Source organism: Arthrobacter sp. 1088 (genome assembly GCF_031455315.1).
Classification (GTDB): domain Bacteria; phylum Actinomycetota; class Actinomycetes; order Actinomycetales; family Micrococcaceae; genus Arthrobacter.
Genome location: NZ_JAVDSM010000014.1, coordinates 1 through 57,671, shown reverse-complemented (window position 1 = coordinate 57,671; position 57,671 = coordinate 1). Strand labels below are relative to the sequence as shown.

Annotated in this window: 44 protein-coding genes, 3 tRNA genes and 1 riboswitch (1 of these 48 running past the window's edge); of the genes, 27 read left to right on the top strand and 20 right to left on the bottom strand. The window is 62.8% G+C overall.

Going from position 1 to position 57,671, the window contains the following annotated elements; all coding sequences use genetic code 11:
* The 3 genes in view from J2Y41_RS19575 to J2Y41_RS19565 are tightly spaced (at most 12 nt apart) and all read left to right on the top strand, a layout consistent with a single transcriptional unit that may run on beyond the window.
* On the top strand, window positions 1–507 hold the 3' portion of the coding sequence (locus tag J2Y41_RS19575; protein WP_309930999.1) for a branched-chain amino acid transaminase. It extends 468 nt beyond the left edge of the window; the window shows 507 of its 975 coding nt (coding positions 469–975); its start codon lies off the left edge, out of view; it ends in the stop codon at window positions 505–507.
* A 12-nt stretch (window positions 508–519) separates the two neighbouring features.
* Complete coding sequence (locus tag J2Y41_RS19570) at window positions 520–1,485, top strand: acetamidase/formamidase family protein (protein WP_309930997.1); 966 nt, start codon at window positions 520–522, stop codon at window positions 1,483–1,485.
* A complete protein-coding gene (locus J2Y41_RS19565; RefSeq protein ID WP_224166482.1) occupies window positions 1,478–2,902 on the top strand; it encodes an amidohydrolase family protein in 1,425 nt (474 codons plus the stop codon). The genes J2Y41_RS19570 and J2Y41_RS19565 overlap by 8 nt, the downstream gene beginning before the upstream one ends.
* Before the next feature lie 63 nt (window positions 2,903–2,965).
* Here J2Y41_RS19565 and J2Y41_RS19560 read toward each other — a convergent pair whose 3' ends face one another.
* The 5 genes from J2Y41_RS19560 to J2Y41_RS19540 form a co-directional block, all read right to left on the bottom strand.
* Complete coding sequence (locus J2Y41_RS19560) at window positions 2,966–4,543, bottom strand: carboxyl transferase domain-containing protein (protein ID WP_309930992.1); 1,578 nt, start codon at window positions 4,541–4,543, stop codon at window positions 2,966–2,968.
* On the bottom strand, window positions 4,544–5,809 hold the full coding sequence (locus J2Y41_RS19555; RefSeq protein WP_309930990.1) for a CoA transferase: 1,266 nt from the start codon (window positions 5,807–5,809) through the stop codon (window positions 4,544–4,546). It lies immediately after the preceding gene.
* 19 nt (window positions 5,810–5,828) lie between these two features.
* Complete coding sequence (locus J2Y41_RS19550; protein WP_309930988.1) at window positions 5,829–7,058, bottom strand: amidohydrolase; 1,230 nt, start codon at window positions 7,056–7,058, stop codon at window positions 5,829–5,831.
* Window positions 7,059–7,107: 49 nt separating this feature from the next.
* On the bottom strand, window positions 7,108–7,839 hold the full coding sequence (locus J2Y41_RS19545) for a hypothetical protein (protein ID WP_309930986.1): 732 nt from the start codon (window positions 7,837–7,839) through the stop codon (window positions 7,108–7,110).
* 73 nt (window positions 7,840–7,912) lie between these two features.
* Entirely contained in the window at window positions 7,913–8,689 is a 777-nt protein-coding gene (locus tag J2Y41_RS19540; protein WP_224094431.1) for a DUF5058 family protein, read from the bottom strand.
* Between the two features lie 272 nt (window positions 8,690–8,961).
* Here J2Y41_RS19540 and J2Y41_RS19535 point away from each other — a divergent pair, with 272 nt between their 5' ends.
* Complete coding sequence (locus J2Y41_RS19535; RefSeq protein WP_309930984.1) at window positions 8,962–10,428, top strand: amidase; 1,467 nt, start codon at window positions 8,962–8,964, stop codon at window positions 10,426–10,428.
* On the opposite strand, the gene J2Y41_RS19530 is transcribed toward J2Y41_RS19535, so the two are convergent.
* The 8 genes from J2Y41_RS19530 to J2Y41_RS19495 form a co-directional block, all read right to left on the bottom strand.
* On the bottom strand, window positions 10,409–11,365 hold the full coding sequence (locus tag J2Y41_RS19530; protein ID WP_224094427.1) for an AsnC family transcriptional regulator: 957 nt from the start codon (window positions 11,363–11,365) through the stop codon (window positions 10,409–10,411). The two genes, J2Y41_RS19535 and J2Y41_RS19530, sit on opposite strands and share 20 nt — an antisense overlap.
* Before the next feature lie 156 nt (window positions 11,366–11,521).
* Complete coding sequence (locus J2Y41_RS19525) at window positions 11,522–12,361, bottom strand: aldo/keto reductase (protein ID WP_309930982.1); 840 nt, start codon at window positions 12,359–12,361, stop codon at window positions 11,522–11,524.
* Window positions 12,362–12,481: 120 nt separating this feature from the next.
* Complete coding sequence (locus tag J2Y41_RS19520) at window positions 12,482–12,934, bottom strand: hypothetical protein (RefSeq protein WP_309930980.1); 453 nt, start codon at window positions 12,932–12,934, stop codon at window positions 12,482–12,484.
* Between the two features lie 8 nt (window positions 12,935–12,942).
* Complete coding sequence (locus J2Y41_RS19515) at window positions 12,943–13,584, bottom strand: bacterial proteasome activator family protein (RefSeq protein ID WP_224094421.1); 642 nt, start codon at window positions 13,582–13,584, stop codon at window positions 12,943–12,945.
* A gap of 79 nt (window positions 13,585–13,663) precedes the next feature.
* On the bottom strand, window positions 13,664–13,855 hold the full coding sequence (locus tag J2Y41_RS19510) for a YbdD/YjiX family protein (RefSeq protein ID WP_309930977.1): 192 nt from the start codon (window positions 13,853–13,855) through the stop codon (window positions 13,664–13,666).
* A complete protein-coding gene (locus tag J2Y41_RS19505) occupies window positions 13,855–16,179 on the bottom strand; it encodes a carbon starvation CstA family protein (protein WP_309930974.1) in 2,325 nt (774 codons plus the stop codon). The genes J2Y41_RS19510 and J2Y41_RS19505 overlap by 1 nt, the downstream gene beginning before the upstream one ends.
* 153 nt (window positions 16,180–16,332) lie before the next feature.
* Entirely contained in the window at window positions 16,333–16,875 is a 543-nt protein-coding gene (locus tag J2Y41_RS19500; RefSeq protein ID WP_224094415.1) for a PadR family transcriptional regulator, read from the bottom strand.
* A 63-nt stretch (window positions 16,876–16,938) separates the two neighbouring features.
* Complete coding sequence (locus tag J2Y41_RS19495; RefSeq protein WP_309930970.1) at window positions 16,939–17,922, bottom strand: NAD(P)H-quinone oxidoreductase; 984 nt, start codon at window positions 17,920–17,922, stop codon at window positions 16,939–16,941.
* Window positions 17,923–18,024: 102 nt separating this feature from the next.
* Here J2Y41_RS19495 and J2Y41_RS19490 point away from each other — a divergent pair.
* The 3 genes from J2Y41_RS19490 (at window position 18,025) to J2Y41_RS19480 (ending at window position 23,858) form a co-directional block, all read left to right on the top strand.
* Window positions 18,025–18,115 (top strand) — tRNA-Ser (locus J2Y41_RS19490).
* 200 nt (window positions 18,116–18,315) lie between these two features.
* Window positions 18,316–19,101 (top strand): VOC family protein, encoded by a 786-nt coding sequence (locus tag J2Y41_RS19485; RefSeq protein WP_309930968.1) that lies wholly within the window; start codon window positions 18,316–18,318, stop codon window positions 19,099–19,101.
* A 224-nt stretch (window positions 19,102–19,325) separates the two neighbouring features.
* On the top strand, window positions 19,326–23,858 hold the full coding sequence (locus J2Y41_RS19480) for an ExeM/NucH family extracellular endonuclease (RefSeq protein WP_309930966.1): 4,533 nt from the start codon (window positions 19,326–19,328) through the stop codon (window positions 23,856–23,858).
* An 80-nt stretch (window positions 23,859–23,938) separates the two neighbouring features.
* Here J2Y41_RS19480 and cycA read toward each other — a convergent pair whose 3' ends face one another.
* Both cycA and J2Y41_RS19470 read right to left on the bottom strand, forming a co-directional pair.
* Window positions 23,939–25,438, bottom strand: a complete 1,500-nt coding sequence (gene cycA / locus J2Y41_RS19475; RefSeq protein ID WP_396133570.1) for a D-serine/D-alanine/glycine transporter — start codon at window positions 25,436–25,438, stop codon at window positions 23,939–23,941.
* Between the two features lie 133 nt (window positions 25,439–25,571).
* A riboswitch (glycine riboswitch) is annotated at window positions 25,572–25,670 on the bottom strand.
* A gap of 74 nt (window positions 25,671–25,744) precedes the next feature.
* Window positions 25,745–27,730, bottom strand: a complete 1,986-nt coding sequence (locus J2Y41_RS19470; protein WP_309930961.1) for an FAD/NAD(P)-binding protein — start codon at window positions 27,728–27,730, stop codon at window positions 25,745–25,747.
* 60 nt (window positions 27,731–27,790) lie between these two features.
* Between J2Y41_RS19470 and J2Y41_RS19465 the strand changes: the two genes are divergently transcribed.
* Both J2Y41_RS19465 and J2Y41_RS19460 read left to right on the top strand, forming a co-directional pair.
* Window positions 27,791–30,052 carry a prolyl oligopeptidase family serine peptidase gene (locus tag J2Y41_RS19465; protein ID WP_309930959.1) on the top strand — a complete coding sequence of 754 codons (2,262 nt, stop codon included), beginning with the start codon at window positions 27,791–27,793 and terminating at the stop codon, window positions 30,050–30,052.
* Window positions 30,053–30,196: 144 nt separating this feature from the next.
* Window positions 30,197–30,284 (top strand) — tRNA-Ser (locus tag J2Y41_RS19460).
* Window positions 30,285–30,361: 77 nt separating this feature from the next.
* Here J2Y41_RS19460 and J2Y41_RS19455 read toward each other — a convergent pair.
* Together J2Y41_RS19455 and J2Y41_RS19450 are read right to left on the bottom strand one after the other, a co-directional pair.
* Window positions 30,362–31,795, bottom strand: coding sequence for an MFS transporter (locus tag J2Y41_RS19455; RefSeq protein WP_309930957.1), 1,434 nt, complete (start codon window positions 31,793–31,795; stop codon window positions 30,362–30,364).
* A 175-nt stretch (window positions 31,796–31,970) separates the two neighbouring features.
* Entirely contained in the window at window positions 31,971–34,136 is a 2,166-nt protein-coding gene (locus tag J2Y41_RS19450) for a RecQ family ATP-dependent DNA helicase (RefSeq protein ID WP_309930956.1), read from the bottom strand.
* Between the two features lie 140 nt (window positions 34,137–34,276).
* On the opposite strand from J2Y41_RS19450, the gene J2Y41_RS19445 reads away from it, so the two are divergent.
* The 4 genes from J2Y41_RS19445 to J2Y41_RS19430 all read left to right on the top strand — a co-directional run bounded on the left by J2Y41_RS19445 (window position 34,277) and on the right by J2Y41_RS19430 (window position 37,969).
* Window positions 34,277–35,695 (top strand): phosphomannomutase/phosphoglucomutase, encoded by a 1,419-nt coding sequence (locus tag J2Y41_RS19445; RefSeq protein ID WP_224166469.1) that lies wholly within the window; start codon window positions 34,277–34,279, stop codon window positions 35,693–35,695.
* 12 nt (window positions 35,696–35,707) lie between these two features.
* A complete protein-coding gene (locus J2Y41_RS19440; protein ID WP_309930953.1) occupies window positions 35,708–36,163 on the top strand; it encodes a hypothetical protein in 456 nt (151 codons plus the stop codon).
* A 23-nt stretch (window positions 36,164–36,186) separates the two neighbouring features.
* A complete protein-coding gene (locus tag J2Y41_RS19435; RefSeq protein WP_224094402.1) occupies window positions 36,187–36,657 on the top strand; it encodes an Rrf2 family transcriptional regulator in 471 nt (156 codons plus the stop codon).
* A 139-nt stretch (window positions 36,658–36,796) separates the two neighbouring features.
* Window positions 36,797–37,969, top strand: coding sequence for a globin domain-containing protein (locus J2Y41_RS19430; protein ID WP_309930951.1), 1,173 nt, complete (start codon window positions 36,797–36,799; stop codon window positions 37,967–37,969).
* A gap of 112 nt (window positions 37,970–38,081) precedes the next feature.
* On the opposite strand, the gene J2Y41_RS19425 is transcribed toward J2Y41_RS19430, so the two are convergent.
* Window positions 38,082–39,908, bottom strand: a complete 1,827-nt coding sequence (locus tag J2Y41_RS19425; protein ID WP_224094400.1) for a phosphoenolpyruvate carboxykinase (GTP) — start codon at window positions 39,906–39,908, stop codon at window positions 38,082–38,084.
* Between the two features lie 284 nt (window positions 39,909–40,192).
* Between J2Y41_RS19425 and J2Y41_RS19420 the strand changes: the two genes are divergently transcribed.
* A tRNA-Arg gene (locus tag J2Y41_RS19420) sits at window positions 40,193–40,266 on the top strand.
* A gap of 220 nt (window positions 40,267–40,486) precedes the next feature.
* Here J2Y41_RS19420 and J2Y41_RS19415 read toward each other — a convergent pair.
* Window positions 40,487–41,215, bottom strand: coding sequence for a FadR/GntR family transcriptional regulator (locus J2Y41_RS19415; protein ID WP_309930948.1), 729 nt, complete (start codon window positions 41,213–41,215; stop codon window positions 40,487–40,489).
* Between the two features lie 353 nt (window positions 41,216–41,568).
* On the opposite strand from J2Y41_RS19415, the gene J2Y41_RS19410 reads away from it, so the two are divergent.
* From J2Y41_RS19410 to J2Y41_RS19355, 12 genes are all read left to right on the top strand, one after another.
* The gene (locus J2Y41_RS19410) at window positions 41,569–43,191 is read left to right on the top strand and encodes an ABC transporter substrate-binding protein (RefSeq protein ID WP_309930946.1); all 1,623 of its coding nucleotides are present in this window, start codon (window positions 41,569–41,571) and stop codon (window positions 43,189–43,191) included.
* A 100-nt stretch (window positions 43,192–43,291) separates the two neighbouring features.
* A complete protein-coding gene (locus J2Y41_RS19405) occupies window positions 43,292–44,248 on the top strand; it encodes an ABC transporter permease (protein ID WP_224094398.1) in 957 nt (318 codons plus the stop codon).
* Window positions 44,249–44,251: 3 nt separating this feature from the next.
* The gene (locus tag J2Y41_RS19400; protein WP_309930943.1) at window positions 44,252–46,363 is read left to right on the top strand and encodes a dipeptide/oligopeptide/nickel ABC transporter permease/ATP-binding protein; all 2,112 of its coding nucleotides are present in this window, start codon (window positions 44,252–44,254) and stop codon (window positions 46,361–46,363) included.
* Window positions 46,360–47,166, top strand: coding sequence for an ATP-binding cassette domain-containing protein (locus J2Y41_RS19395; RefSeq protein ID WP_309930941.1), 807 nt, complete (start codon window positions 46,360–46,362; stop codon window positions 47,164–47,166). Before J2Y41_RS19400 ends, J2Y41_RS19395 begins: the two co-directional genes overlap by 4 nt.
* Window positions 47,167–47,203: 37 nt before the next feature.
* Complete coding sequence (locus tag J2Y41_RS19390) at window positions 47,204–48,121, top strand: dihydrodipicolinate synthase family protein (protein ID WP_309930938.1); 918 nt, start codon at window positions 47,204–47,206, stop codon at window positions 48,119–48,121.
* 18 nt (window positions 48,122–48,139) lie between these two features.
* Window positions 48,140–49,117, top strand: coding sequence for an ROK family protein (locus J2Y41_RS19385; protein WP_309931064.1), 978 nt, complete (start codon window positions 48,140–48,142; stop codon window positions 49,115–49,117).
* Window positions 49,118–49,129: 12 nt separating this feature from the next.
* Window positions 49,130–49,816 (top strand): N-acetylmannosamine-6-phosphate 2-epimerase, encoded by a 687-nt coding sequence (locus J2Y41_RS19380; RefSeq protein ID WP_309930936.1) that lies wholly within the window; start codon window positions 49,130–49,132, stop codon window positions 49,814–49,816.
* A 103-nt stretch (window positions 49,817–49,919) separates the two neighbouring features.
* Complete coding sequence (locus J2Y41_RS19375; RefSeq protein WP_309930934.1) at window positions 49,920–51,377, top strand: NAD(P)/FAD-dependent oxidoreductase; 1,458 nt, start codon at window positions 49,920–49,922, stop codon at window positions 51,375–51,377.
* Window positions 51,378–51,446: 69 nt separating this feature from the next.
* Window positions 51,447–52,217, top strand: coding sequence for an ABC transporter ATP-binding protein (locus tag J2Y41_RS19370; RefSeq protein ID WP_309930933.1), 771 nt, complete (start codon window positions 51,447–51,449; stop codon window positions 52,215–52,217).
* A complete protein-coding gene (locus tag J2Y41_RS19365) occupies window positions 52,214–54,250 on the top strand; it encodes a YhgE/Pip domain-containing protein (RefSeq protein ID WP_309930931.1) in 2,037 nt (678 codons plus the stop codon). The genes J2Y41_RS19370 and J2Y41_RS19365 overlap by 4 nt, the downstream gene beginning before the upstream one ends.
* Window positions 54,247–54,900 (top strand): TetR/AcrR family transcriptional regulator, encoded by a 654-nt coding sequence (locus tag J2Y41_RS19360; protein WP_309930927.1) that lies wholly within the window; start codon window positions 54,247–54,249, stop codon window positions 54,898–54,900. Before J2Y41_RS19365 ends, J2Y41_RS19360 begins: the two co-directional genes overlap by 4 nt.
* Window positions 54,901–54,985: 85 nt before the next feature.
* Window positions 54,986–55,606 carry a hypothetical protein gene (locus tag J2Y41_RS19355; protein WP_309930925.1) on the top strand — a complete coding sequence of 207 codons (621 nt, stop codon included), beginning with the start codon at window positions 54,986–54,988 and terminating at the stop codon, window positions 55,604–55,606.
* A gap of 42 nt (window positions 55,607–55,648) precedes the next feature.
* Here the strand turns inward: J2Y41_RS19355 and J2Y41_RS19350 are convergent, their stop codons facing one another.
* On the bottom strand, window positions 55,649–56,560 hold the full coding sequence (locus J2Y41_RS19350; protein ID WP_309931062.1) for an EamA family transporter: 912 nt from the start codon (window positions 56,558–56,560) through the stop codon (window positions 55,649–55,651).
* Window positions 56,561–56,634: 74 nt separating this feature from the next.
* Here J2Y41_RS19350 and J2Y41_RS19345 point away from each other — a divergent pair, with 74 nt between their 5' ends.
* Window positions 56,635–57,561, top strand: a complete 927-nt coding sequence (locus tag J2Y41_RS19345; protein WP_309930922.1) for a LysR family transcriptional regulator — start codon at window positions 56,635–56,637, stop codon at window positions 57,559–57,561.
* The last annotated feature ends 110 nt before the right edge of the window (window positions 57,562–57,671 follow it).

The window sequence follows — 57,671 nt, the reverse complement described above, 5'->3', positions numbered from 1 at the left end:
ATCAGCAGTTGGGCCCGCCTCTCCGATCGGTCCATGCCGCCCAGGGTCAAGTCAATTGCCAATTACCAGAACGGGAGGCTGGCCCTGTTGGAAGCCAAGCGAAACGGCTATGACGCCGCGCTGCTTCTTACCGAAAGCGGACATGTGGCTGAAGGCGCCGGTTACAACGTCTTCATGGTCCGCCAAGGGAGGCTGTGCACTCCCCCCGTCACCGACAGCATTCTTGAAGGAATCACCCGGGACAGTGTCCTGCACCTCGCCCGGACGGAACTGGGGCTCGACGTCGACGTCCGGCCCATCGACCGCACCGAGCTGTACTCAGCTGAGGAAGTGTTTGTCTGCGGCAGTGCCGCAGAAGTAAACCACGTTGCCTCGGTTGACCGCACAACTATCGGCGACGGAACAGCCGGGGACCTCACCCGCGGCCTCCAGGACCTCTACCGGAGGGCCGTGATCGGGCAGGTCGCCCAAGACCAGAACTGGGCAATACCCGTCTACCCGTCCTGAATGGAGGCACCCATGAACGAAACGCAGACGCTGCAGGAAGTGCCGCGCGTCGGATTTGGCAACGCCTCACTATCCTTCGAGTCCGCAGCCAAACCAGAACTTACCGTCGATCAGGGCGAGCATTTCTGGCTGGATGCGCGCAGCCTGCTCACTGGTGGCCTCTTCGAGGAGACCGGGGAGTACGAGAAACTGTCCATCCCTGTCACTGGTCCGGTTGCAGTTCGCGAAGTGAACCCCGGCGATATTTTGCGAATAGACATCCACGAAATCAGGATCCACGATCGCGGTGCGATGGTGACGCTGCCGGGACGCGGCGGGTTCACCGACGGCCTGGGACGGGCAGGCCATGTAGTGGAGATCGCCAATGGCCGTGTTGTGTTCGATGAGGACACAACCATTCCTATGCGTCCCATGGTGGGGAAGATCGGAGTGGCACCTGTGGGTGCCGGCCCGAACTCCAGCACCGTGGGAATCCATGGCGGCAATATGGATTGCAAGGACGTAACTGCAGGTTCCGCCGTCGTGATCCCTGTCCAAGTAGCCGAGGCGATGCTGTACGCCGGCGACCTGCACGCGGCGCAGGGGGATGGCGAGTGCTCGCTGACCGCGGTCGAGGTCGAAGGCAGCGTGCGGCTCTCCTGCACGGTTGTTCCTGGGCCCACAATTCGAGTTGCAGACGGCATCCAGCGGCCAGTGGTCCTCAGCGGCGGTTCGGTCATAACAATCGGCGACGGCGACACCCTGGATGAGGCGGCAAGGCTCGCCTTGGACGACATGCTGGAACTGCTCCAAAGCGACAGGCAATGGTCGCGCGAAAAGACCGCGATGCTGCTGAGCGCGGCCGCGGACGTGTCCGTTTCACAACTGGTCAACGCCCGTGTCTCGGCCAAGGTCACGCTGGCCTCCCGCTATTTCAGAACTGAACCCTTCTCCTTGGAAACTCCCGACACTACGAATGCGCAGGTCCCCCATGTTTGATCTCCTCCTGACCAATGGGTTGGTAGTCACGCCCTCCGGAGCCAGCAAGCTGGATATTGGTATTTCCGATGGCAAGATCGTCTCGCTTCGCGCACCGGGCGCGGGCGCACCCGACGAAGCCCGGGAGACGGTGGACCTTAAGGGTCAGCTCGTGGTGCCCGGCGGCGTGGACCCACACGTCCACACGAATTCCGTCCTTCCAACCGCTGCCGAGAGCGGCATCATGTGCTTCGGACCGGACCGCGTCAGCGAGGGCGCCATTTACGGCGGGACCACCACGCTTGTTGATTTCGCTCATTGGAAGCCCGGTGACGAACTGTCCGAATCGTTCGCGCGGAAGTCTGCCGAGTGGGCCGGCTCTACCTACACCGACTACGCGCTGCATGGGACGTTCAAGGAACCCGAAATTCCCTTCGAAGTTTTGGAGCAGATTCCTGACGCCGTGGCAGGCGGCCACGGCAGTTACAAGGTGTGGATGACGAATACGACGCCGACGCGGCCGAAACAGAAAACTGACTTGGGCAACATGTGGGGGCTGATGGAGCAGACGGCTGCCGCCGGCGCGATGCTCGCTGTGCACGCCGAAGACGACGACATCGTCATGTACTCCTACAAGAAGTTGCAGCGGGAGGGCAAGACCGGCATCGAGTACATGCATCACGCACACAACAACCTGTCCGAGAAACTTTCATTTCAGCGGGCGATTACGCTTGCCCAGCACGTAGGTGCACCCATCTACCTGATGCACGTCAGTGCGCGCGAAGGCGTGGACGCCATTCGCGAGGCCCGCGGACGTGGCCAGGCTGTATACGGAGAGATCCTTCCCCACTACGCCTATTTCACAGCGGACGACTACCGGCAGAAGAACGGCGCGATTTATCACACGTACCCGTCTCTGAAGTCCGAGGATGACCGTGACTCGATGTGGGAATCGCTGCTCAATGGCTCGCTCAGCACCCTGGCCACGGATGGAGTGTGCACCGATCTGGACGTCAAAACGCGTGGCAAGACTATATTCGATGCCACCGGTGGCCATGCCGGGGTGGAAATGCGGATGGCCGTGGCCTACACCGAGGGCGTCGCAAAGCGTGGCCTGGACCTGACGCGTTTCGTCGATATAACGTCTGCGAATGCGGCGAAGATCCTTGGCCTCTATCCACAGAAGGGCGTCATCTCGATTGGCAGCGATGCTGACCTGGCAGTCCTTGATACCAGTGCGGAACGCCAAATTACGGCCTCGGATCTTCACGAGGCAGACTACACACCCTGGGAGGGCTACAAAGTTGCGGCGTGGCCGAGCATGACCGTGCTCCGCGGAACAATCATGGTGAAGGACCGGAAGCTACTCAAGGGTCCCGGAGGTTCCCTGCTCAAACAACGCGTGTCCAGCGACGTGCTCAACCGGCCGGCTTGCTGACTGCCCCGCAAGGATAGGCTGAAGCCCTGCCCGCTGGCCGAGGAACGGGCAGGGCTCCGGCCGCTACGACACCAGCGCGCGATACTTTGCCCGTCGCTGCTGGAGCCCGGGGGCACCCCGCCGGGCAAGGCCTTGGAGCTCGACGGCGATCACGTCACCTATGCGGCGGCAGAAATCAACGGGTTCTTCCGCGGCATCGGGATTCTCCTCCACCACCACGTCTACCACTCCGCTGGCTGCGAGCGCGGCAGCCGTGATGCCCTGGCTCTCCGCGAGTGCCTGTGCGTGCGAAACGGTCCGGTGCACGATGGCGCTGGCACCCTCCGGCGGCAGCGGTGCGAGCCAGGCGTTCCGGGCAGCGATGGTCCGGTCGGCGGGCAGCAGTGCCAGTGCCCCTCCTCCGGTACCTTGGCCCATCATGACCGATAACGTTGGCGTTCCGAGGCCCAACAGGTCATAGAGGGACCGGGCAATTTCGGTGGCCAGCCCACCCTCTTCGGCTTCCTTCGACAGTGCGGCACCTGCAGTGTCGATGATCGTGACGAGCGGCAGGTTCAGTTCCTCGGCGAGCCGCATGCCACGCCGCGCGTCCCTCAAGGAGGCGGGACCCATCGCTACGGGCCTGTCAGCAGCAGCTGCATCCGAGCTGGTGCGGTGATGCCCCACCACCACACAGGAGGTCCCGCCAAAGCTGGCCAGCGCCACGAGCATTCCGTGGTCCTTGGTGCCATCGCCCGCACCGCGCAGCAGCACCACACCGTCCGCGGTCTCCCGGAGAAGCTCACCCGGAGACGGCCTGAGCGGATCCCTTGAGCGCAGCACGGACTCCCACGCGCCTACGTCCGAGGTCACTGCAGCCCCAGCATCCCGGGACGTGGCTGGGGCGTCCGCGCTGAGTAGGGAGGCAGCCATCGGGGTCACGGCAACGTTAGGACGCAACAGGTCCAGAACACGCCCAAAGTAATCGCGCAGTCCTTCAGCGGGAACCACGGCGTCCACCAGGCCGTGATCGAACAGGTTCTCGGCGGTCTGCACTCCTGAAGGGAACTGCTCGCCATGCAGGGCCTCGTACACGCGCGGTCCGAGAAAGCCCAGGAGCGCACTCGGCTCAGCCGCGGTGACGTGCCCCAACGAACCCCACGACGCCATGACGCCCCCGGTGGTCGGGTGCCGCAGGTACACAAGATACGGCAGTCCTGCTGATCGATGTGCCTGGACGGCCGCCACAATCTCCACCATGGCCAGGAACGCACTGGTTCCCTCTTGCATGCGGGTCCCGCCCGACGCCGGCATGGCCACGAGCGGGAGGCCCAGATCCGTTGCACGTTCGACGGCGGCTACGAGCCTTTGCGCCGCGTCTCGCCCGATCGAGCCGGCCAGGAAGGCAAAGTCAGATGCGACAACCACCACGCGGTGGTTGCGTATCCGGCCTTCGCCCGTGAGGACGGACTCATCACTGCCGGACTTCTCGTGCGCCGCTTCCAGGTCGGCAGCGTAGTCAGCGGACACAGCATCAGCCGAACCCGAGGAACCCTGCGCGCCACGAACCGGACGATCCCACGAAACGAAAGTCCCGGCGTCGAGCGTTTCCTCCAGCAGCTCCCGGACCCCAAGCCGACGGCGGGTGGCAGTTGTCGCCATTCAGCCCACCTCCCCGGCGGCGAGCCATTCGCGGATTCCGTCGCCGTGCTGGTTGAGCAGCGGCGGCGCGGTGTGGGCACGGCGCGTGGACTCAGCGCCGTCGGCGTTGTCGAAGAAGCGCAATGGAGGCCCCGGCAAAGTGACGGGCCCCAGAACGGGGTGTTCGACGTCCACCAGCAGTCCTTGCGAGGTAAGCTGCGGCCACTCGTAGACTTCCTTGAGTGTCCGGACTTTCCCGGCCGGAATGCCTGCGTCGCTGAGCTTGGCGAGGAGTGGCTCGGCGTCGTAATCGGCGAAGGCAGCCTCCACAACGTCGATGACACGGGAGCGGTTTCGGACCCGGTCCGCGTTCGTGGCCAGGCCAGGAGCGTAGGGGTCGATTCCAAAGGCGGCAGCAAACGCCGCCCACAGCTTCTCGCTCCCAACGCTGATCTGGACACTGCCACCCCGGCAGCGGAAGAGCCCGTACGGCGCAATGGACGGGTGATGGTTTCCCTGCGCTTCCGGGGCTTCACCGGCAACGGTGACCTTGGTGCCCTGGAAGGCGTGGACACCCACAAGGGACGCAAGCAGCGACGTCCGCACCACTTGCCCGCGGCCCGTATGCTCCCGTTCCAACAAAGCAGCCACCACGCCATACGCACCGTACATCCCGGACAGGAGATCGGCGATCGGCACACCCACCCGCTGTGGATCATTGGGCCCGGAACCGGTGAGGGACATGAGCCCGGCTTCGCCCTGCAGGATCTGGTCATAGCCGCTGCGGTGCGATTCAGGACCGTCATGGCCGAAACCTGTGATGGAGAGGATCACCAAGCGCGGGTTGATGCGGTGCATGGCGTCGGTGCTGAAGCCGAGCCGTTCCAGAACCCCTGGCCGGAAGTTTTCCACCACGACGTCGGCGCGCTCCAACAGTTGACGGAGGACGGTCCGGCCGTCCTCGCTCTTGAGGTCCAGCGTGAGGGATTCCTTGTTGCGGTTGCAGGACAGGAAGTACGTAGCTTGCGGATCGTCCTCCGGACCCACGAACGGCGGACCCCACCCGCGCGTATCGTCTCCCGTACCCGGGTTTTCAATCTTGATGACCCGCGCCCCAAGATCGCCCATCATCATGGCGGCGTGCGGACCGGCAAGTGCCCGGCTGAGGTCCACCACGAGCCTGCCGGCGAGCGGGCCTTGGGCTGATTGCAGGTTTGGGCTTACCGACGGCGGTGCGTCTGTGGCGCTTTGTGGTTGGGTCAAAGAATCTGTCAGAGCTGAAGTCATGGGAATGTCCTTGAAATTCTCAGTTGCCCAGCCGGGACATCAGCACGGCGACGGCGGCCGAGACGCCTCCGGCCAAGGAGCCTTCCAGCTCGGGGGCGAAGAACGGCGAGTGGTTGACGGGGATGGGACCGGGGCCCTCGTGCCCGGCTGCAGGAATTCCGCCGAACATCCAGAACACGGACGGCACTCCGATCGCCGTTCCCAGGTGCCCGAAGTCTTCGCTGCCCATCATCGGAGGGGTGATTTCCACCGACTCAGTCCCCAGCTGAGCGCGCAGTGCCTCGATCACGGCAGGAACGGCGTCCGGATCGTTGAAGCATTGCGGGAAGCGGTACATCTCCTCGATCTCAGGCTTCGGCGCGCCGGATGCGGCAGCCTCGGCCTCGATGATGCGACGGACAGCGGACAAGACAAGTCCGCGGACGTCCTCGTCGAACGTGCGGATGTTCAAAGTGAACTCCGCCGACGCCGGGATGATGTTCTCCTTGAGCCCGGCATGAAAGGTACCGACCGTTACGACGGCGGACTTCCGCGGGTCCAGCTCGCGGGACACAATCCCCTGGAGCCGGGTGACCATGTGCGCGGCCATAACGATTGGATCGATGGCATCCTGCGGCTGGGAGCCATGCGACTGCTGGCCGTGAACCGTGACGCGGAGTGAATCGGCCATGGCCGCCACGGGACCGCTTGAAATGGCGACCGTTCGCACAGGGCGCGGCATGACATGCTGCCCGAAGACCACTTCCGGCCGGGGAGCCTTGTCCCACAGCCCGTCGTCGAGCATCGCAAGTGCGCCTGCCGCGGTCTCCTCCCCCGGTTGGAAAATCAAGACCAGGGTCCCGGACCAGGCATCCCGGTTCCCTGCCAGCACCTCGGCGGCACCGAGCAGGCTGGCCACGTGCGTGTCGTGGCCACAGCCGTGCATTACCGGAACCGACGTGCCGTCCGGCAGCGTTCCGGTGTCAGTGCTGGCGTAATCCAGCCCGGTGGCTTCCTCGATGGGCAGGCCATCGGAGTCCGCACGGAAGGCAACCACAGGACCGTCGCCGTTCCTGAGGATTCCCGCCACCCCTGTGCCACCGCAGCGGAAATGCTCAATGCCCAGTGCGTCCAACTGCTCCTCGATCAGTGCGGCGGTGGCGAACTCCTGCATGGACAGTTCCGGATGCGCGTGAAGGCGCCGGTACAACGAGTGGAGCTTGGTTGTCTGTTCGCTGTCGAGCTGAAGTGCGGTAGCTGTTTGGGTCATGGTCCTGTCTTCCTTGTTTTTCAGTCGGGAGTTGTTTCGGGCGTGGCCGCTACTCGATGTGGATCGGCTTGGCCTCCATGACCTGCTTTCCGCGGAAGAACCACGCCAGCAGGATGGTTCCCAGCACGGCGATGGCGGTGGACACCATGGCCAGCGACGGCGCCAAGGGGAGCACCACGAAGACGACGACCGCCGAGACCAGGAGCGCGAAGACCGTGGTGCGGGGCTGCTTCATGGACACGATGGCCTGCACCAGGACTGCACCAAGAACCGTGGGCAGAACATACAGGCGGGTCACGAGAAGTACAGACGGCGGAATGACGCTGATCAGCCAGCTGCCCAACAGCCCGACGAAGATCGCGAGGGAGATCAGGTGGACTGCGGCAGCACCGCAGATAGCGACGACGGCGGCAAGCTCCGCACGCTTACTGCCCGGCTTGGCGCCGATGTTGGTTTGGGCGATCAAGGCCGCCGGCAGGAGCTTGTTGGAGATGTTGCCGATCATGAAGGCCTGGTACATGGCCGCTGGCCCGAGGATCGGGAAGTACGTGAGCGGCTCAACGATCCAGATGATGCCGAACGTTGCGGCGACGGCTGCGAAAGCGATCCAGAGTTGGGCAGGGCCGATGTCGAGGCCGCTGGCAAAGACCAGATACAGCGGCCCGGCGATGGAGATCAGCAATCCGCCGATCATGGTGATCTGTCCCCAGCGGGACGTGGTGCGGTTGAAGTCCGTCATGGCGGTATTGGTGCGGGCGGGAGCGGAAGTAATGGAAGACATGAGGGGTGTTCCTTTCGTGCTCAGTGGTCTGGCTGCAGGGCGGGAGTCGGGGTCAGGTGCTGGCGCCGTGCGCTCAGGCACCGACGGCCGGACCGACGGCGAGGTAGGCAGCGCCCAAGCCGATGACGATTGAGAATCCCAGTCCCCATTCGCGCAGCCAGCTCTTGCCGAGCTTCTTGGCCAACAGCAGGCAAATACCCATGACCGCCGCCGAGACAACGAAGGACAGGACGTGGATTCCGGATTTCGGCAGCTCGGTGAGTCCCAGGCAGGAGAACGCGCCGATCAGGGCGGCTGCCGGGACGATCGCCATGGCCGCCGGATTCACGGAACGGATCTTGGCGTCGCCCTTGCGGAGCAGCGGGGTCAGGATCAGGGTGGCAAGCATCCACATGGCGCCGCCGATGCTCATGGCGAAGAACGCGACCGCGAAGACGCTCTGCGTGTAACTGGCGTCGCCGAGTTTTGCTCCCATTGAACCGGCGGCGATGCCGGCTGCGGATACGTCGTAGGCGGCCGATCCGATCAGGCCAATCCTGGACAGGACAGCCGGCGCGCCAAAGAGCCCCAACAGGGCAATGGCCACGAGTGAAACGGCGAGTGAGGGTCCGATGGCCGAAACGGCTCCGGAGCGGAACGACGTCTTGATGTCCTGTGCGCTCATGTTCACGGAGGGAGCTGCGCGGCGGGCTGCCTTCATGAAAATGAGGGACTGGATGATGATGACGCCGAAGACGCCGGCAACGCAGATCCACAGGACGGGGTTGTTCGCGGTGGACAGGATGTCGGTTGAGCCGTTCGCGGCGAATGGTTGGAGTGCGAGGGATTGAAGTGCCAGGGGTTGATACATGGGGAACCTCCGGTTGGTGCCCGGCGCCAGTCCGCGGTCGACGTCCTTGTCCGGTAGGTACTGCGCTAAGGGCAAATCCTTGCCCAACGACCAGATCGGCCAGTGGGTTAGCAACACCTTCCGCCATGAGCCGGATCACACACAATAGCTGACGGAATCAGCCATTTGATTGGCCGAAACAGTCAAACGAGGCCTCCTTGAAAGCTCCGACTTCCGCACCCTGATGTGACGGGGCACACTTTCAGGCAGAGAACACCCAGCAAAGGAGCACCATGACTGACACCATTGGCGAGCTGTCCGCCGTCGAACTCGCCGCCGCCATCCGGGACAAGAAGGTCTCGGCACGCGAAGCCCTGGCAGCCCATCTGGAGCGGATCGCCCAGGTGAACCCCGTCATCAACGCCGTGGTCACACTCGACCCGGAGGGAGCGGAGAACCTGGCACACCAGGCCGACCAGCTCACCGCCTCCGGTGCCGAACTCCCGCCCCTCCACGGCCTCCCCATGACGCATAAGGACACCAACAACACCGCCGGGATGCGCACCACCCAGGGGTCCCTCGCCTTGCGCGACTTCATTCCCGACGCCGACGATCTGATCGTGGCGCGATTGAAGGCGGCCGGGGTGGTCAGCACCGGAAAATCCAATGTCCCCGAGTTCGGAGCGGGGTCCCACACCTTCAACGAGCTCTTCGGCACCACCACCAACCCCTACGCGCCCACCCTGAGCGCGGGCGGCAGCAGCGGCGGAGTAGCCGCCGTCGTCGCGTCCCGCGTCCAGAGCATCGGCGACGGCAGCGACATGGGTGGTTCGCTTCGCATCCCGGCTTCCTTCTGCAATGTGGTTGGCTTCAGGCCGTCGACGGCGGTAATCCCCATGCCCTCCGACGTCAACGCGTACGCATGGCTGGGACGGACCGGGCCGATGGCCCGAAGCGTGGAAGACATTGCACTGTTCATGTCCGTGACCGCCGGCAAGGACCCCCGCGTTCCCCATCCGGCAGGCCTTGATCCGCAGGTATTCCGGTCCGGGCTGGAGACCGACATGCGCGGAGTGCGCATTGGCTGGTCACGGGACTTCGGGATTGGCGTACCCGTGGAGCCGGAAATTCTTGATCATCTTGAGCGGCAGCTGGCAGTTTTCGAGAAGCTGGGAGCGATCGTGGAAGAGGCCACACCGGATTTCAGCGAGGCCGACCTGGTATTCGGCAACACGCGGGCCATGGACTTTGCCGCCGGGCTTGGCCCGATCCTGGAACGCGCCGGGGATGTCATCAAGCCGGAAGTCCATTGGAATGTGAACAAGGGCCTGGCTTTAACTGCCCGCGATCTCATCGAAACCGCAGCAGCCCGGTCCCGGCTTGAAAAGAGCGTGCAGGAGTTCTTCGGGCGCTACGATCTCTTCGCCACCCCCTGCGCCCAGGTCCTGCCTTTTGATGCGACGCTCCGCTACCCCGCAGAGGTCGCCGGCGCGGCCTCCGAAACCTACCTGGACTGGATGCGCTCCGCCTGCCTGTTATCCGCCACAGGCTTGCCCGTCCTCAGCGTGCCCGCCGGGTTCAGCTCCGCCGGCCTGCCCATTGGCCTCCAGCTCGCCAGTAACCACTACACGGATATGCAGCTGCTCCGGTGGGGCCGCGCCTTCGAGCAGCAGACGGGGTACGCCGCCGTCGCTCCTGTCCTTGAGGCCGGGTCGAATGCTTCAACGGGCACTGCAACCCTTACGACGACGGCCGCATGAGCCGTCCGCCGCGCTTACGGGCATCAAGCAGGATGGAGACGTCGACGCCTGAAGCATACTGCGCCCAATCCGAGCCCGTGATGAAGCGGTAGAGGGAGGACATGTCCCCCACGGTCACGTCCGCAACGAGTTGGTAGTCGCCTGCGATCGCGGCTGCGTAGCGAACCACGGGAAGCTCCGCCAGGCCTTTGCCGAGCTGCTCAACGTGTTGCGGCGAAGCCCGGATCCAAAGCAACGCCTCTACTGCCAACCCAAAGGACGCGGGTTCAACCACCGCCCGGAGTTGGACCTGGTTGTTGGCCAGAAGCCACTCGCTGCGGCGCCTGGCAGTAGCCTCGGAGACGCCGACCCGCCGCCCGAGTGCCTCGAAACTCATCCGCCCATCCGCACACAACGCGTCCACCAGTTCAGTGTCCTGGCGGTTCAGTTCCTGCAGGGGCTCCAGGATGCCTGAGTCGGACGTCAAACCCGAGCGAAGCGCTTCCGCCCTGTCCGTGGTCAGGATCTCGGGCCGCCAGCCCCGGATCGTCCGGAAGTAGCGCAATACAGGGTAGCTGGTGGAGTCGCGCAGGCCGATGGTTGAGGGCAACTCATCGGAGAGGACATCGCCCATGCGGTTTGGTTCGGTGAGGATTTCGGCAACGCAATCGCCGGTGCCCGTGGTGGTGTAAACGAACGTGGTGTCGGTGCGCTGCGCGAGTGCTTGGGCTGCCGCCCGCACTGTTCCCGGGGTGCAGCGCATCTCCACGAGGACTGCAGTCGGCCTGGGGCGCACCCCCACCACGGCGACGGCCCCGGATTCCAAGAGCTGCGATCCCCGGCGGGCCACCGTCCGCTCAGCTTCACCGAGCACAGCCGCCATCTTGCGCCAAGGACAGCGCGGATCCAGTTGGAGGGCAGCGACAATCTGCCGTTCCAATGCGTCAAACACCACCATGCGAACTCCGTCCCTTGCGTCGCTCAATTTCACCACGGACTCTAGGTTCACCACGGACTTCGGGGCGCTTCGCCCCGGTGGCGAGTACCGGCGTCGGGCGTTAACGGCGAGTGCCCCACCCCAGGTCGGGGCGGGGCACGTGCTTAGGCTTCGGCTTTAGGCGAAGTCGGAGACTGCCGGGTCGGGGCCGATGCGGCCTTCGGCACCGCGGTCCAAGCCATTGATGGCCTCGACGTCGGCGTCGTCCAGCTTCACGCCCAAGGCGGCGAAGTTCTCCTGGATACGGGATTCCGTAACGGACTTGGGGATCACGACGTTGCCGATGGCCAAGTGCCAGGCGATGACTACCTGGGCCGGGGTGGCGCCATGCTTGGCTGCGATTTCGGCCACCGTGGCATTCTCCAACAGTTCCCCACCTTGTCCCAGCGGTGACCAAGCCTGCGTCAGGATGCCCTTGGAGGCGTTGAAGGCGCGCAGTTCGGCCTGGTTAAAGAACGGGTGCAGTTCCACCTGGTTGATGGCCGGGACAACTCCGGTTTCATCGATGATGCGCTGCAGTCCCTCAACGGTGAAGTTGGAAACACCGATGGACTTGACCCGGCCGCGCTTCTTGAGTTCGATCAGGGCCTTCCAGGTGTCCACGAACTTGTCCTGCTTGGGCTGCTGCCAGTGGATGAGGTAGAGATCCAGTGTCTCAATGCCCAGGCGGTCCATGGATTCTTCGAACGCGGCAAGCGTGGACTCGTAGCCTTGATTGGCGTTCCAGAGCTTGGTGGTGATGAAGATTTCTTCGGCGGAAAGGCCAGAGGAAGCAATGGCGCGGCCCACTCCAGACTCGTTCCCGTAAATCTTTGCGGTGTCGATGTGGCGGAAGCCCGCTTCGAACGCCTGGCGCACAACTTTTTCGGCTACGTCGTCTTCAACTTGCCACACCCCGTAGCCGAGCTGGGGAATGGTGTTGCCGTCGTTGAAAGTAAGTGTTGGTGACGAAGTCATGTTTGTCATCCTGCCAGCATTGCGTTGCCTGAGGCACCAAATATTACAGAGATCAGCTATCCGCTTAACTGCTTGCAATCTGTAAATATAGGCGTGCGCCAGTATTTGCACACGCTTGCTTTATTGAACCTCTGGAGCCCGCAGTTGGCGTTCAGCGTCGGCAACCTGCTCGAAGACTGACTCCGCCCGGCGCCTGACAGACAATGCACCCACAGGGACGGGGCCAACGGCCAGCCGAAGCATGGCCGCTGCCTCGGCCGTGGTGGCCAAGGAATTCCCAGCCTTGGAAAGAGCGCGGTGAACACCGGCTAGAGAACCAGGAACGTCCAAGCCATCGCTCGGGGCCCTCTTTTGGGCTTCCACGCAGATGGTTCTCACACGAGGAGACAACTCGGCCAGCTCATTCGCGATCTCCACGAGCTCGTTGTAAAGCTGGTCGTCGTCGACACCCTCAAGGACCTGATGGTACCGGTCCAATCCGCGGTGAAAGCGATCGTGGGCGCGGCGCCAGAGCCCCTTACCCAGCTCAAGATCGTCCTTCCGCCCTTGCCGGACGACCCCAAAGAAACCCACTGTCAAGCTCAGAGGTACTGGCCCGGGCCGTGGTCCGGATCTTCGGGCCGCCCCTGGGGCGCCGCACCAGGCGCACCCGGTGCAGCGGCGCGCTGCGGTTGACCGTTTTCGCCGATGACAATGCCGGGCGCAATGACAGTCCCTGGCGGAAGCTGACGGAGTTGCATCTGTGCCTTTGCGGCCTGCTGAGCCGCGACCGCAGCCTGAATGCCGTGGAAGAGGCCCTCCAACCAGCCCACAAGCTGGGCTTGGGCGATACGAAGCTCTGCATCCGATGGCGCCTTCTCATCGGGGAAGGGAAGACTGATGCGTTCCAACTCTTCGATGAGCTCCGGCGCTAATCCGTCCTCGAGTTCCTTGATGGAGCGCTCGTGAATCTCTGCGAGCCGGCCGCGGGCGGCGTCGTCCAGCGGTGCGCTCTTCACCTCTTCAAGGAGTTGGCGGATCATGGTACCGATCCTCATTACCTTGGCCGGCTCGTCAACAAGTTCCTGGAGGTTCGCGCCCCGGGGCTTGGAATCCTTGACAGGTACCGCATTGCCCGAATGCTCTTCTGTGGGCGTGGTGGTGCCCTCGTCCAAGGTGGTTCCTTCCACAGGGGTGTCGTCCGAAGCCTCATCCGTGGGCTGAATGTTGTTCAGATCGCTCATCCGTTCATACTCTCATGCGGTTCACGGGAACCTGGGTCCAGGACCGGATTTTGGACTTCGTTCGTAGCGAAACTACACGTCAACAGCAGCGGCCTTGTGGATTACTGTCCTGCCGGTCCATCCGGTCCCGCCAGAACTCACGTTCTGTCATGGCGGGACCGGAGTGGCCCGTGGACGTGAAGTGGTCCAGGTATTTGCGGTAAGCGTCGGCACCCATGAGCGAACTCATGTAGGCGGCAAAGCCCCGGAATCCCCTGACGACGGCGTGCATTAGTGATGCCCCGCCTTTTGTGTCCGTTGCCCGGCCGGCAAGGCGTTCCATTCGGCGAGCAACTCCTTCTCTGCGGAGGTCGGGAACAGCCCGGCCGGGGCGAAGACCTTGGAGGCCACTGCCGGATCCTCGTGGTCCTTACCGCCCCCGGCACGGAACGCTTTGGCCGCTGCCACCACTGCGGTGATGATCACGATGATGCTCAGCGTCACGAAGATCACGGACAGCACGCCCTGGATCATGGTGTTACGCACTACCGCCTCCATGGCTTCCACCGTTTTGGCGGTGCCGAAGGACGTCTTGCCATCTGCCAGGGCTTTCGCGAACGCCTGGTTGTTGGCGAAGTAGCCCACTGCGGGAACCGGCGAGAAGATCTTGTGGAAGCTGGCCGTGACGGTCACGACGGCGGCAAAAGCCAGGGGAACAGCCACGATCCACAGGTAACGGAAAGCCCCGCGCTTGGCCGCAATGGCCATGCACACTGCCAGGGCAATCGCAGCCAGAAGCTGGTTCGCGATGCCAAACAACGGGAAGAACGTATTGATGCCGCCCAGCGGATCCGTAACGCCCAGCAAAAGTACCGCACCCCAGGCTCCCACCATGACGGCGGTGCACAACCAAGCGCCAGGGCGCCATGCAGGATCCTTGAACCTGGGCACGAAGTTACCGATGGAGTCCTGCAGCATAAAGCGGGCAACCCGGGTGCCGGCGTCCACTGCCGTAAGGATGAAGAGGGCTTCGAACATGATGGCGAAGTGGTACCAGAAGGCCATCATTGCGGGGCCGCCAATGAACTGCTGCATGATGTGGGCCAGGCCGACCGCCAAGGTGGGCGCTCCACCGGAGCGCGAGATGATGCTCTCTTCTCCCACGTCCTTGGCAGTCTGGGCCAAAAGGTCAGGAGTGATGTTGACGTTGGCCAGTCCAAGACTGTTTACCCACTGCGCAGCCGACTCCACGGTGCCACCCGTCAGTGCCAGTGGCGCGTTCATGGCGAAGTAGATGCCGCGATCGATCGAAATGGCAGCCACCAGCGCCATGATGGCCACGAACGATTCCATCAACATGCCGCCGTAGCCGATGAAGCGGGTCTGACGTTCCTTCTCGATCAATTTGGGCGTGGTTCCCGAGGAGATGAGCGCATGGAAACCGGACAACGCACCACAGGCGATGGTGACGAAGAGGAACGGGAAGAGCGCCCCCGAGAAGACCGGGCCGTTCTCACGGCCCGCGAACTCGCTAAAGGCCGGGACGTCGATTTCAGGGCGGACCACGATGATGGCGACGGCGAGCATCACGATCACGCCGATCTTCATGAACGTAGACAAGTAGTCACGCGGCGCAAGGAGCAACCACACGGGCAGGATGGCCGCGATGAAACCGTAGATGATGAGGCCCCAGGCGATAGTGACCTTGTCCAGGTGGAAGAAGGCAGAGCCCCACTCGGTGCCGGCCACGGCACCGCCACCAATGATCGCTGCCATCAGCAGAACAAAGCCGATGATGGAGACTTCCATGACCTTGCCCGGACGAAGATAACGCAGGTAGACGCCCATGAACAGCGCGATGGGAATCGTCATGCCCACCGAGAACACGCCCCACGGGCTCTCACCCAGGGCGTTGACCACCACCAGGGCAAGAATGGCCACGATGATGATCATGATGAGCAGCGTTGCCACGAGCGCCGCCGTACCACCAATGACACCGAGTTCCTCTCGGGCCATCTGACCCAGGGAACGGCCACCGCGGCGCATCGAAAAGAACATGACCAGGTAGTCCTGCACCGCGCCGGCAAGAACGACGCCGATGATGATCCAGATAGTGCCGGGCAGATAGCCCATCTGGGCCGCAATGATCGGGCCCACCAATGGTCCCGCGCCGGCGATGGCGGCGAAGTGGTGTCCAAACAGGACGTTACGGTCAGTGCGGACATAATCCTTGCCGTCGGCCTTGTATTCGGCCGGCGTGGCGCGCCGATCGTTGGGCTTAAGGAGGTATCGCTCAATGACCTTGGAGTAGAAGCGGTAGCCGATCAGGTAGGTACACACGGCTGCGAAAACAAACCAGATGGCGTTGACGGTCTCGCCGCGGACCAATGCCAGCATGAACCAGGCCACGGCCCCCAGCAGGGAAATCGCCACCCAGATTCCGATCCTTGCCGGAGTCCACCTGCGGTCCTCGGCATCCAGGACGGATTCATCCACGGCCGTTGCAGGCAGCGCAGGATCGACGCCCTTTACTTCTCCTGTTCGGTCGAGTTCTGTGCGGTCAAGTTCCGTGCGGTCAAGTTCTGTTTGGCCAGGTTCTGTATGGTCAGGGGTCATGCCCGTGTCTCCTCCTTGAGAACTGCTGCGGTTGTGGCCGCGGGTGCGCTGAACAGTCAGGGCACGCTAACAAAGTGGACATACAGAAGTGGGGCGTGACACAGGAACCCCGATGGTCTTGCGGTAAGCGGTAGTACCTCTGCGGCGGGCGTACTAACTCAGCCCTCTGTTGCCCTGCGACTGGACCATGCGTGCCTCGCAAAGATCCAGCCACCGCACTTCCGCCTCTGCTTGAAAGATCAGGGAATCGAGCACCAAAAGCCATGCAGTATCAGAGGACCGCTGGTTGGCCGAGACAGCCTTCCGTGTTTGCGTATGTTCGTGCAGCGCTCGAACCGAAACCTCCCGCTGGGACTGGATCACGGCCGAGGCATCCACCCCGGGCAGCGTCACGGCCAGGGCTAGCTTAATGGCAATCTCATTCCGCGGCGGGTTGTCGCGGTCCACGGCTCCCTCAAACCAGGCCGCAACTTCGGCAACCCCGGCGTCCGTGATGCTGTAAACGACGTGACCACCGCCGTCGTCGCCGTCTTTGCTGACAAGGCCATCGCGCTCAAGCCGGTCCAGCGTGGTGTACACCTGACCGATGTTCAGCGGCCAGGCAGCACCCGTACGGTCCTCGAATTCCACACGCAGCTCATAGCCATACCGGGGCTGGTCCTGAAGCAGGGCAAGCAGGCTGTGCCGGATGGACATGAGGTTCCTTGCTACTGGGGAATTGGTGGGGGACGTCCTGCATAAACGGGGCTGCCGTGGTTGTTAGAGGAGCAGGAGGACCTTACCTACATGGTCTCCGGAATCAAAGTATTCATGTGCCTCCCGGACATGGTCCAGCGGAAATGATTTGGCCACCAGGGGCTTGATGCGGCCGTCGGCGAGCATGGGCCACACGGACTCCCGCACGGCGGACATGATGATGCCCTTTTCGGCCACCGGGCGTGGCCGGAGGGCAGTGCCGATGACGGCAGCACGCTTGCTGAGCAGCTGTCCCAGGTTGATTTCGGCTTTGGTCCCGCCCTGCAGGCCAATGACGATCAGCCGGCCATAGTCGGCGAGCGCTTCGATGTTCTGTTGCAGGTACTTGGCCCCCACGACGTCGAGGATCACGTCTGCGCCTTTGCCTCCGTTTTGTGCCTTGAGGCTTTCAGGGAAGTCTTCTTCGTTGTAGTTGATGGCGATATCGGCACCGAGGAAGGCCTTTGCTGTGCCAACTTTTTCATCAGAGCCGGCGGTGGTGGCAACCTTGGCCCCATAGGCTTTGGCGAGCTGAATGGCCATGGTTCCAATGCCGCCGGTAGCGCCGTGGATGAGCACGGTCTCCCCAGGTTGGAGCTGGGCCGTCATGATGAGGTTCGAGTAGACGGTTGCCGCCACCTCGGGCAGTGCCGCAGCGGTGACCAGGTCTACGCCATCGGGTAGTCGCAGTACTTGCTCTGCGGGCACGGCGACCTGCTGGGCATATCCCCCGCCGGACAACAGGGCCACTACTTTGTCCCCCACCGAGAAGGCTTTGGTGACACCTGGCCCGAAGGCGGCAATGCGGCCGGAGACCTCCAGCCCGGGAATCTCTGAAGCCCCTGGGGGCGGTGGGTAGAAGCCGCGGCGCTGCTGGACGTCGGCACGGTTGAGGCCAGCAGCCACGACGTCGATCAGTACCTCGCCCTCGCCCGGCACCGGAGCCGGTACGTCGCGGACTTCGAGGACTTCGGGTCCGCCTGGTTCAGAAATATAGACGGCTTTCATGACGAACTCCCGGTTTCTTGCTTGTACATCCAGGCCCGGGGCAGGGACTGGAGAACGTGATGTTTTGGAACAGCCAACTCCCTATGAAACACTACTAGGCAGGGAAGGTTGTCCGAGCGGCCTAAGGAGCTGGTCTTGAAAACCAGTGTGCGGTAACCCCGTACCAAGGGTTCAAATCCCTTACCTTCCGCCAGCAGATGCCCCGGGTTCACGAGCCCGGGGCATTTTTGGCTTAAAACCGGGCCGGAAGTCAGGCTCCCATTCGGATCTGAGAACTGACACCCAGAAAATCATTGAAACTGTCATAGCCCCCGCATAGTGTTCTGCTTGTCCTCACAACCGCCGACAAACAGCCGTAGCTTCCGCCGCGGAACGAACACAGGAGCCTCACATATGCCTACGCCTGACATCACCTCTGGCGCACCGTGCTGGATTGATTTGATGACATCCGATACGGACCAAGCCAAGTCCTTCTACAACGCACTCTTTGGTTGGACTTACGAGACAGGCGACCAGGAGAAGTACGGCGGCTACATCACAGCTTCCAAGGATGGACGCCTGGTTGCGGGCATCATGCAGAAACAGGCAGACATGGGGGCCATGCCGGACGTGTGGTCGACGTACCTGCGCACGGACGACATCAAAGCCACCACGGAGGCAGCTGCCGCCCATGGTGGCCAAGTCCTCCTGGAGCCCATGGATGTTCCTGAACAGGGCATCATGGCCATGTATGGCGACTCTTCAGGAGCTGCAATCGGGGCCTGGCAGTTCGGGGAAATGAAGGGTTATGAGGTCGCTGCCGAATCCGGCGCCCCGGCATGGCACGAACTACTCGCGAAGGACTACGAGTCAGCGGTCAGCTTCTACCAGAGCGTCTTCGGTTGGGAAACTGCCGTCATGAGCGATACGCCGGAGTTCCGTTACACCACGTTGGGCGCTGGTGACGATGCCAAGGCCGGCATCATGGACGCTGCCGGCTTCCTCCCGGAGCAGGTTCCGTCCATGTGGAGCGTGTACTTCGCAGTGGACAATACTGACGCCACGGTGGAACAGGCCACAGCTCTGGGCGCTACCGTCATGGAAGCGGCAGAAGACACCCCCTTTGGACGGTTGGCCACGTTGTCGGACCCTACCGGCGCCGTCTTCAAGGTAATCCAGAACATGGCGTCGGCCAGCTAAACCCCTGAACGTTCGGTTCCTGCGGCTACCTCCTGACCCGAGGCGGCCGGCAGGATCCGCGCGCCCTCCATCCATCACCGGTCCACTTCCTGTTCATTCCGACGTGTTCTGCTATGCCCGATACCCAGGTTTACCCGGAGTAGCTTCCGGCATATCGCCCACTTCACAAGACAGCGGGCGTAGTCCAAAGAGCCCCACAGGGCTCCTAATGAAAGTTAGAGCGGATGCACCAAAAACACTGGAAAACAGCAGCTGGAGCAGCCCTTTCGATTGGTTTGCTCTCGGCTCCGCTGACAGCCGTTCCCGCAATTGCGGCCGACGATCCGTCGGCGCCGCCGGGCACCTCGGCTGTGGTCATCAACGAGGCCTACCTCAGCGGGGGCAGCAGCGGCTCTGCTTTCAAGAACAAGTTCGTAGAGCTCTACAACTCCTCGGACACTCCGGTCAGCCTGGCAGGGTGGTCGCTACAGTACCGCTCGGCAACCGGCACGGGAGCGCCCACGGGCATCACTCCGCTCACGGGCAGCATCCCCGCCAAGGGCTATTACCTGATCCAAGGAGCCACGAACAGCAGCACCTCCACGGCGCCGGCCCTGCCCGCCCCGGATGTGCAGGCAACCGGAACCTTGAATCCCGCTGGAACCGCCGGCACCCTGGTCCTGGCGAAGCAGGCCAACGCGGTTTCTCCCCTGGCCGCTGGCTCAGTGACGGACAATGCCGCCATAGCGGATCTCCTCGGCTACGGCACATCAAACACTTTCGAAACGTCGGCAGCAACCGCCCCCACGGGCAACACTGACGTCAAAAGCCTCAATCGGAGCAACGGTGTGGATACCAACTCCAATGCCGCCGACTTCAGCTTGAGCGCCACCATCACGCCCACGGCGTCCGGCGGCGGGACGCCGCCCGCGGAACCCGAGCCGGACCCAGGATCCAGGACCATCCCCGAAATCCAAGGCACCGGCGCCACGAGTCCGCTCGTCGGCAGCACGGTAACTACCCGTGGCAAGGTAACTGCCGTTTACGCTTCGGGAGGTTTCAACGGCTACTACGTCCAAACCCCCGGAAGCGGCGGGGAGGCCGCAGGGGCGGCCAGGACGGCGTCGGACGCTTTGTTCATCTACTCCCCCACGACGGCGGGTACGGTACAGCCCGGCGACTACGTGGAACTCACGGGTGTCGTCAGCGAGTTCGCCAACCAGACACAGCTCACGGTTGAGGCTGCCGGCCTGCAGAAACTGAGCGAAGCTGCGCCGGAGGTAAAGCCCACTGCCTTCGAGATGCCCGCCAACGAGGCCGCGCGCGAAGCCCTTGAAGGCATGCTCGTCGCCCCACAAGGCCCGTACACCGTGACGGACAACTATTCGCTGAACCAGTATGGCGAAATCGGCCTCGCGGCCGGGACATCGCCGTTAGTGCAGCCGACGGCGGTCGCTACCTATGGTTCAGCAGAATATGCCGACGTGGTGGCCGGGAACGCCCTCCGTGCCATCAAGCTCGACGACGGCGCGTCCACCAACTTCCTCAAGGACGCCACCACGAAGGCCCAGCAACTGCCATACCTGACCACGTCCGATCCCGTTCGCGTGGGCTCTCCGGTGCAATTCCGGACAGACGTGATCCTGGGCTACGGCAATAACTCCTGGAAGTTCCAGCCCCTCACGGCGCTGACTCCCACGAATGCGGAGACTGTGCAGCCTGCAAGCTTCACGACAACCCGTCCCGACGGCCCCGCTGACGTTGGCGGAAACCTAAAGCTTGCCTCCTTCAATGTGCTGAACTACTTCACCACTACCGGCGACCAGCTCAGCGGCTGCATTTTCTACACCGACCGGGACGGGAATCCGATCACGGTCAAGGAAGGTTGCAACGCCCGGGGTGCTGCCAATGCTGAGAACCTCCAACGCCAGCAGGGCAAGATCGTCGCTGCGATTACCAAGGCAGGTGCGGACGTCGTATCCCTTGAGGAAATCGAGAACTCCGCCCAGTTCGGCAAGAACCGTGATGACGCTGTGTCCAAGCTGGTGGCCGCCCTCAATGTGAAGACGCCGGGCGTATGGGACTACGTGCGGACACCCGCAAACGCCCCCCCTCCCAGCGATGAGGATATGATCCGCACCGCGTTCATTTACAAGAAGGCCGTAGCCGAGCCGGTCGGGGAGTCAATCATCCACAACGACACCGTGGCCTTTGCAAGCGCCCGCAAACCGCTGGCGCAGGTCTTCAAGCCAGTCGGCGCGGACGAGGACAAGAAGTTCATCGCGATCGTGAACCACTTCAAGTCCAAGGGTTCCGCTGCAACGCCGGATGACACGGACAAGGGCCAGGGCGCCTCGAACATTGCCCGCACAAAGCAGGCTGAATCACTCCTCGCCTTCTCCAGGGACCTCCAAGCCACCAAGGGCACAGACAAGGTCTTCCTGATTGGCGACTTCAACGCCTATGCCAAGGAAGACCCCATCAATGTCCTCACTGGCGCAGGTTACGCGGACCTTGAAGCTGGTACCGGCAAGCACTCTTACCTCTTCGGGGGCATGGTGGGCTCGCTGGACCACATCCTTGCTTCCCCGGCAGCGGCCGGGATAGTCACGGGAACCGACATTTGGAACATCAACTCCGTGGAGTCCGTGGCGCTGGAGTACAGCAGGTATAACAACAATGTGACCAACTACTATGCCGGGGACGAGTTCCGCGCCAGCGATCACGACCCCGTGGTGGTGGGTATGAACCTGGGACCGGATGTGCCGGCCACTGTTGACCTGCAGTTCCTTGGCATCAATGACTTCCACGGCCGGATCGACTCCAACACTGTCCTCTTCGCCGGCACTGTGGAGAAGCTCCGCGCCGAGGCCGCCCCCGGCGCAACCGCCTTCATTTCTGCTGGAGACAACATCGGCGCTTCGCTCTTCGCGTCCTCGGTTGCCAAGGACCAGCCGACCATCGATGTCCTCAATGCCTTGGAACTCCGGGCTTCGGCAGTAGGCAACCACGAGTTCGACGGCGGGTGGCAGGATCTGCGCGACCGCGTCATCGCCGATGGTACCAACGCCAAGTTTGCCTACTTGGGCGCGAACGTTTACCAAGCGGGCACCAAGACTCCGGTCCTGCCGGAGTACAAAGTCCTGGAGATGAACGGCATGCGGGTGGCTGTCATCGGCACCGTGACGCAGGAAGTGCCGTCGCTGGTGACTCCCGCCGGCATCACGGATCTTGAGTTCGGTGATCCGGTGGAAGCCATCAACCGGGTGGCCGCAAAGATCAAGGCACAAGACCTGGCCGATCTGATCATCGTGGAAAACCACGACGGCGCTGCATCGGGCACACCGGAGGGTGCCACCCTGGAGCAGGAAGTCGCAGCCGGTGGACCGTTCGCCAAGCTCGTCAACGAGACCACCCCCGACGTAGCCGCCATCTTCACCGGGCACACCCACAAGGAATACGCCTGGGACGCACCCTTGCTGGACGCCAACGGCCAACCCACCGGCAAAACCCGTCCCATTGTGCAGACCGGCAACTACGGCGAAAACGTGGGAAGCGTTACTCTCACCATCGATACCACCACGCATTCGGTCACAAGCTATAAAGCTGCCGTGGTGGATCGGACCACGGACACTTCGGAAAGCCTCGTTGCCGCCTATCCTCGCGTGGCCGCAGTCAAGGCGATCGTGGACAAGGCTCTTGCCGATGCTGCCGTGATCGGGAATCAGCCGGTGGGCGCAGTGACAGCTGATATCACCACCGCCTTCACTCCGGATCCGGCTGGCGGCACCCCCAAGCGGGACGACCGCGCGAACGAATCCACCCTCGGAAACCTGGTAGCGGACTCCTTGGTGGACACGCTCCAGGCGCCTGAACTGGGTGCGGCGGAGATCGGCGTCGTGAACCCTGGCGGCCTGCGTAACGAGCTCTACTACGCACCGGACGGCACCATCACCTACGCTGAGGCCAACGCGGTCCTGCCGTTCGTGAACAACCTGTGGACTACCTCCCTCACTGGCGCCCAGTTCAAGACCCTTCTTGAGCAGCAGTGGCAGACCAACGTTGATGGAACAGTTCCCAGCCGCCCGTACCAGCAGCTTGGACTTTCCAGGAACGTCAACTACACCTACGACGCCGCCCGCCCGGAAGGCGACCGCATCACCGGCATCTGGGTAGGCGGTGCAGTCATCGACCCCGCCAGGCAGTACAGGATCGGTACGTTCAGCTTCCTGGCTACCGGCGGCGACAACTTCCGCATCTTCAAGGAAGGCAGCAACACGAAGGACACCGGGTTGGTGGACCGCGATGCCTGGATCAAGTACCTCCGTGAGCACAACCCCGTGTCTCCGGACTTCGCGCGCCGGTCAGTTGCCGTGGTAAACACCACCGCCGCAGAGGTCAAAGCGGGTGAGCCCATGGCACTCGCTATCTCCAAGCTGAATCTCACCTCGATCGGCAGCCCGGCCAACACCGCCCTTAGGGCCGTCTTCGTGGACAGCAAGGGCGCGGCGATAACGCTCGACTCCGTGCCGGTAACGGCAGGCACTGCCACAATGAACCTCAAGGTTCCCGCGGCGGCAGCTGCAGGCAGTGGCACATTGGTGCTGACCGCCGTCGAGTCCGGAACCGTCGTGAAGGCCCTGGTGACGGTTGCGGGGAGCGGCACGAATCCTCCGCAATGCACTCCGCCCACCAAACCGTCCAAGTGGTACGACGCCGTGGGCTGGTTCCACTACGCATGGGCCTGGTTGGTGTACCAGAAGTGTCTGAGGGGCTAGGCGGCCCCTTCGCATGACCCGCCAAAAAGGTAGCCCCTCACGAGGATGACTCGTGAGAGGCTACCTTTTTGGATTTTCGCCTACTTCTTGGCGAGCTCGGGTTCCTCCGTGTGCTTGGCGTCCTTCTCAAGCTGCGCCTGGAACTCCTTGAAGCGAATCAGGTGCGCTGGCCGGCGACGCAGGATGACCCAGGCCACCCCCAGAATCAGGAACCACAGCGGCGTGGCCAGGAGCGCAGCAAAAGTGTCCGGCTGCGTGGTCAGGGTCCAAAGCACGAAGGCAAAGAACGCAAAAACCACCCACACCATCACCACGCCGCCTGGCATTTTGAACGCCGAAGCATCATGCAGGTGTGGCCGCCGCTTGCGGAATGCAAGGTAGCTGGCCAGGATGATGGACCATACGAACACGAAGCAGACAGCAGACACGGTTGTCACCATGTCGAACGCCTTGCCGATGTCCTGCCCGGCATACATGAGGACGACGCCGGACAGCAGCAGGACGCAGGAAAGGAACAGGGCGTTGCGGGGTACTTTGCGTCCGGACAATGCTCCGAAAACGGCGGGTGCGTCGCCTTCCTGGGCCAATCCGTAAACCATGCGGGACGTTGAGTAGATACCCGAGTTGGCTGAGGACATCGCAGAGCTGAGAACCACCAGGTTGACGATCGTAGCCGCCGCGCCCAGGCCGGCCAGGGAGAACATTGCAATGAATGGGCTGTGGCCGGCCGCGAACTGGGTCCACGGGGTGACGGACATCAGGATGATGAGGGCACCCACATAGAAGAGCAGCACGCGGACCGGAATCGAGTTGATGGCCTTGGGCAGGTTCTTCTCCGGGTCCTTGGCCTCGGCGGCCGTGGTGCCTACCAGTTCAATGCCGACGAAAGCGAAGACGGCGATCTGGAAACCGGCGACGAAGCCCATGAATTCGTTGGGGAAGAAGCCACCGTGGCTCCACAGGTTGGTGAAGCTGGCCGGTCCGGCGTCGGACTGGAAGCCGCTGAAAATCATGAACAAACCGACGATGATCAGTGCCGCGATGGCGACGATCTTGATGAGGGCGAACCAGAATTCGGTCTCGCCGAATGCTTTCACCGTAGCCAGGTTCAGAAGCAGCAGGATTCCGATGGTGATCAATCCGGGCACCCAGAGTGGAAGGGACGGCCAGAGCTCCTTGGAGTACCCGGCGATCGCGATGACGTCGGCGATGCCGGTAACGACCCAGCAGAACCAGTAGGTCCAGCCGGTGAAGAACCCTGCCCAGGGACCCAGCAGGTCCGCTGCAAAGTCGCTGAAGGATTTGTAGTTCAGGTTGCTCAAGAGCAACTCGCCCATGGCGCGCATGACGAAGAAGAGCATGAAGCCGATGATCATGTACACGAAAATGACAGATGGACCAGCGGCAGAAATGGTCTTTCCCGAGCCCATGAACAGGCCCGTGCCAATTGCACCGCCTATCGCGATCAGCTGGATGTGCCGGTTGCTGAGCTGCCGTTCGAGGTGTGGTTCGAGGTGTGGTGAGCCTGCTGGATGCGGGACGGAGGAGGGTGGGCGCTGAATCGTCAAGAGGAACTCCATTGTTCAGGCGGCACTGGGTGCCACGATGATTCGGGTTCCTCCCCACTCTGTAGGTGGACCTGAGAGTTTCCGCAGGGATGGCCTGCTTGCACCTTCGGTGAGCCCGGATGCCCGGACTGCTTTCCAGAGTTGCCTCGCCGCGGCGGTACATGGGCCTGAGAGATTCCTGGGGAGGGTTTGCTCCTACGGCGCCTGACGGGATGTACCGGCAGGACTCTCCCGCCGCAGATCAAAAGCGCGCACCACTTTGCCGGTGATGCAGCTCACACACTAGCGAAGCATTGGACACACCGCAAACAAAGGCAGCTAGCTGGCCAGAATGCTACGGGCGATTTCGTCGGCATCCCGCAGGGTTCGCTGGCCACTGGCATAAGCCTTCCCGGTCGCTGGACGCGCCTCGGCAGCAATGGCCGTTCCCCACTGGGTCGCCGACAATTGCAGACCCAAAACATACATCCCCCGGGTCACAGAGCCGTTGGACGCCACAGGCCGGTACGGGTGCGGTTCCACATCCAGTCCGGTTGTCTGCACCGGCGTGCCCTCGGCACTCATCATGATTTTGGTTCGCACAAGGCCGTCAGCCATGAGTTGTTCCAGGAGTGGAGAAATATTGATGCCCACCCTGTTGGCCGGCGACATCGCTTCAATCAACGTGGGTGCCTCCGCTGGCCCGTCGTGGACCCATGGAGAGACTGCCCGGAAAACCTTGGCGCTTCTGTCCACACTGAACTTCGGGTCGGGTCCAACGAAACCAACGACGCCGGCACGCGCCAAAGCAGCCAACTGCTCCGAACGCAGTGCCGGGGCCCCGCTGGCAAGGCCTTCAACGAACGATTCGAACCATCCCCTCAGTTCAGCGACCCACGATTCGTCCGTGATACCACCGTCTGCCACGACGGACTTCAGGATCGCCCTGCCGGTATGCAGTGCGCCGATTGCCATTTTCACGGGATCCGCTTCGCCCAGTGCGGAGCGTCGTGCGTCGTCGTCCAGGTAGGCCGTTATCGCCAGATCCAGTTCCCGGCGGGACGCGAACGTCCGGCCAGCCAAGGGCGCAGCGAGTCCGCGGACATTCAGTCGGCGGGAGGCAAGCACGTGCTTGTCCACCAAGGCGGCGACGTCGCTTTCCCAGTTGGCGGTGGTGTGCGCGTGGGGTTGCAACGCGTCCTCAAGGTCCGCGAGGAACTGCGCCGCATCGCGGATGGCGGCAGGCTGCGACCTTGCCAGGGTGGAGTAATAGGCCCACAAGGCGTCCCGGTGCAGGAGCGGCCAAAGATCGTGGTCGAATCCGGGCTGGATACCGGCTGCCCTGAACCGGTCCACTGCTGCCTCGGTCAAGTAACGCATGGTGATGCTGCTGGGGTAATACCCCGCCAAACCGGCCTTGGCCCGGTACGGTGTTCCGCGCCGGGATGCTGCGATAATCCTGGGTTCCCTGCCCGAGGGCCGGTACTCGAGAACTCCGGCTCCCGGTACGCCGGCTTCGACGAACTTGCCTCCCCGGCCCTCAGTCAGCTGGCCCATGACATCGAAGAAATTCAGTCCCATTCCACGCACCAGGACGGGCTCGTTGTCCGGCACCCGCTGCCAGTCGACGTCGGCTGGCGGTGCAGGCGGGAAGTAGAGGAGGCCGTGCTCATCGGCTGCCCGTTGGAACGAACGCTGCTCCGGATTCAAACGTGACTCGACGTGTCCCAGCGCGAGGACCACCGAGCCGACGGTGAGGGTAGTGCCGTCGGCCAGTTCGACGTCGAACGCTTGCCCACCTGCGATGCCTGGGCTTGCCGGGACCGGGCGCGCCGCTACGGCGGTCGTCTCATGGAAGGTGACCTCCACGCCGTCGGGCATTCGCTGAAGCAGTTCCGCCAAAGTCTGCCGCAGGTACCGTCCGTAGAGCGCCCTGCTGGGAAAATCGTGGGACTCCAGGGTGGCCAACTCCGCCTTTTCGGCGTCGTTCAGCCCCTGTCCATCACGACGTCGGGCGGCGCGCCACTGGTCGAACGAACCGCCTGCGAGGGGCTGCGCAAGTTTGGGGTCTTCCGGGATGAGCGTCGGATAGAACGCCTGTGTGTTCATCAGGTACAGCCTGGACTGCTCCGGCTGCCACACATGGCCGGATGCTGGCGGGAAAGGATCCACAACGTGGATGTGCAGTGTGCGCTGCCCGGTATCGGTCCGGTTCGCGCGGCTGGTGGCCCCTGCAGCCCAATTCGCGAGCAGCCGCTCAAGGACACTCGTGCCCCGGGGGCCGGCCCCAATAAGGGCAACACGATTGATTTGCGATTTAGCCACGCTCAAGCCTAACTTCTGCGTGACTTGCTTCCAGTTGAAAAGTGTTGCTTGGATGGGGCGATGACCACCACAGAAGCTGATCAGACGCCCCTTCCTGACAATGACACGGATCTGGAGACCAAGTCCGGGCCTCGCCACGCTGCGACCATCGCGCCCGAACCCACGGATGAGAACGTGTGGTTGGAGGACATCCACGGCGAAGAACAGCTGGCCTGGGTCCGGGAACAGAACGCGCGAACCGAGGATTTGCTGGAGGACGCAGACTACGCAGCGGTTGAAGCCGGCATCCTGGAGGTCCTGGATTCGACGGACCGGATCGCCATGGTGAACAAACGCGGCGATTTCTACTACAACTTCTGGAAGGACCAGGAGCACCCCAAGGGCCTTTGGCGCCGCACTACCTGGGAAAGTTACGTCTCCGAGGCTCCCGAATGGGACGTGTTGCTGGACATCGATGCCCTCGCCGCAGCAGAAGGCGTCGAATGGGTGTTCCATGGGGCCGGGTTCCTTCGTCCTTCGGACGGGGACACGTACCGCTTCGCGATGGTTTCGCTGTCCCCCGACGGCGGTGACGCCAACCGGCACCGCGAGTTCGACGTCGAATCCCGCACCTTTGTTGACCCTGCCGCCGGCGGATTCGATCTGCCCACGGCAAAAGGCAACGTGAGTTGGCTCGATGCGGACACACTGCTTGTCTCCAGTACGGCAGAAGGGTTGCCTGCAACCACCTCCTCGTACGCCCGGACCGGCGTGAAGCTGCGTCGCGGCCAATCCCTCGCCCAGGCAGAGCGGATCTTCGACATCCCCGAAGACCACATGCTGGCCATCGTGGCCCATGACTCCACCCCGGGCTTCGAACGGACCTTCGCCGTAGACTACATCGACTTCTACAACCGCAAGACGTGGCTGCTTCGCGACGACTCATGGCTTGAAATCGATGTGCCCACCGACGTGAACATCATTGCCCACCGAGAATGGCTGATGCTCCGCCCGCAGAAGGACTGGGACGTTTCCGGCGTTACCTACGCGGCCGGTTCCCTGCTGGCCGCTGACCTCGAGGGCTACCTGGCTGGATCGCGCCAATTTGTGGTGCTGTTTACCCCGGATGACCACACGTCGCTGCAATCGTGGAGTTGGACCAAGGACTATCTGCTGCTCAACGTCCTGCGCGACGTCTCTTCCGAAATCAGGGTGCTGGACCCTTCCCGCGTCGATTCCGACAGCAGCTGGGTTGCCACCGTCCTGGACGCGTGCCCGCCGCTTCACGACGTCAATGCCTACGCGGTGGACGACGAAGATGAATCCGGAGCCGGAAATGACTACTGGTTGGTCGCCACCGGTTTCACTACGCCCACTACCCTCACCCGCGGCACCCTCACTGCAGGGCCGGCGGGTTCGTCTGTTGCCGGAGCAGCTGCCGGGGTCACCAGCCAGCACGCCGTGGTGAAGCGATCGCCGTCGTTCTTCAATGACGGCGACTATGAGGTCCAGCAGCATTTCGCTGTCTCGGCGGATGGGACCAAAGTCCCCTACTTCCAGGTGGCATCCAAGGACCTGGTCCTGGACGGACAAAATCCCACGCAGCTCTCAGGCTATGGCGGATTCGAAGTTTCCCGCACCCCCGCCTACAGCGGCACCATTGGCAGGGCTTGGCTGGAGCGTCGCACGTCCGCTGCTGCCTTGGCTGACGGTCCCGGCTCCCACACCCGTGGCGGTGTGTACGTTGTGGCGAACATCCGTGGCGGCGGCGAATACGGGCCCTCGTGGCACCGGGCAGCGCTGCAGGAAAAGCGGCACCGAGCCTACGAAGACTTCGCCGCCGTGGCACAGGACCTCATCTCCCGCGGCGTGACCAGCCGCCGTCGACTCGGCTGTGTGGGCGGCTCAAATGGTGGGCTGCTGGTAGGCAACATGCTGACCCAGTACCCGGAACTGTTTGGTGCAGTGTCCTGCGGCGTGCCATTGCTGGACATGCGCCGCTATACCAAACTCTCTGCCGGATATTCATGGATCGCCGAGTACGGAGACCCGGATTTGCCTGAGCAGTGGGAGTTCATCCGGACCTTCTCCCCCTATCACCTGCTTCACGACGGCGTCGAATACCCCGAAACCTTCATTTGGACTGCGACGTCGGATGATCGGGTAGGCCCCGTCCAAGCCCGAAAGATGGCAGCTCGGATGCAGGCAATGGGTATCCCGAATGTCTGGTTCCACGAGGCACTCGAAGGCGGACATGCCGGCGCCTCGGACAACAGGCAGGCAGCCGCCCTTCAAGCCCGGAGCAACCACTTCCTGTGGCGTGTGCTGGCCGGGAGCAACTGAGGTTCCGTTTCGATGGCCCATTGCACGCAAGGTCCTGCGAACGGTCCCGCAGGTAGCGAGCCATCGAAATGGGCAGCCGATTGAAGGCGGTTTTGCACTAGACGGCACGTTCTGCGTATCCTTGGTGGGCTAGCAATAGCAAATGGAGACGTGCCAGAGCGGCCGAATGGGCTTCACTGCTAATGAAGTGTGGGGCACAACTCCACCGGGGGTTCAAATCCCCCCGTCTCCGCGAATTGGTCCCGGTTTTCGAACCGGGACCTTTTGCGTTAACCCGGGCTTTACCCCAAGCCCTGTGCCCGCGCCGGTCTAGCTGCGCTTCGCCCCGTGGCTGACTTCCGCGCCGGCATGCCGCTGCAGGGTCAGACTGTCCACTGTACTGACCAGCATGAGGACAGCCATGGCTATGAAAGCCCCCTTGTAGGCTGCTACCTGGTCAACCCCGAGCACATCCGTGGACTCGAACAGCCTCAGGAACAAGGCCCCCACAGCGATCCCTGCCGCAGCTGCCAGCTGTACGAGGGTCGCAGAGATGGCGTTGGCCGAGGGCAGCTGCCCCGGGACGATGTCGGCATACTGCACGGACGCGTAGGCCGAGAAGCCTATGGATCGGAAGGCACCGCTGAGCAGCAACAACGCGAAAATGAGGGGCTCGGGTGTTTGGGCATTCAGGAACGCACACAAGGCAAACGTCACAGCCGACGCGAAGGATGCAAAGACGAGCACCGGTTTGAACCCGAAGCGCCTTATCAGGGGTGTGGTGGCCGGCTTGATCCCGATGTTGCCCACGAAGACTGCGGCTACCATGACCCCGGCCTTCAAGGGATCCCACCCAAATCCATCCTGGAACATCAGAGGCAGCAGGAAGGGAACCGAGCTGATGGTCAGCCGGTAAATGAAACCGCCCGTGGATGTCGCCCTGAAAGTCCTGGTGCCAAATACGCTGAGGTTGAACAGCGGAACCCTTGCTTTGCTCATCCACCAGACCGCACCTGCGAGGGAAACCAAGCCGGCAGCCACCACCACAACAGCCAGCAGATTCGATGCGTGTCCGCCCAGCGTTTCCAGCCCCACCACAAGGGAACCCACGCCCAAGGTAGTCAGCAAGAGGCCAAACCAGTCAAGACGGCGGTTGGCATCAAATTGAGTCCGCGGAACCAACCTCAGTGCCGCAATGAAGGCAGCCAGGCCGAGGGGGACGTTGATGATGAAGATCCAGTGCCACGACAGGAAAGTCGTGAGGGCGCCCCCCACCATGGGAGCCAAAACGGGGGCAAGAAGGCCTGGCCATACCAAGTAGGCGGTGGCACGCAGAAGTTCGGATTTGGGCGTACCCCGCAAAACCACCAGGGTGCCCACGGGAACCATCATGGCGCCGCCTGCCCCCTGCGCCACCCGACTCAACGTCAGCATGGTCAAGTCGGTGCTTACTGCGCAGAAAAGGGAAGCAATAGTGAACACCGAAATAGCCAGACAGAATATCCTGCGGGCGCCAAACCGCTCGGCAAGCCAACTGCTCAAGGGGATCCCCATGGCCACTGTCACCAAATAGGCGGTCATCGTGATGTTGATGTCAGCCGGTGCCACCCGGAAATCGGCCGCAATGCTGGGGATGGCCGTGGTGAGGATCGTTCCGTCAAGAAACTCCATGAAGAACGTTGCCGCCACCAGCAGTGCCAAACGCGGCCGCCAACTGGTTTCATTGGCCGCTTCGACGTCGGTGTTGCTCGGTTTTGTGCTCATGGTCCGGTCCAAGTCTTGTCTAATCGCCTGCAGCAGCAGGCGCGCGTGTTTGCTCGATCCTCGTATTTGCTCGATCCTATAGAGGCACCGTGGGAGCGTTCACAACATGACGGTTTTCAGCGCACTTCCTCGCCTTGAAGCACTGCCCCGGGTTGAGCGAATCGCCGCCTGCGCCCTACCCCGCCTGTGCCAGGGCGAGCGGCAGTACCGCACCTACCCCGGACCGTCTGAGCGCCCTCGCCGCAACAGTCAGTGTCCAGCGGCTGTCGATGAGGTCGTCTACCAAGAGGACAGGTTGGTCACCAATGCCTGCCAGTGCCTCTGCCAATTGCGGGCCGACCGCCAGACGGTCCCATACTCCCGAGAGCCTGTAAGCGCTGTTGCCTCCACGGGATCCTGTGGGCCCGCCGTGCTCTGGATGCAGTTGACCCAAGTACGGCATCCGCCCTATGCCCGCGATCCCCTGCGCCAGTGAATCCACAAGTTGTGGTTTGCTCCTTGAGGGAATGCTGACGACCGCCGCCGGGCGCCCCGCCCCGCTCCAGGCGGTTCCGCCGTCGGCCCCTGACCATTCGCGCAGAACCTGAACGCAGGCCTGCAGCATCGCGGGGTCCACTGCCCTATCGGGTGCCCCGGCGGCAAAGAGCTCGCGGAGCGCGCCACCCCAGCCCAAGTCCGTCAGCCTTGCCAGCACACGGCCTTCGGAAATGCTTTCGTCCGGCTTGATCTTGCCTTTGACTCCCACTCCCAGCCTGTCCATTCCGCTGGGCCACTGGAGCCGCGGTTCCACCACGATCCCGGCGCGACGGAGCGTCTGGCCTGCTGCATCAACGGCAGCCGCTGCAATGTCCACTGGGAACCAGCGTCCAGCACAGTTGTCACAACGGCCGCAAGGGGCGGCAGTCTCGTCGTCGAGCACAGAGGTGATGTACTCCATGCGACAACCTGCAGTGTCCTGGTAAATCACCATGGAGTCCTGCTCATCCACCCGGGCCTCCGCGATGCGCGCGTAGCGCTCTGCATCGTAGGTCCATGGCCGTCCGGTAGCACGCCAACCGCCGCCTACGCGTTCAACTGCCCCGTCAACGGCCAAGACCTTAAGGAGGAGTTCCAGAGGCGTGCGCCGAAGGTCCACGCGTGCTTCGAGCGCCACCGTGGACATGGCCGCGTTGGCCTCACCAAGCACCCTCAAGACGGCGTCTGCCTTTTCAGCTGAGGGCATGGACGCCGTGGCAAAATACTGCCAAATTTCGCGGTCCTCGGAGCCTGGAAGCAACAGGACGTCGGCGTTGGCTGCACCTCGGCCGGCTCGACCAACCTGCTGGTAATAGGCGACCGGCGAGGACGGCGCCCCGAGGTGAATGACGAAGCCAAGGTCCGGTTTGTCGAATCCCATCCCCAACGCCGAGGTGGCCACAAGCGCCTTGACTTGATTGTCCTTGAGGAGTTGTTCTGCCCGCTCCCGATCGGCAGGATCAGTCCGGCCGGTATAGGACAAGACATTGTGTCCGGCCTCGGAAAGAAGCCGGGCAGTATCCTCTGCGGCTGAGACGGTCAGCGCGTAAATGATTCCGCTACCGGGGAGGTCCGCCAGGTGCGTCAGCAGCCACCCCAGGCGATCGCGGGAGTCGGACAAGTTCAAAACCCCGAGTCGCAGCGACTCGCGGCCCAGCGCACCCCGGATGGTCAGCACTCCGGCGCCGAGTTGTTCCTCGATATCGTGGACAACGCGGGAGTTGGCGGTAGCCGTGGTGGCGAGGACCGGAACCGAATCGGGCAGTTGGGCAATGAGATCCGCGATGCGCCGGTAATCGGGCCGGAAGTCGTGGCCCCAATCCGAAATGCAGTGGGCTTCGTCGATAACAAGCAATCCGGTCCTGCGGATCAGCTCGGGCAACTGGTTCTCCCTGAACGAGGGATTGGTGAGGCGCTCCGGCGACACCAGGAGAACGTCCACCTCGTCAGCTGCCAACTGGGCCAGGACAGTGTCCCACTCAAGCGCGTTGGCTGAGTTGATGGCCACAGCCCGGACTCCCGCCCGTGCGGCGGCCGCTACTTGGTCCCGCATGAGCGCGAGCAGAGGAGACACGATCAGCGTGGGACCCGCACCCCGCTGACGCAGCAACAAAGAGGAGACGAAGTAGACGGCGGATTTTCCCCAACCCGTGCGTTGGACCACCAAGGCACGGCGCCCCGCGTCCACCAATGCCTCAATGGCCTCGAACTGGCCGTCATGGAACTCTGCCTCGGGGTGCCCCACAAGCTCACGAAGACAAGCCAAAGCCCTCTGGCGGGTAGGGGATTCCACGGAAACAGCGGCATTTTGGGAGTTGTTGGCCATGGACCCAGTATTCCAGCAGCCCCTGACAGCCATAACCGGTGGCCCCGGCTATGTGGAAAGCGGTGTGCCAGGACCGGCTTTTCCACATAGCAGCTTCCCCCGTTCATGCTCAATTGCGCTGCCACAGTAGGATTGAGCCCGTGACTAGCGAGCAGAACAAGAACTTCGACCTCTCGGCATCCTTCAAGGCGTATGACGTCCGGGGCATCGTGGGGGAATCCATCACGGCTGAAATCGTCGAGGCAGTCGGTGCTGCCTTCATCGACGTTTTGGGTCTTGAAGGTGAAACCGTCCTTGTTGGCGGAGACATGCGCCCGTCCTCGCCGGAGTTCAGCCAGGCCTTCGCGAACGGTGCTGCCACCCGGGGCGCCAACGTCCAATTGCTGGACTTGATCTCCACTGACGAGCTCTACTACGCCTGCGGTGCCTTGAACGCAGCCGGTGCCACGTTCACTGCCAGCCATAACCCGGCCGAATACAACGGCATCAAAATGGCCAAGGCAGGGGCTCAACCGATTTCCTCCGAGAGTGGCCTGAAGGAGATCCAGGCCCTCGCCGAGCATTACCTGAACGAAGGCACCATCCCCGCGGCAGCGACGCGCGGGCAGATCGGTGTCCGGGACGTGCTGAAGGACTATTCCCAATACCTGCGCCAGCTGGTGGATCTCTCCGCTTCCCGGCCATTGAAGATCGTCGTGGACGCCGGCAATGGCATGGCCGGGCTGACCACCCCTGCTGTGCTTGGCAACAAACTCCTCCCTGCCCTGCCGTTCGAGATCATCCCGCTCTACTTCGAACTGGACGGCTCGTTCCCGAACCACCCGGCCAACCCGCTGGAACCAGAAAACCTCCGTGATCTCCAGGCCGCCGTGATCAAGCACGGCGCCGATATCGGCCTTGCCTTCGACGGCGACGCTGACCGCTGCTTCGTGGTCGACGAAAAGGGCGAGCCCGTCTCCCCATCGGCGATCACGGGCATGGTGGCACGCAGGGAGATCGCCCGAGCCCAGGCATCCGGGGAACAGACCCCGGTGATCATCCACAACCTGCTCACGTCCAAGGCCGTTCCCGAACTCGTTGCCAAGGACGGCGGCCGGGCAGTCCGGACCCGCGTCGGGCATTCCTTCATCAAAGCTGTGATGGCCGAAGAAGGTGCAGTATTCGGCGGGGAGCACTCGGCACACTTCTATTTCCGTGATTTCTGGAATGCGGACACCGGCATGCTCGCCGCGATGCATGTCCTGGCGGCCCTGGGCGAGCAGGACGGTCCGCTGTCCGAACTCGGGCGCCAGTACGAGCCCTACGTCTCCTCCGGGGAAATCAACTCCGAGATCGAAGACAAAGCAGGCGCCATCGAGCGGGTCCGCCTCGATTTCCAGAATGATGACGTCGAAATAGACCACATGGACGGCAGCACCTTCAGCGCCAAGGACGGCAGCTGGTGGTTCAACCTGCGCCCCTCCAACACGGAGCCGTTCCTGCGCCTGAACGCCGAAGCCAAAGACCTGCCCACCATGGAAAAAATCCGCGACCGCGTCCTGGCACTGGTCAGGGCATAAGGACAGGCAAACATGAGCGAGCAGCCAATCGACGAGGCCGATTCCACCGGGACCGTCCAAGAGCGTGAACTCCGGGAGATTCTGGGGACTGCACTGGGGACTGCCCAGGAGCACATTCTGCAGAACGGCGGCTTTCTCCCCTTTGGCATCACGCTTTCACACGAAGGCGAGGTGCGGATTGTCATGGTTTCTCCAGGCGAGCCGGACGAGGACGGCCACATTGACGCGGGAGCGATGTTGACGGACGTCCAGGAATTACTTCGCCAGGGTCGCAACGATTATCGGGTCGTGGCCATCGCAAGTGATGTCGCGCTGCCCGAGCATGGCTCGGATGGCATCCACGGCACCGCCGAGCACCGGGATGGCGGGGTCATGGCAGCAGTCATCCCCTACGTCCACACAGCCGACGGTTTCTCCTTCGGCGCCCTTGAGCCGGACACCCACGAGCCCTCGCTCTGGGTGGACTAGACCTGACTACGTAGGCTGATCCCATGAAAATCAACGCGTTCGCAGATGTGAGCCTCCGCGCCGTCATGGTGTTGGCGTCCGCCCCTGAGGGCACGTTGCTGACTACCCAAGCTGTTGCCGACGCCGTGGGCACTCCGTATAACCATGTCAGCAAGGCCATGGTCCGATTGCGCAGCCTTGGATTGATTGATGTGGAACGAGGCCGCTTGGGTGGATCGCGCCTGAACGAAGCGGGACGCCAAGCAACGGTTGGCCAGCTCCTTCGCCACTTGGACAGCCGGCAGGATCCCGCCGAATGCCAGTCCCCCACCCATGACTGCCCCCTCATCACAGAGTGCGGTCTCCGCCACGCAATGAACCGGGCCCGCGAAGCCTTCTATCGTGAGCTCGACACCGTCGTCATCTCGTCCCTGCCTCATGCCCGGCAGATGAATCCGGTCTTCCAAACAATAGGCCTCCGACCCGAATTCAGGTCCCCCGCAACCCTGCCCTGACGGCGTCCGGACCGGATCGCGATCCGATTTGCGCATCTTTTCTACAAGGAGTAGAAATTGAGGTGTAAATACAGGCATTCGAAATGCTTGTATTGTGACGGTTCGAATAACCCACCGGACCCCTACCCGCAGGAGAATCATGCTCTCGGAAAAATCCCGCCCGATTATTGAAGCCACGCTTCCCCTGGTTGGCTCGCGTATTGGTGACATCACCGCCGACTTCTACAAGCGCCTCTTTGCAGCGCACCCTGAGTTGCTCGATGGACTGTTCAGCCGCTCCAACCAGCGCTCGGGTGATCAGCAACAGGCACTCGCCGGGAGCATCGCCGCCTTCGCCACCCACGTCGTGAACAACCCCGGCACGCTCCCGGAAAAGGTCCTGGCCCGGATAGCCCACAAGCACGCCTCATTGGGCATCGCCGAAGAGCAATATGGAGTGGTCTACGAGCACCTCTTCGCAGCAATCGCTGCCGACTTGTCGGACGTTATTACACCTGAAATCGCCGAGGCCTGGACGGAGGTCTACTGGCTCATGGCAGACGCCCTGATCAAGCTTGAGAAGGACCTCTACGCCTCCCAGTCAAACAATAAGATGTGGATGCCTTGGCGCGTGGTTTCCAAAGTACCGGCTGGCAAGGACGCCATGACATTCACCTTGGAACCTGCCGACGACACTCCGGTAACACCGGCCCTTCCCGGCCAGTATGTGAGCGTCAAGGTCGTACTCCCTGACGGCTTGCGCCAAGTGCGGCAGTATTCACTGTCAGGCGACGCCGGGACCAGCCGGACCTTCACCACCAAGCTAAACGACGGCGGCGAGGTATCCACCGCCCTGCATACCGCCGTCGAACCTAACGATGTGCTCGAAATCTCCAACCCTTCTGGCGAGATCACCCTCAACGACGGCGAAGGACCGGTGGTGCTCGCGTCGGCGGGGATCGGGTGCACGCCTACAGCCTCAATCCTGCGTTCGCTGGCCGAGGCCGGCACAGATCGCCAGGTTCTTGTCCTGCACGCCGAACGTTCCATGGACAGTTGGGCATTGAGCGGCCAAATGACTGCAGACGCCGCAAGCATTGACGCCGAACTGCAGCTCTGGCTCGAATCGCCTCAGCCCGGCAATGAAAGGCACCGCGTCAACGCAGGCTTCATGTCCCTGAGGGAAATCGACATGCCCGCGGACGCTTCCTTGTACCTCTGCGGGCCGTTGCCTTTCATGAAGAAGATTCGCGACGAAGCGATCGAGGCCGGCATCCCGGCCACCAGTATCCACTACGAAGTTTTCGGCCCCGACGTTTGGCTCGCGAACTAAGGCGGGGCGGCAAACCCCTCTTAGACGCCGAAAGCACGACGGCGGCCCGTCACCTTTGATGAAAAGGTGACGGGCCGCCGTCGTCTTAAGAACGCCGTTGTCCTTAAGAGGTCTAGCCCAGACGGCTCTTGAGGCCGTCCAGCTCGGACTGCAGCGCCGCGGGGAGGGACTCGCCGAAGTTGGCGAACCATTCCTCGATGGATGCAAGTTCCGTTTCCCATTCGCCGGCGTCAACGCGGACGGCCGCCTCGACTTCGGCCGGCGTCATGTTCAGGCCTTCAAGGTCGATGGAGTCGCCGGTCGGAACGAAACCGATCGGCGTTTCCACAGCGTCCGCCTTGCCTTCGAGGCGTTCGATTGCCCACTTGAGTACGCGGGCGTTGTCACCGAAACCAGGCCAGGCGAAGCCACCATCAGCAGTGCGACGGAACCAGTTGACCAGGAAGATCTTGGGCAGGCGCTCCGGGTTGGCCTTGGCGGACAGGTTCACCCAGTGGTTCAGGTAGTCGCCTGCGTCGTAACCGATGAACGGCAGCATTGCCATGGGATCGCGGCGGACAACACCGACGGCGCCAGCTGCAGCGGCCGTGGTTTCCGAGGAAAGCGTGGCACCCATGAAGATACCGTTGGACCAGTCGCGGGCCTCGGTGACCAGCGGGATGGTGGTCTTACGGCGTCCGCCGAACAGGATCGCGGACAACTCCACGCCGTCCGGGCTGAAGTACTCTTCGGCGAGCATGTCGATCTGGTCGATCGGCGTGCAGAAACGGGAGTTCGGGTGTGCAGCCGGGGCGTCGGAGTCCGGAGTCCACGACTCGCCGCGCCAGTCGGTCAGGTGCGCCGGAGTTTCCTCCGTCATACCTTCCCACCAAACGCCGCCGTCATCGGTCAGCGCAACATTGGTGAAGATGCTGTTGCCCTTGGCGATGGCACGCATGGCGTTGGGGTTGGTGCCCCAACCGGTGCCCGGGGCGACGCCGAACAGGCCGGCTTCGGGGTTGACGGCGCGGAGCTCGCCTTCCTTGCCGAAGCGCATCCAGGTGATGTCGTCGCCGAGGGTCTCGACCTTCCAGCCCTTGATGGTGGGGTCAAGCAAAGCGAGGTTGGTCTTGCCGCAAGCCGACGGGAAGGCAGCGGAGACGTAGTAGGTCTTCTGCTCGGGAGAGGTCAGCTTGAGGATGAGCATGTGCTCGGCAAGCCAGCCCTCGTCGCGTGCCATCACCGAGGCGATGCGCAGTGCGTAGCACTTCTTGCCCAGCAGCGCGTTTCCGCCGTAGCCGGAACCGAAGGACCAGATGGAGCGCTCTTCGGGGAAGTGGACGATCCACTTGTCGGTGTTGCACGGCCACGCGACGTCGGCCTGGCCGGGTTCCAGGGGTGCGCCCAGCGAGTGGAGGGCCGGCACAAAGAATGCATCGGTCTGCGTGATGCGGTCCAGGACGTCCGAGCCGATGCGGGCCATGATCCGCATGGAAGCTACAACGTAGGCGGAGTCAGTGATCTCAACGCCGAACTTGGGGTCCTCTGCATCCAGGTGGCCCATGACAAAAGGAATGACGTACATGGTGCGGCCGCGCATGGAGCCGGCGAACAGTCCGCGCAGCTTCTGCTTCATTTCGGCCGGAGCCATCCAGTTGTTCGTGAACCCTGCGTCGCGCTCGTTCTCGGAGCAGATGAAGGTCTGCTCTTCCACACGGGCAACGTCGGCGGGGTCGGAGAACGCCGCGAAGGAATTCGGGAACGTTTCCGGGTTCAGCCTCTTCAGGGTGCCGGCCTCAACCAGTTCGTCGGTCAGCTTCTTGTTTTCTGCTTCGCTGCCGTCAACCCAGTGGATGCGGTCCGGCTGAGTCAGCTCGGCTACTTCCTCAACCCAGGCCAGCAGGCGTGCATGCGTAGTAGGTGCCTTCTCAAGCAGCGGCAGTCGCGCCAGATCGCCCATTGCGGTTCCCTTCCTCGGGTTCAGTGGTGTGTCCTAAACGATAGGGGTCGCGGACCAGACCAATCCGTTGTCAGACGTCAGATGTCCAGTGGAGTCGAAACGAAAAACCCCTAGAATTCAGGGTTTCAGTTTCAGGGGACGGCGTTTTAAGTGAGGAAGGTCACATAGACCGGTCTAGTTGCGTAGATTACAGCTTTTCGATTTGGAACTTCACATGAACTTCTGTAAAGTTTATTGAGGTTCGAGGGGGTCAGAGAAACAGACCGCCGAGAATCACGCGAAATGCGCCCATAGCTCAGCTGGATAGAGCGTCTGTCTACGGAACAGAAGGTCAGGGGTTCGAATCCCTTTGGGCGCACAGATAGAGACCCGCACCGGTTCGCCGGTGCGGGTCTTTTGTTTTGCCCGCCGTGGCCCAACTACGTAGCAGTTAAGCGCGTTTAGACCGCTCAAAACGTGCTCTAATGCGACCCAGTTGGGTTACGCGGCAGGGAAGGTGAGCCACGCAGGAAACGCAAAGGGCCGCCGTCGTACTTTCCGAAAAGTACGACGGCGGCCCTTGCCGTATGTGGGGACGCTTACTCCCCCACTGCCTCGCTGATCCGGCGCCGGATGCCGTCGAAGTGACGGTTGAGCAGCTCGGCCGAGAGCACCTTGTCTCCCGCTGCAACGGCGGCATAGATATTCCGATGGATGGCGGCCGTCTTGGCCAGGTCCTCGTTACCTGCGCCGATCTCTACGTGGATCTTCCGGTACACCTTCCAGAAGACCCCCATGAGGTTGATCAGCAGCTCGTTGTTTAGGGGTTCGAATAGTCGGCGGTGGAACTCGGCGTCGGCCGCCACGAAGTTCTCACCGGCGGCGGCGAGTTCTTCCATTTGCTTCACCGATTCCTCGATGGACGCCAGCTGCTCCTTGGTCATCACATCGATGGAGGAGCCGATCAGCCCGGACTCCAACGCCTGCCGCACGTCCACCAGCTGCAAGGCTTCGAGTCCCTGGTGCCGGAGGGAAAGCCGGCCCCGGAATGTCAGGCCATCAGCCAAGGCATCGAAGTTGCTGGGCGCCACGAACATCCCGAAGCCATGGCGGATCTCGATCACCCCCAAGGCCTGCAGCACTTTCAGGGACTCACGCAACGTATTGCGCCCTACGCCCAGGGCGACTGAAAGCTCACTCTCCGTGGGCAACGGGTCACCCGCCTCGAGCTCGCGCTCAAGGATGAGTTCCATAATGTCCGACTGCAATGCACGCAGCCGGGCCTGTGCACTGAACCGCGCTTGCGGAACGACACCGGAAGTTGTCATGGCGCTCTCCTTGCCGATGCACTCTTCCCCTCAGAGGCTTGTGAACCTCGGACGCAGAAGTAGTGCGGTGTTAATATTGAGGCGAGCTTGATGCTCACCGCAGAATGAGTGACTCGCAACATACAATATCGGATGTCCCACCTCCTTGATAGGTATGTCTTCGGAATTCCTTGAGAATTCCGCATTCAGGCGCCCTGGCGGCGAGGAACCGGACGGTTCCCGGCTTCCCGGGCAGCCTCACCGTGATCCACTTCTCACTTGACGTCCCCTTGTGACCACCCTTACAGTTTCAATACGAGCATCGGACGTCCTACATCCGATAACCCACGACAGTCGAATGGTGAGGCACCCTTATGAGCAAGACCATCAACAGCCTGCCGCTGGTCAACCACGCCAGCCGCCGGAATTTCCTGAAGCTAAGCGGCGCAGTTGGTGCAGCAGCCGCCTTCACGGCAACCCTCTCTGCGTGCGGCGGCGCTGCCAGCACCACAACAGGGAACGCGGCGAACACGGCAGCCGTGAACAAGGACCTCATTATCGAGGCAGGCATCTCCTACGCTCTCTCCACGGGCTTCGACCCGCTGAGCTCCTCGGGAGCCACGCCGATGGCAGCCAACCTGCATATCTTTGAAGGCCTCATCGAGCTGCACCCGGCAACCCGACAGCCCTACAACGCACTGGCCGCAACGGATCCCAAGAAGATCAACGACACCACGTACCAGGTGACCATCCGCGATGGTGCCAAGTTCCACGACGGCTCCCCCGTCACCACCGAGGACGTCGCTTTCTCCTTTACACGTGTCATGGATCCGGCGAACAAGTCCCTGTTTTCGCAGTTCATCCCCTTCATCCAGGACGTCAAGCCGCTCGACGCGAAGACCGTCGAGTTCACCCTAAAGTACGCCTTCCCGGGCTTCGGACCCCGCATCTCGGTGGTCAAGATCGTTCCCAAGGCACTAGCGACCGATCTGAAGGCCTTCGACGCCAAGCCAATCGGCTCCGGTCCGTACAAACTGGTCTCCGCCGTCAAGGACGACAAGATCGTCTTCGAAGCGTTCGCAGACTACAACGGCCCCAAGCCAGCGTTGGCCAAGGGCATGACCTGGCTCCTTCTTTCGGACGCAGCCGCCCGTGTTACTGCTGTCCAATCCGGCCGCGTCCAGGCCATCGAGGACGTTCCGTACCTGGACGTCGACGGCTTGAAGTCCAAGGTCAAGGTGGAATCCGTCCAGTCCTTCGGCCTGCTGTTCCTCATGTTCAACTGCGCAAAGGCCCCTTTCGACAACAAACTGGTCCGCCAGGCGCTGCACTATGGCATGGACAAGGAAGCCATCATCAAGAAGGCCCTGTTCGGCAACGCCAAGGCGGCAAGCTCCTACTTCCAGGAGGGCCACCCGGACTATGTCAAGGCCAGGAACGTCTATGGTTTTGACACTAAAAAGGCCGAAGACCTACTCAAGCAGGCGGGCGTTGGCAGCCTCGAATTCGAACTCCTCACCACGGACACCGCGTGGGTGAAGGACGTTGCACCCCTGATCCTGGAGTCCTGGAACAAGATCCCCGGCGTCAAGGTCACCGTGAAGAGCCTGCAGTCCGGCGCCCTTTACAGCGACCGCGTGGGCAAGGGCGATTACACAGTCGTTGCTGCTCCGGGTGATCCGTCCGTGTTCGGCAACGACGCGGACCTGCTGCTGAGCTGGTTCTACTCGGGCGCCACGTGGATGGAGAAGCGCGCCTTCTGGACCACTCCGGAACGCACCAAGTTGCAGGAACTCATGAACAAGGGGTCGCAAGCCTCCGGCGACAACGCCAAGAAGATCGTGGCCGAAATCGTGGACATGGTCTCGGACGAGGTCCCCCTCTACCCGGTCCTCCACCGCCAGCTCCCCAGCGCCTGGGACGAGAAAAAACTCAAGGGCTTCCAGCCTCTGCCCACCACCGGATTGTCCTTCATCGACGTCGGACGTACGGCCTAGAAACCTGAGTTGCGAGGCCTGCTTTGCGGCCTAAATCCCCCAAATAGCACGCAGAGCAGACCGCAAAACCAGCAGCACCCCCAACCAACCGGAGAACAAATTGGTCACGATATTGCGTCTGCTTGGTCGCAGGCTTGCAGCATTGCCATTGATGATCCTGGGCATTACGTTGCTCGTCTTCCTCGTCCTGCAGGCCGCCCCCGGCGACCAAGCCAGTTCCGCCCTTGGTGACGGCGCCAGCGAAGAAGCCAAGCAGCAGTACCGCCAGGAAAATGGCCTGAACGATCCCTTGGTCCTGCAATACTTCCGTTTCCTTGGGAAGCTGCTGCAGTTTGACCTGGGCGTCACAACCCCGCCGGCAAAGTCGGTGGCTTCCATGATCGGCTCTGCGTTCCCTTTGACGCTCCAGCTGACCTTCCTGGGCGTCATTATCGCGATTGTTCTTTCCCTGGCATTCGGCATCCTCGGCGCCCTCTACCGCGACAAGTGGCAGGACCAATTGGTCCGCGTCTTCTCGATCGCCGCGATCGCCACGCCGTCGTTCTGGCTCGGCATCCTGCTCATCCAGTGGTTCGCCCTGGGCAGCAACCCGATGTTCCCCTCAGGCGGAATTGCGACGCCGGAATCCGGCTTTGGCGGCTGGCTCAACTCGATGGCCCTTCCGGCCTTGGCGCTTGGCATTCCCGTGTCAGCGTCGCTGATCCGCGTGGTCCGGACCTCCATGGTTGAAGAGCTTGACCGCGACTACGTCCGCACAGCCATCGGCAACGGCGTCCCCTACCGCGAAGTGGTTTCCAAGAATGTTCTCCGCAATGCCCTCGTCACGCCGGTGACCGTGCTGGGACTCCGCGTGGGCTATCTGCTGGGTGGCGCCGTCGTGATTGAAATGATCTTCGCCCTGCCCGGCATGGGCCAGCTGATCCTCAACGGCATCACCAACCTGGACGTCAACCTCGTCCAGGGCGTGGTGCTCACCATCTCGGTCACTTTTGTTCTGGTGAACATCGTGGTGGACCTTCTCTACCTGCTCATCAACCCCCGAATCAGGACGGTATAGCTCATGCGCAGCAAGCTCGCAGAACGGCTAAGTGCCCCGGGCATCCGCTTCAAGGCCCTGCCATGGGGCTCCCGCATCGCCCTGCTCTTCCTTGTCATGATTGTGCTCGCGGCCGTCCTCGCGCCGGTCATCGCTCCGCACGATCCCCTTGAGACGTTCATTCCGGCAACCCCGCCCGGCGCCGAGCACTTGTTCGGCACCGACCGCCTGGGCCGCGACATCTTCTCGCGCCTCCTGTTCGGGGCACAGTCGTCGCTGCTGATCGGCCTTGGCGCGGTTGGCCTGGCGATCCTCGCCGGTGCACTGCTCGGATCCTTCGCCGCGACGTCCAGCAAGTCGGTCAACGAGATCATCATGCGGCTCATGGACATCCTCATGGCGTTCCCGGGCATCGCACTGGCCGCAGTTTTGCTGGCCGCGTTCGGCAACTCGGTCCCGACCATCATCATCGCAATCGCCATCATCTACACGCCTCAACTGGCCCGCGTGGTCCGTGCCAACGTGCTTGCGCAATATGGCGAAGACTACGTTCGTGCCGAACGCGTGATCGGTGCAGGCCGGTTCTACATCCTGGTCAAGCACATCGTCCGCAACACCGCCGCTCCCGTCCTGGTGTTCGCCACAGTGATGGTGGCAGACGCCATCATCCTGGAAGCCTCGCTCTCCTTCCTCGGGGCCGGCGTTCAAGACCCCGCGCCATCATGGGGCAACGTGATTTCCTACGGCCGCAATCTGGTCCTGTCCGGTGGCTGGTGGGCCACCACGTTCGCTGGCCTGACAATTCTGCTGACCGTCCTGTCCCTGAACATCCTCGCCGAAGGCCTCACCGACGCCATGGTGAACCCCAAGCTGCGCCGCGCGCCGGCAGTGAAGGACGACGACGGCTCGGCCGCGGCTATCGCTGTTGATTCCGAGGTCGCCACCTCCGTTGCCCAGCCGTCAGTGGTGGAGGAACACGAGCTCGACGGCGTTCGGCCGGCTTTCGGCGACACCGTCACTTCTGATGGGGGCAGCTCCGCCGTCCTCACCGATGTGAAGCTGGCCGCCGCCAACCCCCACCTCCTCCTGGACCGCGAACTGGAACTGCTGGCAGCCATCGAAGCCAAGCGCACGGACCGCCTCCCGCAGGTCTCCCCCGGAGCCCGCAATGTGCTTGAAGTGAAAAACCTGTCTATCCGCTTCCCGGGCCGTTTCGGCGAGACCGCAATCGTGGACAACGTCTCCTTTACGGTCCGCGAAGGCGAAACCATGGGCCTGGTGGGCGAGTCCGGTTGTGGCAAGTCGATCACGTCACTCGCTGTGATGGGCCTCCTGCCCAAGACAGCACAAGTCACCGGCTCCATCCTGTTTGATGGCAAGGAACTCCTCGAGGCGAAGACGCAGCACAGCAACCCCAAGGCATATGAGGGCCTGCGCGGGGAGCAGATTGCCATGGTCTACCAGGACGCGTTGAGCTCGCTGAATCCGTCCATGAAAATCAAGGACCAGCTGGAGCAGCTCACCAAACGTGGTGGCCGAAAGACACCTGCTGAACTGCTGGAAATGGTGAAACTGGACCCCGCCAGGACGCTTGCCAGCTACCCCCATGAGCTCTCCGGCGGCCAACGCCAGCGCGTGCTGATCGCCATGGCCCTGTCCCGCTCACCGAAGATCGTTGTTGCCGATGAGCCCACCACGGCCTTGGATGTCACCGTGCAAAAGCAGGTGGTGGATCTGCTCAACGAACTCCGTGAGCAACTCGGCTTCGCCATGGTATTCGTCAGCCACGACCTCGCTTTGGTGGCATCCCTGGCGCACCGCATCACGGTGATGTACGCCGGCCAGGTTGTGGAATCCGCACGGGCTTCCGAGCTCCTGCAGAACCCCAAGCACGAGTACACCCGCGGCTTGCTGGGTGCCGTCCTCTCCATCGAGGCCGACGCCGTCCGCCTACACCAGATCCCCGGCACAGTCCCTTCACCGCGCGATTTTGCTGCGGGAGACCGCTTCGCGGCCCGCTCACTCAGGGCCGACGCCGACCCCAACCAGAAGCTCATCCTCACCACCGTTCCAACAGCCAACGGTGACGACGCCGACCACTACTGGGCGAGCCACCTGAAGGAGGACGCAAAATGAGCGATTCAGGCTCCAAGCCGGTCATCGAGCTCAAAGACGTCAAGGTCTACCACCATGCAAGGACCGGCGGACTTTTCCGACCCAACATCGTCAAAGCCGTTGACGGAGTGGACTTCACCATCAGCCGCGGCGAAACCGTGGGCATCGTTGGTGAGTCCGGCTGTGGCAAGTCCACCCTCGCGTCCGTACTTGTGGGACTCCAACCACCGACGTCGGGCAAGGTCTTGTTCCACGGAAAGCCCGCCATCAAGCGGAACGCCGCCATGCGAAAGCAGTTTGGACGCTCCGTCTCGGTCGTCTTCCAGGACCCGGCTACGGCGCTCAACCCGCGCATGACCATCCAGGACATCCTCACCGACCCCCTGCAGATCCACGGCATCGGGAACGCTTCCAGCCGTGCTGCCAAGGTCAAGGAACTGTTGGCGCTGGTTGGCCTGCCGCACTCGGCCGCCGAGGTGACGCCGTCGCAGGTTTCCGGTGGTCAGCGCCAGCGTGTGGCGATCGCCCGTGCACTGGCGCTGGATCCGGACATCATTGTGGCTGACGAGCCGACGTCGGCCCTGGACGTTTCGGTCCGCGCGCAGGTCTTGAACCTGCTCTCGGACCTGAAGACGCAGCTGAACCTCGGCATGGTGTTCATCTCGCACGACATCCAGACCGTCCGCTACGTCTCGGACCGTATCTGCGTCATGTACTTCGGCAAAATCGTCGAACAAGGCACAGCCACCCAGGTCTTCGACAACCCCAGCAACGACTACACCAAGAAGCTGCTGGGCGCCGCGCCGAGCCTGCTCCACATCTAGTTTTTCCCTTCACAAGTTACAAACAACGGAGAATTCTGTGTCCACTCAGTTCCAGGGCGTCATCCCCCCGGTCATCACCCCCCGCCACGCCGACGGCAGCATCGACACCGCGTCGCTGAAGAACGTCACCAAGCACCTGATCGACGGCGGGGTGTCCGGACTTTTCGTCCTGGGATCCTCCGGAGAAGTCCCCTACCTCACCAACGCCGAGCGTGAGCTGGTGGTCTCCACCATCGCCGACGCCAACGCCGGAGCGGTCCCACTGATTGTCGGCGCCAACGAGCAGACCACCAACCGGGTGATCGAGGAAGCGCGGAAGGTGGTGGATCTAGGTGCCGACGCGATCGTTGTCACGTCCATGTACTACGCCATCGGCAATGCGGCGGAAACCGAGACGCATTTCCGCAGCATCCACGCCGCCATCGAGAAGCCGATCTTCGCTTACGACGTCCCGGTCCGCACGCACTTCAAGCTGCCCACGGACCTCCTGGTACGCCTCGGCCGCGACGGCGTCATTGCCGGCGTCAAGGACTCCTCGGGCGACGACGTTTCGTTCCGCCAACTGCTGCTCGCCGCCAAGGACATTCCCAACTTCGATATCTTCACTGGTCACGAAGTTGTGGTGGACGGCGCCCTCCTGGGCGGTGCGCAGGGCGTGGTTCCGGGCCTGGGCAACGTTGATCCGGCCGGCTACCGCCGCCTGTTCGACGCTGCCCAGACGGGCGACTGGGCTCTCGCAGCAAGGGAGCAGGACCGTCTGGCCGACGTCTTCGAGATCGTCTACACCCCCAACGGTCGCGTCTCCGGCGGCGCTGCAGGTCTCGGTGCTTTCAAGACCGCGCTGCAGGTCATGGGAGTTATTGAGTCCAACACCATGAGCGAGCCCATGCCGTCCCTGAACGATGCCGAGACGGCGCTGATCCGTGAAATTCTGGAACGGAACGGGCTGGTCTAAATTTTCATGACCGCTTCCATGACGCACGTGGTCGGTGTTGACCTCGGCGGCACCAAAACTGCCGCCGGGGTTGTTTCCGAGCGTGGTGAAGTGCTCATGTCGGAGACCATTCCGACGTTGAACAGGGACGGTGGCGAAGCGATCCTCGACGCCACTGCGGCGCTGATCGCGGGCTTGGTGGAGCGGGCTGCCGACGCCGGAGTTACAGTTTCCGGCGTCGGCATCGGCTCCGCCGGGGTTATTGATGCTTCTTCCGGGGCCGTGGTGTCAGCCACGGATGCGATTCATGGCTGGGCCGGGACTGAGCTTGTTTCGGGGCTGTCCACCCGTCTTTCCCTGCCTCTTTCGGCGGTCCGGGCCGTCAACGACGTCCACGCCCACGCCCTCGGTGAGGCCTGGCTTGGCGCGGCCGCCGGCTCCTCAAGTTCGCTCATGGTGGCGTTCGGAACCGGCGTCGGCGGGAGCTTTGTGCTGAACGGCGCACCTGTTCTCGGACACCGCTTTGTTGGTGGGCATGTGGGTCACTTCGCGTCGCCGCTGGCTGTATTTGACGACGTTCCGTTGTCCTGCGTGTGTGGTGGATCAGGACACGTCGAGGCCGTGGCTTCGGGGCCCGCCATCTATGAGTCGTACCTGCGCTTTGGTGGTTCCTCGCGTGAGGCAGCGGACACGCGGGGCGTGTTTGCGCTGGCCGCTTCGGGAACTCACGACGGCGGTGCTGCCGCTATGTCTACTGACGGGCGCGCCGCCGCCTTGCGTGCCGTTGGTCTCGGCGCGGCCGCCGCAGGCCAAGCGGTGGGCGGACTGATCAACATTCTTGACCCTGAAACCGTGGTGATTTCTGGTGGGCTGGCCGACGCCGGCGATCTTTGGTGGAAGCCCATGGAGACGGCTTTGCGCCAGGAATTACTGGCACCGTTGACCGAGGTCCCCGTACTGCGGGCAACCCTGGGCAACACCGCTGCCATCGTTGGTGCCGCGAAACTCGTCCTTTAGAAGAGAGACAACATGATCCTGACCCCCGAAGGCATCGAAACCCTCCGTTCCCAGCTGATCGTCTCCTGCCAGGCGTATCCCGGCGAACCCATGCGCGATCCCCGCACCACGGCCCAGGTGGCGGCCTCGGCTGTCATCGGCGGTGCGGCGGCGATACGCGTCCAAGGGTTAGCTGACGTACAGTTCGCGCGTGCCGCCGTCGAAGTTCCCGTCATCGGGCTCTGGAAGGACGGGCATGATGGGGTCTTCATCACCCCCACTCTCCGGCACGCGCTTGCCGTGGCTGGTGCCGGTGCACATGTTGTCGCGATTGATGGCACACGCCGGGCTCGCCCGGACGGCTTGTCCCTTCAGGCGACCGTTGCCGGCATCCACGCCGAGTCCCAGGCGCTGGTCATGGCGGACTGCGGTTCCTTCGACGATGCTGTTGCAGCCGTTGAAGCCGGCGCGGACCTGATCGGCACAACGTTGGCTGGTTACACCGGCGAGCGCCCCAAGACCGACGGCCCGGACCTGGAGTTGCTGGAGCAGATCGCCTCTGCCGAACTGGGCAAGCCGCTCATCGCCGAAGGTCGCATCCACACCCCCGCCCACGCACGTCAGGCCCTCAATGCCGGCGCGTTCGCAGTGGTTGTGGGCACCGCGATCACGCATCCGGCCACGATTACGGGCTGGTTCAGGGGCGCGATGCACGCCTAAGGACTCAACCCCCGCGTTGCTGGGCCTGCTCTGGCCCCAAAACCCACGCGAAGCGCGCAAAACGGGCCTCACAACCCGGCGGCAGCGGTTGTAGGCTTCTCCCATGGCTGCCGAAAACTCCCGTGAATTCGACGTAATTGTGATCGGCGCGGGCGCCGTCGGGGAAAATGTCGCGGACCGCGTGGCTCGTGGCGGACTGACGGCAGTGGTTGTGGAAAGCGAACTGGTTGGCGGCGAATGCTCCTATTGGGCCTGCATTCCTTCCAAAGCGCTCCTCCGGCCAGGCAGCGTGCTCCACGCGGCGCAGGGAATTCCCGGAGCGTCGGAAGCGGTCACGGGAGTTATTGACGCAAAGTCGGCCCTGAAGCACCGGGACTGGTTCACGAACAATTGGCAGGACGGGAGCCAGGTCGAATGGCTGGATAGCGCCGGCATCGAGCTGATCCGTGGACGAGGGCGCATCACAGGACCACGCGAGGTCCAGGTGGACGGGCTCGACGGCAACAGCTACGCGCTCAAGGCGCACCATGCCGTGGTCGTGGCCACAGGTTCCACACCTACCATCCCGGATATCGAGGGCCTCAAGGACGTACCCTTCTGGACCACCCGCGGTGCTACTGCGGCAAAAGTCATCCCACAGCGATTTGCGGTGCTCGGCGGTGGAGTGGCCGGCGTCGAATTGGCCCAGGCTTTTGCCCGCCTTGGTTCGGTGGTGACACTTATTGCTCGTGGTCGCCTTCTGAGCAGCTATCCCGAAGAGGCAGCTGAACTGGTCCTGGCCGGGCTGCGCGCCGATGGCGTAACAGTCCACCTCCACACGGATGTGGACAAAGTGGAAAAGAACGACGACGGCTCGGTCACCGTCACGTTCAACGGCGGGACCGTTACGGCTGACAAACTCCTGGTCGCGTCCGGCCGGCATCCGGCATTGGCCAATTTGGGCTTGGAAAATGTGGGCGTTGAACCGCAGAACGGAAAACCGCTCCGGCTCACCACGGATGCCAGTGGGCTGGTGGAGGGCCCGGCAAGCGATGGCACCAGTGGACTGTGGCTTTACGCGGCAGGCGATGCCGCGGGCAATGTGTTGCTTACGCACCAGGGCAAGTACGAAGCCCGGGCTACCGGCGATGCCATCGTTGCCCGGGCAAATGGCAAGCTCCAGGGCACGCCCCGTCCCTGGAGCGCGTGGGCACATACGGCCGACGAGCACGCCATTCCAAGCGTCGTCTTCACAGATCCGGAAGTGGCCTCGGTGGGTCCCAGCCTTGAGCAGGCCCTGCTCCAGGGCAAGCACGTCACGGGAGTGGAGTTGCCCATCAATGTCTCCGGATCCCAGCTCTATTCCGCCGATTACAAAGGGTGGGCGCAGATCGTGGTGGACGAGGACCGGAAAGTCATCCTTGGCGCTACGTTCGTCGGGCCGGGGGTAGCTGAACTGCTCCACTCGGCCACCATCGCGATCGTAGGCGAAGTCCCCTTGGACAGGTTGTGGCACGCTGTGCCGACGTACCCCACCCTCAGCGAGGTGTGGTTGCGGCTTTTGGAGAAGTACGGCCTCTAGCGCTTATTTGAACTGACTGGTCAGTTCAGTTAGACTTTCAGCAGACACCATTTCTGCGAAAGGCTCATTGTGCTGTCCGTACAGCAACTCCAGATCAACGGCCGCCGGGACGATCTCCTTCCGGCAACGTCACTCCAGGCCCGTCGTGGCGAACTCTTGCTCGCGGCCGGCGAAGGCCAGGATCAGCGGACCGCCTTGGCCTTGGCACTCAGTGGCCGCATGAAACCCAGCAACGGCGTCCTCAGTTGGGACAACAACAGCAAGACCAAGAAGATCCGGCTGGCGAGCGCCTTGGTGGATTCGCCCGGCGTCAATGAGCCTGAACAGCATCTAAGCGTTCGCGACCTCGTCACAGAGGACCTCTCCCTCATCCCCCGCCGTTACCGTGGCGCGCTGCTCAGCAAACCGTGGCTGAAGATCAACAGCTTTGAAGACATTGCCGGCTTGTGGATCGAACAGCTTCCCGCCGGCCGCCGGCTCGAGCTCCTGACTGCCCTCGCCTTGGCAGATCCAGCTACCGACCTCCTGGTGGTCGATTCACCTGATCGCCACAGTGCCGATCCCTCGGCGTGGTTGCCCCGGCTTGAGGCTTTGGCGTCCGACGCCGGGCGGCCCCTTGCCGTCGTCGCCGTCGTCAGCGCCCTCCCGGACAACTGGGCTGGCCCTGCTGCCGTAATTGGCAACTCAGTGGCCCACCCGCAGGAACCGGAAACCGTTGAAGTGTCCGAGCCTGCACAGGCGACGAACGCGCAAGCGACAACGATCCCAATCCCGGCCCGCGAGATTCAAGACGAAGCATCCGAACCCGAATTCAAAGACCTTCAAAGGACTGCAAAGTGACTGTTCTGCGGCTCGCCCGCTCCGAACTCAAGCGCATGACCGGCGGGCTCCTGCCCAAGCTGACCATCCTGGCCCTGACCATGGTGCCGCTGCTCTACGGCGCGGTGTATCTCTACGCCAATTGGGATCCGTACGGCAATCTGAACCAGATCGACGCCGCCTTGGTGGTTGAGGACACGGGGGCAACGTCCAAGGATGGCACCGAGCTGCAGGCTGGCAAGAAGGTTGCTGACAGCCTGATAGACGGCCACGTCTTCAACTGGAAGCAGGTTTCCAGCGCCGAAGCCGCAGAATCAGGTGTTCGGACCGGCGAATACGCCTTCGCTCTGCGGATCCCCAAGGACTTCTCCGCAAACCTGGTCTCCCCCGGCAGCTTCGACGCCGCCAACCAGGCGATGCTCCATGTCACCACGAACGACGCCAACAACTACCTGCTGAGCACCATCGTGGACAAACTCACCACAGCAGTTCATTCAACGGTCGCCAAGGAGGTCGGCGAGGAAACAGCCAACCAGCTCCTCACCGGCTTCGGTACCATCCACGCCTCCATCGTGAAGGCTGCCGACGGAGCGTCCGAACTCGCCACGGGAGTGGGTCAGCTCAGTGATGGCGCTGCAACGCTGCATGACGGAACCACGCAGTTGGTCACCGGGGCAGACCAGCTGGTCGCCGGGCAGACCAAACTGCGCGACGGCGCTGTGCAACTCAACAGCGGCGCCGGACAGCTGAGCTCGGGCCTCACGGAGCTGAAGAACAAAACGGCTACCCTCCCGGCGGATTCGCAAAAGCTTGCCGACGGTGCGGCGCAAGTAGCCGCCGGGAACGCCGAGCTGAATGCGAAGGTCCAGGACGTCGTCGGGCAGCTGGATGCCGCGGACAAGGGCCTCCGCAACCGTGTTGTGGAATCCAACACCCGTCTGGTCACCGCCGGCGTACTGACGCAGGAGCAGGCAGACAAGGTCCTGGCGGACTTCGACGCGGCCGCCGCATCTAGCCCCGTCACGGACGCAAAGGCCAGGATCGCGGGCGACGCCGCCAAGATCCAGCAGCTCTCCGATGGTTCAGCTGCGGTGAGCGCAGGGGCATCGAAGCTCGCCGCCGCAACGCCTGCTCTCACGGACGCGATTTCGCAGGCAGCGGCCGGGGCCGGGCAGCTGAAAACCGGGGCGTCCGCGCTGGCCGCCGGCCAGCAGAGCGCACTGGACGGTGCCATAAAGCTCGACGACGGCGCCCACCAACTCAACGACGGTGCCGGACAGCTCGCCACTGGCGCGGTGAAGGCTTCCGATGGTTCACATACCCTGGCCACAGAGCTTGCCAAGGGTGCCGGGGAAATCCCGAACCCGAACGATGAACAGAAGAGCAGTGTGTCCAAAGTGATAGCAGATCCGGTCGCGGTGGACAACGTATCGCAGGCCAAGGCAGGTTCTTATGGTGCCGGCCTGGCGCCCTTCTTCCTGACGCTGGCGCTCTGGATCGGCGTGTTCATGCTGGTACAGGCCATGCGTCCTATCACCCAGCGGGCGCTGGCGTCGAACGCCCCGGCATGGAAAATCGCCGTCGGAGGCTGGCTTCCGTTCTTCGTTGTCTCGGTCCTGCAGGCCACGATCCTGACCCTCGTGGTGAATTTGGGCCTCGGCTTGAACGCCGCCCACCCCGTGGGCATGTGGCTGTTCATGCTCGCCGCCGTAATGGCGTTCAGCGCGATCATCCAAGGCATCGTGGCGCTCATGGGAACCCCGGGCAAGTTCGTGGTGCTGATCCTGCTGGTTCTGCAGCTCGTGTCCTCGGGCGGTACGTTCCCTTGGCAGACCACTCCCATGCCACTTCACGTGGTGCACGAAGTCCTGCCCATGGGCTACGTCGTCACCGGGATGCGGCATCTGATCTACGGCGGCGAACTCAGCATGATCTGGCCGACGGTCCTGGGCCTGCTTGGATACACTTTGCTGGGAGCGGCACTGTCCACGCTCGCTGTCCGCAAACACAAGATGTGGACCCTCAAGACGCTGAAGCCGGAGATCGCAGTATGACCAGCACCCAGCCGGTAGCCCCTTCAGAGCCGGGGCCCGCCGCAGGAACCGCGGAAAAGAAGCTGCGTCCCGGGCGCACCAACGCCACCAGGCAGCGCCTCTTCGAAGCGTCCATGGAGCTGATTGGCGAACGTGGCGCCGCTGGTGTGACCGTGGATGAGATCGCGGCCGCGGCCGGCGTGTCCAAGGGGACGGTTTACTACAACTTCGGCAGCAAATCGGACCTCATCGCGCAGCTGCTGCGGCATGGCGTGGACATCATGCTGGTCCGTCTCCAGGCAATCGAAGGCCAAGCCAGCGATCCCCTCGAAGCCATGAAGAACATGGTCGGCCAGGCCATGGAGTTCATGGACGAGTACCCGTCTTTCGCGCGGCTGTGGGTGAGCGAAAACTGGCGGACGCCAGGCGAGTGGAGTGCCGTGTTCGCCGAACTCCGGGCAGAACTCCTCGCCGTCATCGGCTCGGCGGTGGAACGTGTGGCCGCCGGATACAAGGTGGACGAGTCAATCGTCCGCGGCAGCCTGGAGGCGGCCATTTTCGGGGCCATCTTCGTGGTGGGACTCGACCGGCAAACCTACAACCCCGAGCGCACCCGGGAACAGAGTGTCGCCGCGGTCATGACCATCATGCACGGGTACGTCGTGAAGTAGGTCTTCCCCGGGAACGGTATCCAACTGCAATCTACGACGGCGTGGCGCGGCCCGCTGGTCGGCGATGATTAGACTCATGCGTCACATGGGGAACAGCGGAAAGCTTGCGGTGGTAGCCGCTTTTGTGTCCCTCGGGCTCTTGGTGCTCGCAGCCGTGGTCCTCGAAGAACTGGTTCTGTACCTGTTCCTGGGAGCGGTGCTGACCTGCTATTTGGCATCGATAGTGCAGGTCTTCAACCGGCGGCGATACCTCGTGGTTCTCCTTGGCGCTGCCGGGACCAGCCTGTTCATCGGCTTCAGCATTGCATTCCTGCGCATGTGGGGCCTCGCGTTCAACCAGGACGCCAACGCCATGGGGAGTGCTGTAAGCACCGAGGACTCAGACATCTACTTCTACCTGGCCGCAGTGGCTGGGGTGGGGACGCTGGCTGTGCTGTTCCTCGGGGCGGTCTGGCCATCGTTTGGTTACAGCAGGGCCAGGCAACCCGTCCCAGTGCCTAAGCGGGCCACAACGCCAACCAAACGAGCTGCCAGCTCACGTCCAGCCGCACCTGCAAAACGGCCAACTACGTCGACGGCACGTCCTTCGAGCGCCGCAAAAGCCTCTCCGGCGAAGCGTCCCGCAACACCCCGCACGCCTTCGACGGCAGCCAAGCGTCCGGCGTCGGGCGTTTCCACACAGCGCAAGCCCGCCTCCAAGCGCTAGCCAGCTGCGTTGCGGGGCCCGCTCTGCGTGCTTCGCGGGCGATTAGACGCGCAGAGCAGGCCTCACAACGGGAGTCTCCGGACGTTTTCGTGAGGCGCCGAGCACGGCAGTCGCGACTCCGACGAGCAGGATCAGCCCTCCCATAATCTCGGGCGCCGTTGGGATTTCGTTCAGGACCAGCCAGGCAGCCGTCATGCCGACCACTGGAACCAGCAGCGTGAACGGCACGACGTCGGAACTCGGGTAGAGCGTCAACAGCCGGTTCCAGATGCCGTACCCAATGAGCGAGGCGAAAACCGCCGTGTAGATGGCGCTCAGGATGGTGGGCATTTGGAGGTCCGTGATGGTCGCCCACACTGTGCTGGGGCCGTCCACTACGAGTGACAATCCCGCCAAAGGGAGCGGCACTACGGCCCCGGACCAGACCACCAACCCAAGGCCCGACGCCGCTTTCGAGTGCCGCGCAACCACGTTTCCGATCGCCCAGGACAACGCCGCCGCCAGCACAATCATGAGAGGCAGGATAGGAGCCACGGCACTGCGCCCCACCGCGACCACGCCCAGACCCGCGAGGCCGAGCACAACGCCCAGCATCTGCCTGCGGCTGGGCCTCTCGCCAAGGAACCGGGCCGCGATCAGCACTGTGAACAGCACCTGCGCCTGCAAGACGAGGGAGGCCAGGCCCGCCGGCATCCCCAGAGCCATGCCCAGGTACAGCAGTCCAAACTGACCAGCGCTCATGAAAAGCCCGACGCCGATGATCGCCTTCCAGCTCACGTCGGGTTTGCGGATAAACAGAATGAACGGAAAAACGACCAGCAGGAATCGGAAGGCGACGAACAGCAACGGCGGGACATCGCGGCCGTTGGCGTGGAGGCCAAGGTCTATCGCGACAAAGTTCACGCCCCAAAGGACAGCGACGAGGACGGCGAGGGCGGAGTGGCGAAGGTTCACAAGAATCACTTTGGCACCTCGAATGGTTTAAGCACCAGCGTTGAATTCTGTATGAAATCAAGTAAGTTTACTTCATGATCGACATTTCAGCCCTGCGCGCCCTGGTAGCTGTGGAACAGCACGGATCTGTCGTGGCCGCCTCGGACGTGATGGGCTACAGTCCTTCGGCGGTTTCCCAGCAGATAAAGAAGCTGGAGAAGCAAACCGGAGTGGCCGTCCTGGAACGCAATGGCCGCGGTGTACTCCTTACGGAACGGGGCCTTGCCCTCGCCGGCTATGGGCGGCGGATCATGGGCGAACTCGAGGAACTCCAGGCAACACTCCTCGCCGATCCCGCGAAGCCTTCCGGGCTGCTGCGGCTGGTGGCGTTCTCAACGGCCTGCCGTGGCTTGGTGGGGCCCATGCTCGGACGTATCGGTAGGGATTCCGAACTTGAAGTCAGCGTACTGGCGGAGGACCCGCGTGAAGCCGTGCACCGGGTTGCTTCAGGCGAGGCTGAGCTTGCGGTAGTGCACAACTGGAACTCCGTGCCGCTGGTCATTCCTGAGAACCTGGTGCACGAGGACCTCTGCCTGGACCAGGCCGACGTCCTCGTTAACAGCAGCCACGAACTTGCCGGACGGACCGTCGTCGAGCGTGAAGACCTGCTGGACGAAACTTGGGTCAGTACGCCGGCCGGCGCCATCTGCAACGAAGCCCTCCTGCAGATCTTCGCCGGGCTTGGACGGGTCCCCGATATCCGTGTCTACGATCCCGATTTCTCCACCCATATTGCGATGGTGGAGCAGGCCGTGGCCGTAGCACTGGTGCCTCGGCTGGGCAGGCCACCCCTGCCACCCGGCGTCGTTGCAGTGCCGGTCGTCAACCCCATCCAGCAGCGAGCCGTGGGAATCGTGTATCGAAAGACCATGACCGCCAGCCCCAATATCCGGCATGCCGTCCGGCTGCTGCGCGAAGTGGCGGCAGAGCATGAGCTGCCCGTCCGCCCTGAACCCAAATAGCTCGCAATAGGGGTTGTTTTGAGCCGGCGGTTTCTAGCGGTTATCGCAACAGGAAGGTTCTGATCATCTCATTTGGGGTGCAGAAGTCGAAGCGTTGGCGGGGTCTGTCG

Bases quoted from the DNA above. Each gene is read 5' to 3' on its own strand.
- J2Y41_RS19500 (WP_224094415.1), bottom strand. From the start codon at position 16,875: ATGTCCATCCGGCACAGCCTGCTTGCCCTGCTTCAGGACCAGCCCCGG.
- J2Y41_RS19385 (WP_309931064.1), top strand. From the start codon at position 48,140: ATGACGCACGTGGTCGGTGTTGACCTCGGCGGCACCAAAACTGCCGCC.
- J2Y41_RS19565 (WP_224166482.1), top strand. From the start codon at position 1,478: ATGTTTGATCTCCTCCTGACCAATGGGTTGGTAGTCACGCCCTCCGGA.
- J2Y41_RS19535 (WP_309930984.1), top strand. From the start codon at position 8,962: ATGACTGACACCATTGGCGAGCTGTCCGCCGTCGAACTCGCCGCCGCC.
- J2Y41_RS19395 (WP_309930941.1), top strand. From the start codon at position 46,360: ATGAGCGATTCAGGCTCCAAGCCGGTCATCGAGCTCAAAGACGTCAAG.
- J2Y41_RS19525 (WP_309930982.1), bottom strand. From the start codon at position 12,361: ATGACTTCGTCACCAACACTTACTTTCAACGACGGCAACACCATTCCC.
- J2Y41_RS19515 (WP_224094421.1), bottom strand. From the start codon at position 13,584: ATGAGCGATCTGAACAACATTCAGCCCACGGATGAGGCTTCGGACGAC.
- J2Y41_RS19495 (WP_309930970.1), bottom strand. From the start codon at position 17,922: ATGAAAGCCGTCTATATTTCTGAACCAGGCGGACCCGAAGTCCTCGAA.
- J2Y41_RS19540 (WP_224094431.1), bottom strand. From the start codon at position 8,689: ATGTATCAACCCCTGGCACTTCAATCCCTCGCACTCCAACCATTCGCC.
- J2Y41_RS19465 (WP_309930959.1), top strand. From the start codon at position 27,791: ATGACCACCACAGAAGCTGATCAGACGCCCCTTCCTGACAATGACACG.
- J2Y41_RS19425 (WP_224094400.1), bottom strand. From the start codon at position 39,908: ATGGGCGATCTGGCGCGACTGCCGCTGCTTGAGAAGGCACCTACTACG.
- J2Y41_RS19375 (WP_309930934.1), top strand. From the start codon at position 49,920: ATGGCTGCCGAAAACTCCCGTGAATTCGACGTAATTGTGATCGGCGCG.
- J2Y41_RS19400 (WP_309930943.1), top strand. From the start codon at position 44,252: ATGCGCAGCAAGCTCGCAGAACGGCTAAGTGCCCCGGGCATCCGCTTC.
- J2Y41_RS19430 (WP_309930951.1), top strand. From the start codon at position 36,797: ATGCTCTCGGAAAAATCCCGCCCGATTATTGAAGCCACGCTTCCCCTG.
- J2Y41_RS19450 (WP_309930956.1), bottom strand. From the start codon at position 34,136: ATGGCCAACAACTCCCAAAATGCCGCTGTTTCCGTGGAATCCCCTACC.
- J2Y41_RS19360 (WP_309930927.1), top strand. From the start codon at position 54,247: ATGACCAGCACCCAGCCGGTAGCCCCTTCAGAGCCGGGGCCCGCCGCA.
- J2Y41_RS19355 (WP_309930925.1), top strand. From the start codon at position 54,986: ATGGGGAACAGCGGAAAGCTTGCGGTGGTAGCCGCTTTTGTGTCCCTC.
- J2Y41_RS19380 (WP_309930936.1), top strand. From the start codon at position 49,130: ATGATCCTGACCCCCGAAGGCATCGAAACCCTCCGTTCCCAGCTGATC.
- J2Y41_RS19545 (WP_309930986.1), bottom strand. From the start codon at position 7,839: ATGTCTTCCATTACTTCCGCTCCCGCCCGCACCAATACCGCCATGACG.
- J2Y41_RS19435 (WP_224094402.1), top strand. From the start codon at position 36,187: ATGAAAATCAACGCGTTCGCAGATGTGAGCCTCCGCGCCGTCATGGTG.
- J2Y41_RS19440 (WP_309930953.1), top strand. From the start codon at position 35,708: ATGAGCGAGCAGCCAATCGACGAGGCCGATTCCACCGGGACCGTCCAA.
- J2Y41_RS19560 (WP_309930992.1), bottom strand. From the start codon at position 4,543: ATGGCGACAACTGCCACCCGCCGTCGGCTTGGGGTCCGGGAGCTGCTG.
- J2Y41_RS19485 (WP_309930968.1), top strand. From the start codon at position 18,316: ATGCCTACGCCTGACATCACCTCTGGCGCACCGTGCTGGATTGATTTG.
- J2Y41_RS19555 (WP_309930990.1), bottom strand. From the start codon at position 5,809: ATGACTTCAGCTCTGACAGATTCTTTGACCCAACCACAAAGCGCCACA.
- J2Y41_RS19415 (WP_309930948.1), bottom strand. From the start codon at position 41,215: ATGACAACTTCCGGTGTCGTTCCGCAAGCGCGGTTCAGTGCACAGGCC.
- cycA (WP_396133570.1), bottom strand. From the start codon at position 25,438: ATGGAGTTCCTCTTGACGATTCAGCGCCCACCCTCCTCCGTCCCGCAT.
- J2Y41_RS19410 (WP_309930946.1), top strand. From the start codon at position 41,569: ATGAGCAAGACCATCAACAGCCTGCCGCTGGTCAACCACGCCAGCCGC.
- J2Y41_RS19455 (WP_309930957.1), bottom strand. From the start codon at position 31,795: ATGAGCACAAAACCGAGCAACACCGACGTCGAAGCGGCCAATGAAACC.
- J2Y41_RS19505 (WP_309930974.1), bottom strand. From the start codon at position 16,179: ATGACCCCTGACCATACAGAACCTGGCCAAACAGAACTTGACCGCACG.
- J2Y41_RS19530 (WP_224094427.1), bottom strand. From the start codon at position 11,365: ATGGTGGTGTTTGACGCATTGGAACGGCAGATTGTCGCTGCCCTCCAA.
- J2Y41_RS19480 (WP_309930966.1), top strand. From the start codon at position 19,326: ATGCACCAAAAACACTGGAAAACAGCAGCTGGAGCAGCCCTTTCGATT.
- J2Y41_RS19570 (WP_309930997.1), top strand. From the start codon at position 520: ATGAACGAAACGCAGACGCTGCAGGAAGTGCCGCGCGTCGGATTTGGC.
- J2Y41_RS19345 (WP_309930922.1), top strand. From the start codon at position 56,635: ATGATCGACATTTCAGCCCTGCGCGCCCTGGTAGCTGTGGAACAGCAC.
- J2Y41_RS19510 (WP_309930977.1), bottom strand. From the start codon at position 13,855: ATGCACGCCGTCGTCAGGGGATTCCGGGGCTTTGCCGCCTACATGAGT.
- J2Y41_RS19550 (WP_309930988.1), bottom strand. From the start codon at position 7,058: ATGACCCAAACAGCTACCGCACTTCAGCTCGACAGCGAACAGACAACC.